This window comes from Nostoc sp., from assembly GCF_036917975.1.
Classification (GTDB): domain Bacteria; phylum Cyanobacteriota; class Cyanobacteriia; order Cyanobacteriales; family Nostocaceae; genus Nostoc.
Genome location: NZ_JBALEJ010000107.1, coordinates 1 through 57,671, shown reverse-complemented (window position 1 = coordinate 57,671; position 57,671 = coordinate 1). Strand labels below are relative to the sequence as shown.

Genomic DNA, 57,671 nt, shown 5'->3' with positions numbered 1-57,671 from the left:
TACCCATAAAGGGATAGAGTTTTAAGGCGAGAATATTTTAATTTTTTTCGCCCACCATTCCACTCGCTTTTAACCAATATTCATTACCCACTCGTACAGAATTCATACTGAATTCTGACTCCTGAGTTCTGAATTCTTCTTATAAAATATGGCTAGATCATCGTCAAGTTAAGATGTAATATCAGCTTGTTTTTTTTAGCCGTACATTTAATATTTACAAATTTGTCCCCATATAACCTCTACCTTTTGAACGTTTTAGTAGAAATTATACAATTCATACACTATTTAAACCATTTTAAAAAAATATTTCCTATTGTAATGAATTTCTATTTGATGCTTTTAATAAGACTTTCAGCACTATATTTAGACAACAATATTGCATTGTTTTACCGCAACTCTAAACCATAATTAACAATTCAAAATTCAAAATTCAAAATGACGCTCGCTGACTCGCTAACAAAATTCAAAATTAAAGAGATTCCAGACGGGGATTTAGCGAGAAACGCGGTCTTGGGGAAAGCCCAAGTGGAGCGATTTCTCAAGACAAACCCCGACTGAAATGGCTGCTACATGTAGATTGCAGGGTCTTAGGGAACTCCAAGAAATAAATTATCCAATATTGTGGGGTGGGCATCTTGCCCGCCATATAAGCTGGGCGGGCAAGATGCCCACCCCACAAGAGTTAATTGAATATTTTTTTATTTGTCAGTCCCTTAAACCCTTTAATTTACGATAAAGCGTATTCTAATTAGTCAGGAGTTTTTGGGCATAGGGAAGAAGTTACCAATGCCCACCAATGCCCCAAGCGATGGGGTGACTATCCCTCTACAGACACCAGGAGATGGAGTTTCCCGTCGCTTTCAATAAACAGATCCAGCAATCATCCCAGCAAGTAAAATAAAACCAATCCACACATTTTGCCGAAACATCTGACCATAAACAGGATTAGGTAAGTCTTGCTGTCTTAATCGTAGAGACTGCCAAATCCAAGCAATAGTAGCAACAGCGAGGCTAATCCAGAAGGCTAAGTGCAGATGTATAACTACGCCTAACCAAGCCAACAATAAGATTGTGCCAGCAAAGAAAATTCCAATAGCGAGAGGGGCATAATTCCCAAAAAATAGGGCGCTAGAATTAACACCAATGCGGCGATCGTCTTCCTTGTCGCTCATAGCGTAAACAGTATCAAATCCTAATGTCCACAGAACAGTTGCGCCCCAAAGTAACCAAGTTGGTTGAGAGATGGTTTGTGTGACTGCACTCCAGCTAATCAATACCCCAAAGCCCCAAGCGATGGAAAGTACCAGTTGTGGTACAGGAAATACCCGCTTTGCGCCTGGATAAAGCAGAATTATAGGCACTGCTGCCACACATAACCAGAAACTCAGGGGGTTAAGATAAAAGGCCAGGACTGCTGCACATGCTAGCGATACGATCGCAACTACAATCCCAACTTTCACAGATAAAGCACGAGAAGCGAGGGGGCGATCGCGTGTTCTCTCCACTTCTGGATCAATATCCCGATCCCACAAATCATTGACAACACACCCAGCCGCACTTGTGGCCAAAGTACCCAATATAATTACACCAACCAGAGGTAAGGGCGGTTTCCCCGAAGCTGCCAAAAACACAGCCCAAAGGGCAGGAATCATTAAAATTAACCGTCCTTCTGGTTTATGCCAGCGCAAAAGCCGGATAATTGTAAGCCAAGTTGGTGACTGGGGGCGTTCTGGCGTAGTTAACATAGTAGTTGGGAGTGGGGAGTGGGGAGTGGGGAGTGGGGTATGGGAAGTGCGGAGTGGGCATTGTGTATTTATGATTGCCTACTAAGAAAACTTTTCTCTAGTCCCTACTCCCTACTCCCCACTCCCTAGTTCACACATCTTTACATCTATAGAATAACTTTATTTGTTATTTGTAAATACATAACCGAAAGTGGCAACTTTAAATACCTTTAAATAGTCACTAGGTTAGAAGCAGTAGGGTGAATATACTTAGCTCAATTTTCCTTGAGCAAATTGAGTTTCGATTACTAAGTATTTTTTATTTACTCAGTAATCAGCTTCAAAAAGTGCGTTGTAATAAATATCAGTGCCAGCTACCCCGACATACCATCGTTTGCCATCATTTCTTAATAAAGAGAGAAACCTAGATGCTGAATTTAGTTTCGGCTAGCTGGGAGAGTGTTCCAACTCAACCACCTAAGCAACATCGGATTATTGCTGCCATTGACTTGGGAACAAATTCTCTACACATGGTAGTAGTCAAGATTGACCCCACACTACCAGCTTTCAGCATTATTGCCAGAGAAAAAGAAACTGTCAGACTTGGCGATCGCGATCTCACTACTGGGGAACTCAAACCGGAGATAATTAAAAAGGCGATCGCCGCTTGTGGACGTTTCCAAGAAGTTGCCAAAACTATCAACGCTGAAACTATCATTGCGGTGGCAACTAGTGCTGTGCGAGAAGCCCCCAATGGAAAAGATTTTTTGCACCAAATAGAAACGGAGTTAGGTTTAAGCGTTGACTTGATATCTGGTCAAGAAGAAGCGCGACGAATCTATCTTGGCGTACTATCGGGCATGGAATTTCACAACCAGCCCCATACCATTATTGACATTGGCGGTGGTTCCACAGAATTGATTTTGGGTGATAGTCAACAACCGCGTATTCTCACCAGTACAAAAGTTGGTGCAGTGCGACTCACTAGCGAGTTAATTACCACTGACCCCATCAGTAACACCGAGTTTCAGTACCTCCAAGCTTATGCACGCGGAATGTTGGAACGTTCTGTAGAAGAATTGTTAGCAAACCTAGAATTTGGGGAATCTCCGCGTTTGGTGGGTACTGCGGGTACAATTGAAACCCTGGCAATAATTCATGCACGAGAAAAGTCGGGTGTTATTCCTTCTACTCTCAATGGCTACCAGTTTAGTCTTAAAGACTTGCAAGAGTTAGTAAATCGCTTGCGGAAACTGAGTAATTCTGAAAGGGCTGACATACCTGGGATGCCAGATAAGCGGGCTGAAGTTATACTCGCGGGTGCAGTTATATTGCAGGAAGCAATGACCCTTTTGGGTACTGAATCGGTAACAGTTTGTGAGCGTTCTCTGAGAGAGGGCGTCATCGTAGACTGGATGCTAACCCACGGTTTAATTGAAGACAAACTGCGCTACCAAAGTTCAGTTCGGGAACGAAATGTTCTCAAACTCGCTAATAAATACCACATCAATTTAGAATACAGCGATCGCGTGGCAAAGTTTGCCGAGAGTTTATTTGATCAAACTCAAGGTATTCTACACCACTGGGGATCTGACGAGCGACAATTGCTGTGGTCAGCAGCAATATTACACAATTCCGGTCACTATATCAGCCATTCCTCTCACCATAAGCACTCTTACTATCTAATTCGCAATGGAGAATTACTCGGTTATACAGAAACCGAGATTGAAATCATCGCCAATTTAGCGCGTTATCATCGCAAATCGCCGCCCAAGAAAAAACATGAAAGTTACCAGAGTTTGCTGACTAAACACCAGCGACAAATGGTCAGTCAATTGAGTGCAATTTTAAGATTGGCAGTGGCGTTAGATAGACGACAAATTGGTGCGATCGCTCAAGTGCAATGTGAGTATTATCAACAACTTCGGCAGGTCAACTTGCTAATTTTCCCATCTAAACCTGATGATGATTGTGCTTTAGAACTCTGGAGTTTAGATTATAAAAAAGGAGTGTTTGAGGAAGAATTTGGAGTGAAATTAGTAGCGACTTTAGAAAAGTCTGGCGTTGCGAACTTGTCTTAGAAAGTAGGGTGCGTTATAGCTGTTCTCATTTACGTAAGGTACATCCGTAGGGGCACGGCCTGCCGTGCCCCTACACCTTGCGAAACGTTGTACCCCATCTGAACGGGAAATGCTATAGGCAGAATATAAAAGCTTGAGGTAAAAATCAGATTAAATTTATCTAGTAACAGTTCAAGGTGGTATAGTGAGCAAACAATACCACCTTGAAGAAAACTTTTTATTAGAATATCTATTTAATTTTGACATCCTGCTTAAGGATGAATTTATAATTTACTTAAGACGCATTTAAAAACAAAAAATAGTAATTATAATAGAGTTAACAATCTATTTTATATAGGTTATGTTGCTATTGGATATCTAAGCCGGGAAAACTTAGATATCCTTATATAAAATTTCAATAAAGCAGGCTCAATTGTTCGGTTTTATGCAATGGAGAATGCTCATACAGTTTTGCTTTACTAATGATAGAAATACGTTGGTATCGCGGTTCTCATTCACGTGAGGTACACCCGTAGGGGCAATACTCTGCGGGGAGCCGCTCCGCGTCTACATGAATTGCCCCTACAGCTGGCGATATAATTTAGTCTGTGGAAGGGATAGGGATGCAGAGGTAAGCGCAGAGAATTCGCTATAACACCTGAGTATTATTTCCTTCTCTCCAAGATGCTATGCGATCGCAAGCCCTACATAATTCGGTAAGATTGGGTAAAGCAACTTTTGCGCTTGTTAAACAAAGGCATCAGCAAACCCATGCAACTGAAACTCAGTGCATCTCGACTTCCCTTCGCCCCACTCCTGTTAATCGCCCCCTTTTTTCTATGGGGAACGGCAATGGTAGCCATGAAAGGAGTGATACCCCATACCACACCGCTATTCATGGCGGGAGTGCGTTTGATACCAGCAGGGGTGTTAATTCTGATTGCAGCAGCATTCATGGGTAAACCCCAGCCGAAAGGTTGGGCTGCATGGCTGTGGATTGCCTTATTTGCCCTAGTCGATGGGACGCTATTTCAAGGCTTTTTGGCAGAGGGATTAGTCAAAACCAGTGCAGGGTTAGGGTCTGTAATGATTGATTCACAACCCTTAGCTGTTGCATTGATGTCGTTGTGGTTATTCCAAGAACACATTGGTTTTTGGGGATGGCTGGGGCTAGGCTTGGGAGTCACAGGTATTAGTTTAATTGGTTTACCTGATGAGTGGATTTTACATTTTCTCGACTCAGGCGCAAATATTACAATAGGCAACTGGCAAGATTTGTTTGCTAGTGGTGAGTGGTTAATGTTGTTAGCAGCGCTATCAATGGCAGTGGGAACAGTTTTAATTCGGTTTGTGTGCCGATATGCTGACCCAGTAAGCGCTACGGGATGGCACATGATTTTGGGTGGATTGCCACTATGGGCAGTTTCATCAGTTGTGGAATCCCAGCAGTGGGAGAATCTAGGAGGATCTGATTTAGCAGCTTTGAGTTATGCTACCGTATTTGGCAGTGCGATCGCCTACGGTTTATTTTTCTACTTTGCCTCTAGTGGCAGTCTCACTAGTCTTAGTTCCCTCACCTTCCTCACGCCCGTCTTTGCGCTACTATTTGGCAATCTTTTTCTATCAGAAGTCCTTAGTCCGTTGCAGTGGATAGGAGTATTTCTCACTTTAATCAGCATCTATCTAATTAACCAACGTGATGCTTTAGCAGGACAAAACGACACCATTACCGTCGGCGAAATAGCTAATATACAGCAACCAGTTTTAGAAAAATCTGCTCAAAAATTGAACCCCATAAGTCTAGTAGTCAGAGAATCTGAACCAGAAACTTTACCCTAACTCGTTAAAATAATTCGTAATGACGCTCCTACGGACGCTCGATTACTCGCTAACGTAATTCGTAATTAAGTAGGAAGATGAAGGAGATGAGGGAGAACACCCAATCCCCAATCCCCAATCCCCAATCCCCAATCCCCAATCCCCAATCCCCAATCCCCAATCCCCAATCCCCAATCCCCAATCCCCAATCCCCAAAAATAACAGTTAACATTTGGTCATCAAGAAGCTATTGTGGTATCGAAGACTTCAAAAGCACGTTTAGGCTAAAACTTGCAATATGAGGCTATGCCGTTCCTCAATTCTGATATTTACCTGTTTTTCTTGTGTGGGTTTTTACCCAAGTCGCTCAAGTATAGCCACACCTAACCTAGCACCTAAAATTTTAGAACTTGCACAAGCGAGTTCGATAGTTACTGCTAGTCCGGCTGTTTTGAGATATGGTAGTCGAAAATCAGATGTGCAGAGACTACAAACCCAATTAAAGCAGTTGGGATACTACAGTGGTGCAGTAGATGGACAGTACACTACCAGTACGGAAATCTCTGTAGCTAAATTCCAGAAAGCAAAGGGTTTAAAAGTAGATGGTCTTACGGGTCTGGAGACTAGTAGAAAACTGCAAGCTGCTTTGGCTACCAAAAATCAGATTATCACCTCTCCAATATTTGCCTCTCCTATTGCAACTTCTAAACCAATTGCAAAACCCAAGCCAAGGGAGAGAGGTTTTGTCTGGTGGTTAATATTTGCCATCGGAGTTATGGGATGTATAGGCGCACTTTTTTACCTGCTGAGATGGTTTCGTCAGGTCAAACATGGCAATTTAACCAAAGTTCAAAAGTCCGAAATATCTAATACTAAAAGTTTAAGTGAAGCTAATAAACAACCGATGACACCATCCTCACCAGAGACTATAACTAACCCACAAATAATTACGCCACTACCTCCCCCACAATTGCTGCTACCAGAAAAAACTTCCCGTCTTGCTAAACTCAACATCGTTGACGAATTAATTCAAGACTTACGCAGTTCTGACCCCACGAAACGGCGCAAGGCTATTTGGGATTTGGGTCAGCAGGGAGATTCGCGGGCAATTCAACATCTAGTTGACCTGATGATTGATGCTGATTCTCAAGAAAGCAGTTTAATTTTGGCAGCTTTGGCAGAAATTGGTACTCGCATACTCAAACCGATGAACCGTGCTTTAGCAATTTCAATCCAAGACGAAAGCCCACAGGTGCGGCAAAATGCGATCCGTGACCTGACACGCGTTTATGACATGATGGGTCAAATGACTCAGATGTTGCGCCATGCACTGGAAGACCCAGACCCAGATGTGCAAGCAACAGCACGATATGCTTTAACTCAGATGAATCGAATGCGTGGCTTGCCAGAACAACAAAGTCTACCGGAAAATTCAGACAAAGATTCACCAGAATAGAATAGAAGTCATTCGATTTTAGATTTTAGATTTTAGATTTTTCCTTCAATCCAAAATTTAAGATTTGCTGAAAAAGCACCTTTGTTGCCACGTAAAATTTAAAATTGACAGTGGAGTAAGTTTAAATCTGCTGTCAGCCTAAAAATATTTTAACTGGATTTGGATATTGGTATTCGGGCCTGCGACTAAAAATGCTGCTTCGCTAAATTTGGGCGCTCTGGTGCGAATTTCTGGGTTGTTGGAAAATCCAAAGCCTTCCTTTGGTATACCTAGAATATTGCGATTAAGAATGCGGTCATTATTTTGATCGTGGAAGACAGCAACAGCGTAAATACCTGCTTTCAAGTTGTCAAAGGTAATTGTGAAGGGATTGTCAGTAATTTTGGTACACTGCTTTTGTAAGACGCGATCGCGATCGCTAGGAAATCCTTCACTGCTTGCAAATATACTTGCACAAACTTGTCCTTCTTTATTCCTCAAGCCATCTATTTCTACAGTAAGTTTGCCGTTAAAATTTGCCTTGGCACTAAATGACCATGCCAGATTTCCCAGAACTGCTAATAGTAGCAGACTAACTTTCAATTCTTTAACCATAAAATTTTCACAGAATAAAATAAGTTTTGCTGAAATTAAGTTTTCACCTGTATGAAGAGCGCGCAGACTCATCCTGACATTATTCAGTCAATACTTGCAAGCATCTAGCCATATTTCATCTCTTGGCACATCTGTAAATATAAATATTCTTTGGAAATATTATTCAGAAATTATTATATGTACTTTCTAAAACAGTCACGTCGCAACTCTTGGAGACGCTGCGCGTAGCAAGATCCCGAAAGGGGTACGCTCCGAATTCAAAATGACGCTCGTGACGCTCGTTCGCCCTTGGCGTCTCCCCTTGGGAGAAGACTCACTAACGCTTTTAGCGTCTCCCCTTCTCCCAAAGGGAGAGGCTAACGCTCTTAGCGTCTCCCCTTGGGAGAATCTTTTTGTTCCCAAAGAAAACAAAATTTTCTCAATCCCCAGCCCCAATCCCCTGTTGCATTTGTAGCTAGTCTGGGAATAATAAAGACTACTCATGCTGACACACACACCGCTAAACAAAAGCTGTTTAGCTTGATTTTAGAGATAAATTCGGGTATGAACCATCCTAGATTCTTAGATAACCCTGCGCCAAAACAAAACACGCAGCAGCAAAACTTCTGTCTAGCGTTTCTGCATCAGATAATCAATGGCATATCTGACCCAATTTTTGTCAAAGACCGTCAACATCGCTGGGTATTACTTAACGATACCTACTGTGATTTTGTCGGTTATAGCCGAGAAGAATTAATTGGTAAGTCAGACTATGATTTTTTGCCGCAAACGGAAGCTGATGTGTTTCGGGAAAGAGATGAACTGGTTTTCACCACAAATATTACTAATGAGAACCAGGATATTTTTACTGATGCTCAGGGTATAATCCATCTCATCTCTACAAAAAAGTCTTGCTTTGAGGATGAGACTGGTAATAAATTTCTGGTGGGTAGTATTCGAGACATCATTTTACAGAATGAAGTCGGTGAAATTCTCGGTGTGAGTGGCAGAGCTAGTAATGTTACTGAACAAATACAAAATAGTGAGGCACTTCGGGAAACCCTCGAAGAACTCCAGATAGTTGAAGAAGAACTGCGCCAACAAAACGAAAAATTAGCGATCGCTCACGAAACGGCGGAATTAGAGCGGCAGCGTTACCAGGATTTGTTTGATTTGGCCCCAGATGCTTACTTGGTGACTGATGTCGTCGGCATCATCAAGGAGGCTAACTATGTAAGTGGAGCCTTACTGTCTGTGAGACAAAACTATCTCATCGGTAAACCATTCATCCTCTTTGTCGCTGAAGCAGACCACCAAACTGTCATGGCCAAATTGGCAAATTTGCAGCAGGTGCAGGATTGGGAAGTCCATCTAAAGTTACGAGTAGGTACAGTTTTCCCTGCTAGTATCAAAATGGTTGCTATGTATGATTCACAGGGTCAGCAGGTCGGCTGGCGTTGGTTGCTTCGAGACATCAGCGAACAGCAAGCTATGTTGCGCTTACGCCAACAAGCAGAGAAAAACCTACACCGCACTAATGCTTTACTCCAAGCTCAACAAGAAGCTTCCATCAACGGAATTCTAATTATTGATGAAAATCGAACAGTTATATCATCCAATCAGAAATTCTCCCAGTTATGGCAAATTCCTGCCGCACTACTCCAAACACGCGATGCTCGTCAAATTATGACATGGGTGCTAGACCAACTAGTAAATCCAGACGAATTTATCGCTAAAACAGAATATCTTTACCAGCATCCAGAAAAAAGCAGCCGTGATGAAATTTTCCTGAAGTCTGGAAAGATTTTTGAACGCTATTCTGTACCCGTGCATAAACAGCTAGGGGCTTGTGATGACATATCACCTTTAGGAGACTATTACGGTAGAATTTGGTATTACCGCGACATTACCGAATACAAGCAAGCAGAGGCAGAACTCAGGGCTTCACAGCAAAAACTAGCATTGCTGATTGAGCAAACACCTTTAGCCATTATTGAATGGAATACCAAATTTGAGGTTCAGACATGGAATCGGGCGGCAGAAAAAATCTTTGGATACACCACAGAGGAAATGCTGGGGAATTGTTTTGAGGTCATAATACCTGAAAATGCCAAAAAGCACGTAAATGAGATTATCACCGCCCTGCTAACGCAACGCGGAGGAAGCTTTAGTATTAATGAAAACATCACTAAAGATGGCAAAGTAATAGTTGGTGAGTGGTATAACAATCCGTTAGTGGCTCCTGATGGGCAGGTGATTGGCGTTGCTTCAATGGTGTTAGACATCACAGAACGCAAACGCGCCGAAGAGGAACAACAAAAATTTGTCGCCTTGATTGAAAACAGCAGTGACTTTATTGGCATTTCTTCAATGGAAGGGCAAGTTACTTATGTAAACCCAGCCGGACTCAAAATGTTGGGACTTAGTAACTTGGAAGCAGCCAAAACAAAGTCAATAGTTGATTTTCATTCACCAGAAGCTGTTGACGAGTTTCAGCAACAAATTATTCCTTTGATGTTCCAACATGGTTTCTGGCAAGGCGAGTTTCGCCATAGACATTTTCAAACAGGTATAGAAATTCCCACTGATTGCAGCCTGTTTATAGTTAAACATCCTGAAACAGGAGAGCCTTTTTGTCAGGTAGCTGTTGCTAGAGATATTACAGAACGTAAACAAGCCAAAGAAGCTCTCTTAAAGTCAGAAGCACAACTCCGACAACAAGCCGAAGAACTTAAAGTTGCACTCCGGGAACTTCAACATACCCAGACTCACTTAATTCAAAGTGAAAAGATGTCCAGCTTGGGGCAACTAGTCGCAGGAGTGGCACATGAAATCAACAACCCGGTCAATTTTATCTATGGCAACCTCACGCCTGCCCAGGAATACACCCAAGATTTATTTTTACTTTTAGAACTCTACCAAAGTCATTATCCTAAACCTGTACCAGAAATTGAGGATTTTGTAGAACTAATCGAACTGGAATTTTTGAAATTAGATTTGCCACAAATAATCAACTCAATGAAAGGTGGGGCCAACCGGATTCGAGAGATTGTGCTTTCCCTGCGAACTTTTTCGCGCTTGGATGAAGCCGAAATGAAAGCTGTTGATATTCATGAAGGAATCGACAGCACTCTGATGATTTTGCAAAGCCGCCTCCAGGGTAATGACCAATGCCCAACAATTAAAATCATCAAAGAGTATGGCGAACTACCCCTGGTTGAATGTTACGCTGGGCAGCTAAATCAAGTATTCATGAATATTTTGACAAATGCGATCGATGCTTTAGAAGAGGGAGTGGGGAATAGGTATGAGGGAGACAAGGGGGATGAGGAAGACAAGGGGAATAAACAATGCCCAATGCCCAATGCCCAATGCCCAATTCCAACAATTTACATTTGCAGCCAACTACAAGAGCCAAATCTGGTAATAATTAAGATTGCCGACAATGGATTAGGAATAACAGAAGATGTTCAGAAGCAACTATTTAATCCTTTCTTTACCACCAAGCCCATCGGCAAAGGTACAGGGATGGGACTTGCCATCAGCTATCAGATTGTCACACAAAGACATGGCGGTTTCTTAGAATGTATTTCGCAGCCAGGACAAGGCGCTGAGTTTGTGATTAAGATTCCCTTGAGCCAGGATACTTAAGAACTGGAGTTTGGACTAATTTGGATTCAACCAGCAATTAAGAGAATAGCAAGACAAGGTTACCCAACTTCCTGGAGAAACTGAGTCAAGTTGAATCATGAGAAAATCAGCCGAAACTAAGCAGCAGTTGAGTCAGCTTTGTTAAGTGATTCTTCGGCTTTAGCTTTTTTAGATGCGCGTTTTTTGACAGTGGGATAAGTTGGAGGAGAGGGTGGTCGATGCCCTGGGGTGCGACCAGATGATTTCCCACGGGTTTTGGGAGGAACAGACCGAGTGCCAATAGCAGCCAAAATGAGGGGAAATGCTTGTGCCACACGCCCTGGAGATAGTTTATCTTGAGTTGATTGCCTTGGCGCTAGCCTCTCCCTTTGGGAGAAGGCAATGGGGAATCAATACAGGCAACTCTTGCGAACCAGAGTTGCCAAGTTAGCAGGGGCATCAGGTCACTCCATCTTTTGGATCTTCCACTGTCAAAGTCTCATCTGTCTCTGGCCATGTTTAGGGGTCGTTGAGCTTAAACTTGTTACCATGCTTACGTGGCGCACCTCTACCCTGATAAGCACCAGGTTTACCCCATAGGTGTAAAATAGAAGCTAAGTTATTTTATATTTACCACCCTTAGAAGGATTCAGCCAATCGCAAGCATAACCTTTGGTTTCGGCTAAAAATTGGTTCCAGGGTATCGGTTTGACAGCATCCTTGCTTTCGTAGACGATTTTGAATAAACCATCGTCTCTGACTTCTCCAATCCGCACGAACTTAGATAGGTGGTGATTGACGTTTATAGTGACTTTGCCTTCAGGCGCATCGAAACTTTGACCGTAAGCCACAGCTTTCACCTTTTCGAGATGATCAGCCGTTTTCGCTTTCTCAACCGCTTGCTTCCAGAGATATACCATAATGTAAGCGGCTTCCATCGGGTCGTTCACAACGCGATCCGATCCATATTTCGCCTTGAACGCTTGCACAAACTTTTCGCTTGCAGGGGTTTTCACGGTTTGAAAATAATTCCAAGCTGCGTAGTGACCCAAAAGATAGTCAATTCCAATCGCTTTGACTTCTTCTTCCGCAATGCTGACAGACATAGAAGGATATTTATCGGGATGTAAACCAGAGGCTTGTAATTCCCTAAAAAATGCAATGTTAGTATCTCCATTTAAGGTATTGTAGATAACACCTCCATTTGGTAAAGCTTGCTTAATTTTAGCGATCGCAGGCTGGACATCGTTACTGCCCAGAGGAATGTAATCTTCGCCAACGCTTTTACCCCCATTAGCTTTCAGTTGCGCCTTAATGATACTGTTAGCAGTACGTGGAAAAACGTAGTCAGAACCAATGAGAAAGAATTCTTTGCCTTTATGCTTGAGCAACCAATCAACCGAAGGTTCAATCTGCTGGTTAGGAGCGGCTCCCATGTAGAAGATGTTGCTAGAACACTCTTGCCCTTCATACTGCAATGGATACCATAGCAAGTTATTGTTTGACTCGAATATCGGAAGTACAGCTTTGCGGCTTGCCGAAGTCCAGCAACCAAATACCGTCGCTACTTTGTCTTGTTCAATCAGCTTCTTCGCTTTCTTCGCAAAGGTAGCAGGGTCAGAGTTCCCGTCTTCTACAATTGCTTCGACTTGTTTACCTAGCACACCACCAGCTTGATTAATCTCTTCAATTGCTAATCGTTCGGCATCAACAACACTCTTCTCACTAATTGCCAAACTGCCGCTAAGTGAGTGTAAAATCCCAACTTTGATCGTCTCTCCAAAACTAGTAAATGCTAACAGAGAAGTTTTCCGACTACTGCTTGTAGAAGGTTTGCTGCTACAAGCTTTCAGAAATAGACCAGAAGCCACAATGGAGCCAAAAATAATCAACTTCCGCCGACCGAACAATTTTGTCATAAATTGGTGTTATCTAGCTTGTAGAAGAATTCAGCCGGGATATCTCCAAGATGGGAGACTACGTATTTAACTTGATCTACTCATGTTATAAATTTACCAAATCCTGCCACTTGTTTGATAATATTTGACTGGTTTTACTATTTGGCAATATTCGTCATCTGATTAATTATGGAGGCTATTGAATGAGAATTCCTAAAACTTTTAATATGTTGATCATAATGCTTCTCTCCTTAGCGGTTGTGGTTCTGGCAGCGTTAACTATTCCTGTAGTTCTGAATCTGCCACGGGCAATGGCGCAGGATGAAGATGCCAAAACTGCACAAGGATGTACAGATGCAACCTTAAGAGGCGCTTATGCCTACGAGATTATAGGTCAAGATGGCACTACGGCTCCCTTCCTTCCTTTTGCTGCGGTGAGAATAGTCCAATTTGATGGCAAGGGTAATTTGCAAGGGAGTGGCTTCCGTGTTTTAGCAGGTAATACTGCACAGACTAAGGTTACAGGTACTTACAAAGTTGAGCATGATTGCACAGTCAATTTTGACATTGGGGTCTTTAAACTTGATGGCACCAAAGTCGATCAAGATACTCTATTTGGTGTGATTGTTGAGCAGGGAGAGAAAGTTCGCGCACTGATCACAAAAACTGATATTCCTGGGACTAACTCTGCTCTATTTGAACGAGTAAAGATCCGTAAGTAGATTGATGAGCCGCTTTCAATATTGCCAGGACTGAGGCAAATAATAGCTGAAACCCTGATTTTTAGCTGTAGGGGCAATTCATAAATTGCCTCTATAGCGTGTAGTTTTGTATAAGTCCTAATTACGATCGCCAGTTAATTATTTCTTATACTCCAAGTGATCTCAAAGGTTCCAATTCACAGTGAAGAAAAACAAAACAATACCAGCCATGCACCCGACATATAAGAAAGGATAAATTTTACGGAAGGTTACATTGATTCGTTTATATAGCATTTCTTGTTTTGTTTCATTTAAATAGACGATCGTACTAGACGTGATTAAACTTAAGAGCAGGGCGAAAACGGTAATACCAAAAACTGCATCGGTCAAAGTAATGTAATTTACAGCCGGAATTTCTTTGGCTAGACTTAGTTTGAGAGCGATTGTCGTCAGGATTAGCGTTAACGTCCCACCCAATCGCGGAGAGGCATAAGAGGCAGTTTTGGCTGGGTCAATCCAGGTTACAGCAGCAGAAGCAACAAAAATGATAAATAGCGGCAGAAAAAAGTTGAAAATGATGTATTGCGGTTTATGCTGAACGTCAATCGATACAACTATTTCTGGAAAACCGAGTTTGGAATCAAGACGATTAAGACCTTGCGTGCGAGCATCAATATTTTTAATTAACCAGCGTCCAATAATCTGCTTTGATGGGTCTGGGGAAGGAAATTTAAACTCTTGGAGATCGAATGTGACATTACTGCGATCGTCAAGGGCAGAATCAATAGCTAGGGTGAGTGTTTCGTTACAGAAGGGAAAAGTGTGGACATCTGCATCAAATTTCACAATATCATTAAACTGTTCGTATACTCTCACCCAACCGTTTGGAGCAACATAGACTGAGCGATTTTGTATTTCTCGTGGCTGAATTTCATGACCAATTGTGAAACTTGGTGACCAGATTTTTCCCAAAATAGACTTGACATCATCACCATTAAATTTTAATGAAGCATTTGTTTCTTTACTATTGGGGGTGAAACCCAATCGACCATCTTGCCATTCTAGAAGGACTTCCGCTGCTATATTGTATGTTTTGTCAGGCAGGCTAATTTGAGATATGGTGTTTAACGCCACATAAACGAAAACAATCGTTGGTTTATAAGGACTGGGTTGGCGCGTCGAATTTGATAGTTCAGCTTGCAAAAAATTATCTGCTGGTTTTGTTTGAGCAAACTGTTCAGTGATTTGGCTGACAATCTCCACTTCTGACTTTGAATTTGATAAAGCAATACGATTCCCCCCTTCCATATTCAATGCATAGGCTTGGTGGGTATAAGCAATGATACACCATACTATTGTTAGGACGCAGACTAATATAAATTGGCAAAATACAAGTCTTTTCATTTCTAATAAATAACTACATACTGACTACTATTTGGGAACCATTCAGGGTGTGTGATAAGCAGAAAATTGAGATACTAAACAAGTCTTGAATTGCACTTTGTACCATGCGTTGCTATGACAATAGTTGACTTCATATTATATAATAGTCAATCAAAGATTATATAATGGTTAACCGCAGATTATGCAATTTTTGCGCCCTATACGGTTAATTTGTCCGGACAGTCGAAATTCTCTGGCAGTATAAAGGGGAGCGCCTACCAGTTTAACTTTTTACTTTTGCTTTGTTCGGTCAGCTAAATACTTCCACTGCTTCAGGAACTTTCATTTGGTCGAGAATTCCCCAAATTTCCTGTAACATCGGCTCTAATCCGGTGCGAGTAACTGCTGAAATCACAAAAACCGGGGCGTAGGAGAGATGATTTAGTTGGGTGGCTAACGCCTCCAAATCGACAGTTTCCCGATCGACTGCATCAATTTTATTCAGTGCCAAAATTTGCGGACGTTCTGCTAAACCCTGTCCATAAGCTTTTAATTCTTCCTTGATTGTGTTGTAATCTCTAACCACATCATCACTAGTGGCATCAATCAAGTGAAGTAGCACCTGTGTCCGTTCGATATGGCGCAAGAAATCATGCCCCAGCCCAGCCCCGTGAGCCGCTCCTGCAATTAGTCCGGGAATGTCGGCGAAAACAGTACCATCGCCAGTAGGTTTCCGCACTACACCCAAATTCGGGATTAGGGTTGTGAAGGGGTAGTCTGCAATTTTTGGTCGTGCTGCTGATAAAGATGAAATTAGAGTAGATTTACCAGCGTTTGGTAAGCCAATAATCCCCACTTCTGCCAAAAGTTTTAATTCTAGGCGCAGCTGCTTTATTTCCCCTGGTAATCCGGGGAGGGCATATTCTGGGGCGCGGTTACGGTTACTCAAGAAATACTGATTTCCTAGTCCGCCTTTACCACCTTGGGCAATCAGTAAAGTCTGCTGAGGTTCAATTAAATCCCCCAGCAATTCACCAGTTTCAGCATCATAAATGGTTGTACCGCAGGGAACTTCGATCATTAAATCCTTTCCTGCGGCTCCAGTGCAGTTTTTTGGCCCGCCACGAGTACCTTTTTCTGCCTGAAAATGATGATTATATCTGAAGTCCAGCAAGGTTTGTAGGTTTTCATCGGCAACGAAAAATACCGAACCGCCTCGCCCCCCATTACCACCAGAGGGGCCACCAGTGGGCACGTACTTCTCTCGCCGGAAGGCGACAATACCATCGCCACCTTTGCCAGCTTCAACTTCAATTTTTGCTTGGTCGATAAATTGCATACTTAAATAAGAGTGAGGAGTTAGGAATTGGGAGTTAAAAATTATAACTCCTCACTCTCCACTTTAACTAAATATATGCTGAAATATCTTCACCACATTTGTCTGCTAGATAAGAGAGGGCACGAAAACGTAAGCCTACCATCTGCTCATACAAGGGGTTAATTTTACACATCGGTGGGATATGCACAATCTTGCGTCCAAATAAGATGACATCCCGCTCAAAGGGACATTGGGAGGGAATCATTTTACACAAAAAGCGCGCTACTCTTGGGTCTTGGATATCTAACCTATCAAGCCAGTCACGCAGGGGGTGTAGTGCATTTATTTGACGCTTTGTAAGTCCAGTTGTGGGGGTGATTTGCTCTGGGTGTTCTAGGGTGTGGCGAAGGGCTTCCAGGAAATTCTCTGGCTGTTCTAAGGCTTGGCAGAACTGTTGCAGAACTTGATCTTCGCTGGGAGAATAAGTACCATCTGCGATCGCTACCATCACTGCTGTCCTTAAAAAATTTTCCGATGCTGGCGTGCCTTTACCCAACACTGCGGCTAATTCTTCTGGCGTAATTACCTCTAGTGAGTCCCATTTAATCCCAAGAGCTAATTCATCTTTAGTGATGCTGGCAATTAATTCCTGTTCTTGATCGTCAAAATTACCATCTGCCCAAGCAATGGTTAGCAGTCCACGCAACCAAGCGGCAATCTGTTCGCTGCTGTAGGGGGATTGAACGGTACTTGTCATAAACTCACGTCTCAAGCTTTCCTCAGTCACTACTACGCTACCCTAACCAGTGACTATGAAGGTAGTGGGAGGAGCAGAGAAAATTCACAATTCAAAAATAAATAAGATTCAAAACTGGAATTTGCGTTACACAATGATGGAAGTTTGTCAGGATACAAATCTGCTTGTTACTTCCTCCTCTATTGCAATCCTATCTGATTTTCACGAATGATTTAGGATTGCTATATTAGGTTAATTCTCAGCAATTAAGGTATACATAATGTTTTTCTTTGGCATTGAGCATGAAGTCGCTTTCTTAAATAAAGAAGGAAAATTTGCTGATTTTTCCCATATAAAATTTGCTGAGTTAAATCAAATTATTGAAAGGCTACCTATATACCCCAGCGACTATCCTCAATTACGTGTTGGTGATGCAGGAATTAAGATGAAGAGATGGTATATTGAGGGATTTGAAAGATTTGCAGATTCCGATGAGGTGATAGACTGTCATGTTAAAGGTATTGAAATTAGAACAACTATCCATTCTCATATTCAAGGTGCTATTACTGAATTATCAGAAAGTTTTCGCTTACTACGTGAAGTTGCTGCTGACTTTGGGTTATCACCAGTTTTGGTTAGTTTCAATCCCTACAATCCAGCCTTTGAGCCTCAACCACCGTTAAATAATTATGAAATCAAACAGCTAGAAGCCTATCCTGACGAACAAACTGCTAATATTCACATGGTATCTTATGGGCCAGATTTAAATATTTCAGTGGCAGATTTGTCTATAGAAAGTGTGATTGATATTGGTAGAAAGTTAACTTATTACAGCCCATATATTGTCCCTTTTAGTTATAGTTCTCCTTTTTATCAGGGAGGTTTATGGGATGGTTTATCAGTGCGAACATTTATCAGAACTGGAAAAAGACCAGCAACTTTAGTTTTTGTTCAGAAACAGGAACAACTGATTAAGAGCATACCTTCTTTGACAAAAATCGCCCGCATTCCAGCTGAAGTAGGACGTATTGAATTTAAGGCTTGTGATAGTTGTGATGATTTTTTAATCTATGCGGCTTTGCTGACATTATTGAAAGGCTTGGTTTTAGATGAAACTTTGCTGGGTAGAGCAACTGTACCTGATGCTGCATTACATCAACTTTCTGCAAAAGAAGGCTTTGACAACGAGGATATTTTCGCAAATGCGACAAAAGTCTTACAAGCAGTCGAAGTCGCTTTGGGAGATGATTCAGATATTCATTATTTAACACCACTAAAAGTGCTATTGGCAAAGCGAAAAACAAGATCCCATGAATTAATAGAAATGTTCCATCGCGTAAGTTCAATAGAAGAGGTAATAAGGCAGACTTATCAACTTTAAAGGAAAGTATTTTTTGTATAAAATAATACTTTAGAAAAAGTGTCTCAGGTGCATATTCCTTAAAGCAATAGGTTTGGGTTAAGGATTTTTAGTACTGATTTTAGACTTTTAGAGACGCAAAGCTTCGCCCTATCAAGCTAACGCGTCTCTAGGAGGGATTTTGGGTTTAACTGAACCGTATTAATCCAAAAAAGTTCGTTGATTGGATAAAGTTGAGCTAACTGAACATCAATAGCAGAGCCATTAAAGATTAAGTCGATATACCTAGAGATTGATTTTATTACAACTAAAGATGTAGTAAACTTCATTCTAGAGATTGATGCAGACATTAGCATTCTCAAAGTAGAAGTATAAACATGGAACCTGAAAAGAAAAGCTTAAATTTGAACTTCAGGTTCATTTTCAAGAACTTCTAGATTGAAGCGCAGCTGACAATATTTATTATTGCTCAAATTGCTAAATAAAGGTATGTGCTTCGCTCTTTCGGTGAAAGTTCTGCGTTGTTAAAGCTGTTAACGAGGATTTCAAATGAAGACTATTGCTTCTGTTTTATCTATTTTCCGTCCAGTACGTTTTCTAGTCGTGGCTTTTACTTGTGCCCTAATATTATTCTCTAATGCTTTTCCTGCTTTTGCAATCGATAGCTACCAAAGTAAGCCTACCGAAGGTACTACACAATTACTTGATATTCAGCGCAAAACTGACGAAGCTGCTAAAGAACCACCAGCGGGACTGGAAAAGGTTCAAAAGGAGTCTAACAAAGGACTTAATGAGGTTCAGGGAGATGCTGATATTGACCAGCAAAAGAATCCTGGAAATTCGCAGACCGCAAACTCAGTAGAAGAAAATGTAAAGAATTTGTTGGATAAAGTTACAGGTAAGAAATAGAGTTAATACCTTGGTAATTTGTCGGTAGTAATGGGTGATTGCGTAAAAGCGATCGCCCATTATTATTTGTTAGACACTTAGGGAAAATATTATAGATACTTTGGGGAGTTTTGCTTACAACTGTCTTATTCGACTACTATATTAATAAGCTGTTACGTATATAACTTGCATTATCACGGCGCTCATGTTGCCCACCCCACAATCATATTGAAAAAATATTAGTGCAAATTAAAGGCGCAACAGCTTATCACGATTATTTGAAAAAAAAATAAATACATCTATCTTAATTGTTAAAATTGCCATTATCTGAATAGTACTAATACAACACGGCGTAAATAAGCTACCCATTCAAAATCTATGAAATGCTTACGCTGTATTGTTTTTGAATTTTAAATTTTAAATTTTGCCTTGCGGTACTACCTATTAAGACATAGGTACAACTATGTAATGTGATATTTAATTTAAACTCATAATGCTTCCTTTGGTTGATGTGGATTAGGTAGAAAATTTGGGAAGTTAATAAATAAGTTTGCTTAGGGATGAAAAATAATGCGCTCGATAAACATTGGTTTGACCGACGAACAGCGTCAAGGTGTAATTAATCTGTTAAATCAAGATTTGGCAGATGCCTATTTATTGCTGGTGAAAACCAAAAAGTACCACTGGGATGTCGTTGGCCCTCAGTTCCGCTCTTTGCACCAGCTTTGGGAAGAACACTACCAAAAGTTGACTCTAAATATTGATGCCTTGGCAGAGCGGATTCGTGCTTTGGGCGGTTATCCAGTTGGCACTTTAGAGGGATTTCTCAAGCTTGCTACCCTCAAGGAACATGCTGGTAATGTTCCCACAGCTACGGGCATGGTAGCTAATCTAGTGGATGACCACGAGCAGGTTATTCGTAACTTGAGAGATCATGTAGATCAGTCTGGTGACAAGTTTCACGATCAAGGAACTGCTGACTTCTTAACTGGACTGCTGGAACAGCATGAGGAGATTGCTTGGATGCTGCGTTCATTTATTGAAGGCGAAGCATTAGATCCAGATGGTAGAAAGCCAGCAGCAAAGGCTAAGACTCCTGTAGGTGTATAGCTTTTAACTGAGGAATGTCTGACTGTGAAATTAGTTGAGGGAGGATTGATTTTTCCCTCAACGAAAATCGGCGGGAATCTCATACCTTCAAGAGGGGTGTCTGGGATAGCCGCCCGCCGATTTAGTCATTAGACATCTGGTGAAAATGAATGTAGAGACGTAGCAGTGCTACGTCTCTACAAGGATTCTGGGTAACGCATATTTAATTTCTGGAGATGTCTATTAGCTTCAGACAAGAGACGCGATAAATCGCCGTCTCTACAAGAATTAGTCTTTCTTATTGATGGCAATTCATCGCATCTTTGTGATTTATAGTTTTCATTAAAAAACCTTAGCCGAAGCGTATTTAAGCTACATCTACGCATTCACAGCCTGGTTCCAGTACATCATCGTAGTATTCGTAGTTACTAATCCCCAGCGACACTTGGGGATACACCTCAATATTTCGCTCATATCCTTTGCCCAGCTGCTTGGGTACTTGACAATAGGATTCAAATGGCTCTGACGAGTTTTGCGGGCTGTTCATTTCAGCTTCAGCCCAAAGCTCTCTTCCTTGATCCGGTGTCAGGATAATGGTCATAGTTAATGATAATGATAAATTTTATGATTAACTATAGCTTGGTATGACGTTAGCAAAGCTTACGGTCGGTATCGTTCATGGCAGGCAGTTTTCAGTTACCACATAAGCCACGCGTAGGCGTAGCCAGCCGTAGACATGGCCAGTTCACATAATTATTGCTAATTTATCGCAATAATGGAAATTATTTGTTAGATTATTTCTATACCTCCAACATCAGCTTTTCTTGTGGGAGATTCATTCTCCCGCATATTTTTTTAACCAATAATTAATTTAAATTATGAGTGAATGTCCTTGCTGTAATGGAATACTACTAAGACACATTCGTAGTGGTAAAATTTATTGGTTTTGTGTCGATTGTCGGCAGGAAATGCCACATATAAGTTCGGTGGTTCATCATAAATCCCTATCTGCCACAGTGCATTAGACGTAGACGTAGGTTGGGTGGAGCGGAGCGCAACCCAACATATATCGCAATACTGCGTAGGTTTTGGAATTTCTTGGTTGAGGCAAGCAGGGGGAGCAGGGGGAGAAATGGGTGCTGGCGTTGAGTTTTGCCTCCCCTGCTTATCCGAGCAGTATTGACATATATCGGGAGCATCCAAAATGTGTAAAAATATATTTTTTCATTGCGTACTCCTTCGGGGAACCCGTAGGCTACGTAATGAAATGGAGCCTTCGCGTAGCGTCTCTAAGAGTTGCAATCGTAAGGTCTAGGTGTTGCGATTGCTTCTCTTCTCTACGAGAGGCTGCGCCCTAAGCGTAGCTATGCCGCAGGCTTTACGAGACGCTCCGCGAACATTCCGCTTTGCTTCATACCCAACTCTTGGAGAGGCTATGCCAACGGGAACGCCAGGGGCGAACGCAATTGTTCAGAGAGTATTCGCCTTTGAGGGAAAATTTTTAGATTTACTGAAATTATGTAAAAATTGGAGTTCAGATGCAGTGAGGTCGCGCCATTGACCCAATTGTAGGTCATCTAATTTTAGGTGAGCTATGCTGACCCTGACCAGTCGCAAAGTCGGAAACCCTACAGCCGCAGTCATCCGCCGTACTTGGCGGTTTTTTCCCTCTGTCAAAGTCATTTCTAGCCAAGCTGTCGGTATATTTTTGCGAAATCTAATTGGTGGTATGCGTTCAGTTAACTGTGGTTCTTCGGGTAAAAGCCTAACTTCTGCTGGTTGAGTGCGGTAATCTTGAATTTCCACACCTGTTTGCAACCTTTGGATAGCAGAAGCATCTGGAATTCGCTCTACTTGTACCCAGTAAGTACGTTTATGACCAAAACGCGGATGGGCGAGGCGATGTTGCAATTGTCCATCGTTTGTTAACAGTAGCAATCCTTCACTATCCCAGTCTAAACGTCCTACAGGATAGACATCAGGCAGATCAATATAGTCTTTGAGGGTGCTGTGGGTGGGAGCATCTTTTGTAAATTGGCTAAGAACGCCATAAGGTTTGTAAAAAATAATATATCGGTAGTGATTAGTCATTAGTGATTAGTCATTTGTCATTTGTCATTAGTCATTTGTCATTGGGCATTGGGGACTAGGTAATAATCAATAGTTTTTCTTCCCCTCCTCCCCTGCCTCCCCTGCCTCCCCTACTCCCTTTCTCCACTTTCCATAACATGAGTTTTGCTGGGCAAAATTATCCAAGGATTTGGGCATCCTAATAAAAACGATATAGTGAAGGGTTGATTATGCCAAGTTCTAAAATGTGCCGGCGGTCTTTTTTGTTTTTAGGAGGTGCTGTCTTGGCACAAGGATTAACATTGGCACTCCCCGCAACCGCTCAAACTGTACAGGTGAAGAGGGGTAAGGTAAATGGTTTCTCTTTTTATCAAACTATTATTGACCTTACTGATCCCAAAACTTTCATTACTATTGGTTTGGCGAATAATGCAACTTTGGCTAATACTAATCAAAAAACTAGTGGTGATGAAGAATTTAACAACCTAGTGGCTCGTCATCACGCTGCTGTTGTTGCTAATGGTACTTTTTTTGCCAAGAATTCTCAGAAAACAGTGATGGGTAATATGGTAGCGGCAGGGAGATTCCTCAAATACAGTCAGTGGGAAAATTTTGGCACTACTTTGGGGTTACGAGTTGGCAATAAACCGGAAATGGTGACAGCACGGGTTGATGGTAAACCGCAATGGAATCAACATTGGTTGTCTATCACCTGCGGGCCTCGGTTGTTGAGACAGGGACAAATTTGGCTGAAGCCGGATGTTGAGGGATTTAAAGATCCTCATGTTTTAGGTACTGGCGAACGAACTGCGATCGGGTTTCCTGCTGATGGTACAAAGCTATTTTTGATAAATTTTGATAGTGGTTTAACTTTACAGCAAGAAGCGCAAGTGATGAAAGCGATCGGCTGTCACGAAGCGATGAACTTAGATGGTGGTGCATCAAAAGCTTTTGCTGCTAATGGTAAAATTTTAGTCCCTGCTGGACGCCCACTAACTAATGTGATTGTTGTTTATGATAGCAAGAATCCTGCTCCTGCTGATTTACAACAGTCATGGCTAAGGTTTCAAAAAGGCGATCGCCCCATAATACCAAGTGCTTAAAAAATAGATAATATTACCTTGTGGGAGGCGCTTTTAGTGAGAAGCGATCGCCTCTACGATCTTTTAGCCCACATTCCGCACCCTAACTGTCATAAAAGGGTTTTTACCGAGTCCCTTGTCGTTAAGCTGTGATAATGTTGGATGCTTCGGCAATAGGCTCAACTTGTATTGGTGGTGCTTTCTCCTCAAAGGTAGCTAAATCAAACCAAAAGGTAGTACCAACGCCAACTTCACTCACTAGATGAACTTTACTATGATGTCTGTCAATGATATTTCTGACAATCGATAAACCTAAACCAGTACCTTCTAGGGTGTGAACTCGGTTTTCGACGCGAAAGAAGCGTTCAAAAATTGAGTGTTGATCTTCTGTGGCGATGCCAATTCCAGTATCGGAAATTTCAATCCGCACTGGAGCAGATTCAGTGTGACTTGGCTTGAAATCTAGTTGGTAGGCACGGATTACTACTTTACCACTGGCTTTCGTGAATTTAAGGGCATTGCCAATCAGATTGCCAAACACTTGTACTAACAGATCGTAATTACCTAAAACTAGCGGCAAATTAGGGGCAACTTCCTGAAGCAGTTCAACACCTTTATCTTTTGCATTGAGTTGGTAAGTACGTAGGGTTTGCTCGATCGCTTGGGCTAAATCTACGCCGTCGAAGCTGTAGCTGCGTCCAGATTCGAGTTTTGACAAATCCAAAACATCGTTAACTAGCCGGGTTAAGCGATCGGTTTCATGGTTCACGGTTTGCAAAAACTCTTGCCGTTCTTGTAAAGCTAAGTCTTCGCCGTAGTCATGCAGGGTTTCAATATAAGTTTTGATGTTAAATAGAGGCGTTCGCAGTTCGTGAGAAACGTTGCTAATAAATTGACTTTTTGCATCGTTTAGTTCGACCTCACGGGTTATATCTTGAATAGTAATGGCAATGCCTTTGATGCTTTCTCTTTGCAGATTGAGTACTGTAGTCAAGAGAATGCGGATTGTTCGGGGGATGGGTTGGTTAATAAAAATTCGGAATTCGGCGCTTTCGCATTCGCCTGCTGCCATTTCGTACAAGGGACGGGTGATTTCCATTTGTACAGATGAGGGTAAGTGATGTAAGACATTGTTACCTACGACATCAGCGGCTTCCCAGCCAAAAATCCGTTGTGCTGTGGGGTTGACTAAAATCACCTGCATGTTGTTATCAATCAACACAGCACCATCTGCGATTGTTGAAACTAGGGTTTCTAGCTTGGCTTTTTCTGCGGTTAGTTCTTCAATATTCTGTTCTTCATAACGCTCTAACCGCTCTCCCATTTCATTAAAGCTTAAAATTAATTCCCCCAGTTCACCCCCTAAAGGTAAATCAATGCGCTGCTTAAAATTCCCGGTGGCAATTTGCTTTACCCCTACCAGCAGTTCTTTAATGGGCTTGGTGATGGTTAAGGCGTTAATCACTCCTGCCAAAATCACCATTACCCAAATCGTGATAAAAACGGCAATGGTGACATCGCGGGTAAAATTGGTGGAGATCACAGCAGTTTGATTGGGATTGATACCGATCGCTAATACACCTAAGTATTTCTGATTGACAATCAGAGGAATAAATACATCGGTGACTATCCCATCTGGGGTCGTGTGTTGCCGCACCATTGGTTTTTCGTCATCACCAGGGTAATCTTCTGGCAGTTGTATCCGCCGTTTAATGGTGAGGGAATTTTCTACCTCGGCTTCCCAAAAAGGAATGCCAAAAAAGATTTCCCCAGTTTCATCAGCGTAAAGCATATAACGCACACTAGAGGTGCTGCTATAGAAACGTTGGGAAAATTGGGCAACCTCAGTGAGATTATTGTCGGCGACCAAGGGGGCAACGTTGGCAGCAAGAAGCAGTCCTAAGTCACGACCGAAGCGGGTGTCATTCATCCGCGCATCCTGCTGAATTGTATTCACAGCCCAGAAAGTCAAACCACTCATCACCAAGGAAACTACCATTGTAGCCACAGCCAGCAGTTTTGTCTGGAGTGTGAACTCATACCACCAACTAGCGATCGCATCTCGAATTGTTTTTAACAGACTTAGCATCTTAAATAAAGTTGTTAGTAATCTTTGTTATAAAGCCCAACAACTAAAAAATTAACAGTTAATTTGACAAATATGTTAGGGATTGGGCATTGGGTATTGGGCATGGGGAATAACTATAAACTCCAAACTCCTAACTCCTAACTCCTAACTCCTAACTCCTAACTCCTAACTCTATAACCGATATCTCTCCGGTAATATATCCCTTCAAACTGAATATATTTGATACCTGCGTAGGCTTGGGCGATCGCTTGCTCAAAATTTTCTCCGATTCCAGTCACATTTAATACTCGACCCCCATCTGTGACTATTTCTTGTTGCTGGTTTAATTTTGTACCTGCATGAAATACAGTTGCTCCTGTTGCCTCTGCCTCGCCAATGCCAGCAATGACCTGTCCCTTCTCATATTCTCCAGGATAACCACCGGAAGCGGCAACTACAGTGGCAGATGCTCCCCCTTTCCAAGCAATGGGTGGCAATTCACCCAATCGCTGTTGTACGCAGGCTAGAATCAACTCTTCTAGGGGTGTTTCTAGCAGTGGCAAAATTACCTGGGTTTCTGGATCGCCGAAGCGACAGTTAAATTCCAAAACTTTCAAGTCGCCATCGGGTGCAATCATTAATCCAGCATACAGCACGCCTCGGTAATCAATGCCTTTAGCTCGTAAGGTGGCGATCGCTCTTTCTAATACCTCTGTTTGAATGCGTGCCATCAACTCTGTTGTCGCGATGGGTGCTGGGCTGTATGCTCCCATCCCGCCAGTATTTTCTCCTGTATCGCCGTCACCAATCCGCTTATGGTCTTGTGCTGGCAGCAAGGGTCTAATTGTCAACCCATCTGTTAACGCTAAAACTGACACCTCTTGCCCAATCAAACATTCTTCAATGACGACAAATTCACCAGCACTACCAAATTGTCCCTGAAAAATCGTATCAATTGCACTTTCTGCCTCTGCAACGGTTTCAGCCACCGTTACACCCTTACCAGCCGCCAAACCATCAGCTTTTACAACAATTGGCGCTCCCTGAGATTTAACGTAAGATTTTGCTGCCACCGCCTCCGTAAATACCGCAGCCCGTGCCGTCGGAATCCCTGCTTCTTGCATCAGGGCTTTTGCCCAAGCTTTACTCGCTTCAATTTGCGCTCCTGCTCTCACTGGGCCAAATACCATCAATCCTTTGTCTTGGAGGTAATCTGTGATTCCCTTAGAAAGGGGGACTTCTGGCCCAACTATTACCAGAGTTATGCCATGTTCGAGAGCATATTGGCTTATGCCCTCGAAATCATCTACTGTTAGGGGCAAGTTCTGGCAACGTTCCATACTTGCTGTGCCCCCATTCCCTGGTACACAGATAACTTGCTCAATTTGCTTAGATTGCAACAGTTTCCATGCCAGAGCATGTTCGCGCCCCCCATTACCGACAACTAAAACTTTCACAGATTTCCTCGTGCGTTCCTTGCGAAACGAGAATGCCTTGGCGGCTCTCGCGGATCAATTTTTTCATCAATTCTCCCACTTGTGCAACCCCCTCATGAATAAAAAGGCTGAGGAGCAAGATGGAAGAAGAAATATTGATTTAATTTTGAATTTTGAAAAGTACTGTAGTCTTTTGGAGATATTCACAACCCAGACCAAAAAGGCGATTGTTTTAGCGCTTACAATCGAAACGATCGCTATTCATGTTAATTGTTCATAAGTTGATGATGTCTGTAACCCAATGATGAAAAGGTTTGTAAAGTGGTGTGTTGAGTTTCCTTCTTGGTGGAATATTCGCCAAAGCAGAAAGTCTCTTTTGTTTGTCGTTATGCTTACCTTGGGTGTGGTAAGTACGCTGATGCTATCATTCCCCTTGAAGGCTCAAATCAATCTACCACAAACGCCCGCATCTGAATTAAGGGGAGTGTGGTTAACAAATATTGATAGTGATGTGTTATTTGAGCGCGATCGCCTCAAGGGATCTTTGCAGCGCCTTGATGAACTCAATTTTAACACCATATATCCGGCGGTTTGGAATTGGGGATATACATTGTATCCTAGCAAAGTTGCACAAAAAGTTATCGGGCGATCGCTCGATCCCACACCCGGATTGCAAGGGCGAGATATCCTCAAAGAAATTGTCGATATAGTACATCAAAAAGGGTTAACAGTGATTCCCTGGTTTGAATTTGGCTTCATGGCACCAGCAGATTCTCTACTAGCTAAAAATCGTCCCCAATGGCTCACCAGTCGCCGCGATGGAACTCGGATTGTCAAAGATGGGAATGATAATCGCGTTTGGCTAAATCCCTTTCGCCCAGAAGTACAACAGTTTATTCAAGATTTAATCGTTGAAATTGTTAGAAACTACAATATTGATGGTATTCAACTTGATGACCATTTTGGCTTACCATCAGAATTAGGGTACGATGCTTATACAGTGGCACTTTACAAAAAAGAACACCGTGGTAAAGCTCCCTCGAAAAACTCTCAAGATCCAGAATGGGTAAGTTGGAGAGCTAACAAGATCACCGAGTTTATGAAACGGGTTTTCAAAACCATCAAAGCTACTAAAAAAAATTGCCTCGTTTCTGTTGCTCCTAATCCTCAACGTTTTTCCTACAACTTCTTTTTAGCAGACTGGCAAAAATGGGAACGGCTGGGAATCATTGAAGACTTAGTTTTGCAGATATATCGAGATGACTTGAATATTTTTGTTAGTGAATTAGATTATGCAGAAGTGAAAGCAGCTAAGAGCCATATTCCCGTGAGTGTGGGCATTATGGCTGGGTTGAAAAAGAAATTTGTACCAATGCAACAGATTCAGACACAAGTGCAAAAAGTACGCGATCGCAATTTTGCTGGAGTATCCTTCTTTTTCTATGAATCTCTCTGGAACATGAGCAAAGAAAAACCACAAGAGCGTCAAACAGCTTTCCAGAAAATCTTCCCCACGCCTGTAGCTTATCCGAATTTACTCGCAGGTTGGAAACCTTAAAAAGTAAAAAATAAAAAGATAATCCCCATAAATAAATTTAGGGGAAATAATCACGGACGTATTATTTCTCTCTACGAGACGCAATCATGCGAAGGCGCTGCGCCTCTTGAAATAAATGTTTTTATGAAAAGAAGTGAGGTTTAAAACCGTACAACTCTTAGAGACGCTACCGCGTAGCAAGATCCCCGTAGGGGTACGTCCCGCTACGCGCTAACGCCTGCAAGTGGCGCGTTCGCGGTAGCGTTCGCACGAGAAAGAATCATTGTTTCCCAAGGGTTGTTGAAACCCCACCCGCAAGTGGCGTGGCTGTCTTTAATTTTGAATTTTGTTAGCGCAGCGTAAAGCCTTCTCTACGAGACGCTACGCGAACGGCATGGCAACGCTATGAGCGAGTCCGCGTACCCCTGCGGGGAAGCAAGCTACGCGAAGCGTCTCGTAGAGAGCGTCATTTTGAATTTTGAATTGATTCATTTTTCTTTCTTTTGCCTTGTGTTTTACAATTGGTGTAGTATGATGCTCAAGGGGTCGTTCATGACTGCTCAAACGATAACTCTGCCTGAAACATTTCTGGCTCAACTTCAAACTCTTCCGCCTGAACAAATTCAACAGGTAATAGATTTTGTTGAATTTTTGAATCGAAAATATGTTTCATCTCAACCTAGTCAATCAGTGGTGAAGCAGGCACGGGTATTGGGATTACATCAAGGTATGGGTTGGATCAGTGAGGATTTTAACGACCTGCTTCCCGATGAATTTTGGACGGGAGAGCCGTGAGATTATTACTGGACACTCATGCATTAGTTTGGATAATTCTTGAGCCAGAAAAGTTATCTCAACGGGCAACAAATTTATTTTTTGATAGAGATTATGAAATATTCCTGAGTATCGTGAGTATATGGGAAATACAAATCAAGGTTCAGCTTGGGAAGTTGCATTTTGATTTACCACTTTCGGAGTTGATTGAGAGTCAGCAACAAGTCAATGATTTGCAACTTCTATCGATTACTACTGAACACATTTACGCTTTAGAAAAGCTACCAAACCATCATCGAGATCCATTTGATCGGTTGTTAATTGCTCAGGCAATGACTGAACAAATGCCATTGTTAAGCGTTGATGCTGTATTTGATCGGTATCCGATAGAGCGATGGTGGTAAATCCCATCGCTCCTTTACACCCCACACCCTATACCCCATCGCATCCCCTAAAACTGCCACGAAATCGTGCCCTGCACGGTCAACGGCTCACCTTCATAAACCCGCAGATTGCTAGTAGCCGCTTCAATGTAATTCACGTTAAACAGATTTTTGAAATTAAGCCCTGCCCGGAATCGTCCTTGCTTATAAAAAATGGCAGCATCGGTACGTAAATAACTTGGCAACTGAAAAGTATTGTCTAAATCTCCCTGCCGTTCTCCGACATAAAATAATCCCAAACCAAATCCTAACCCTTGCAAACCACCAGATTGAATTTCATAGCTTGTCCACAAGCTGAAGGCATTTTTTGGTGCATTATTCAGTTCATTACCAACTTTATACGTGTTATCTTCTTCAATCTGAGCATCGGTATAGGCATAGCTACCAATGATGTTCCATCCGGGGAGAATTTTCCCAGTCATGCTCAATTCGATCCCCTGGCTTCTCTGCTTACCCGTGGCAATGGAAAAGTCTGGATTAACTGGATCTTGGGTCAAGACATTGGTGAGAGTCAGGTCAAAGAAAGCCAGCGTTGTCGAAATGTTCTGGTTCAAATCGGCTTTGACACCAACCTCATATTGCGTACCGACTGACGGTTGAAAAAAACTACCATCAAAGGCTGTTCCAATCTGTGGGTTAAATGACCGAGCATAACTGGCGTAGAGCGAAATAGGTGGAATTGGCTGGTAGACGATGCCAAGACGTGGGCTGAATGCATTCCCTGATTGGCTACTTTTAGTGCCAGCTAGAAGATCCGCATCATCTTCTTCAAAAGCATCAAAACGTACACCCAACAACAACTTTAAATTCTCTGCCAGCTTGACCTGATCCTGAAGATAAATTCCTAGAGCATCAATCAAACTGGAGTTAGCGTAATTGTCAAGTACAGGCCCAGCAGGTTGACCATATACAGGATTGAATAAATTGAGTGGTGCTATACCTAGATCCTCTCCATTTAGGAATTTGCTGTCAAATCGACTCAAATCAAACCCAAATAGTAACTGATGTTCGATTGAGCCTGTGGAAAATTTACCTACCAGGTCTGTTGCCATATTGTAGGCTTCTTCCCTTATCTGCGTACTGAGCTGCTGACGGTTTAAAGTTTGAGCGTCAGTAGAAAGAGAAGTAGGATAAGTTACATTTTGGTCTAACTGTCTAAACGATGCCCGAAAAGCATTCTTTAACGACCAGTTATCGCCGAAACGCTGTTCTAGGGTATATCCAACTTTTTCGAGATTTAGATGCAAACTATCTGTAGGTTCACCGATGTTTAAACTGGGAGATAGTTTGCCATTGGGGTTAAAAAGGACTGTACCAGCTGCTGGTATACCGAGATAGGATGGATATTGTCCATCCAAAAATTCCCCTTCAAAGGTAAGTTTCGTGTTTTTGCTAATTTCCCAACTCACAACGGGTGCAGCGACAAAAATATTGGTGCCACCGAAATTGATAAAGCTACCTGAATCTCGGTAAGAAGTATTTAGACGATACAAAACCGTCTTAGAGTCGTTTAATGGACCAGACAAGTCTATTGCACCGCGATAATAATCATAACTTCCCACTGTGGCATCAATGTTGTAGAAAGGTTGACTCAAGGGTTGTTTGGTAATCAGGTTGATCGTTCCACCGGGCAAACCACTACCAAACAGCGCTGAGGCTGGACCTTTGAGGACTTCAATTCTCTCAATATTGGTGAGATCGAGCGAGCTGGAACCCTCAGGATCTGTCAGGCCATTAGTGAGATAATTAGTTGAAAAGCGATCGCCAATGCCTCTGATGTTAAAACTGTTGGCAACCCCCTCAGCCGCACTGTATGGAGTCACACCAGCGACGTTTTTCAGCGCATCTACGGCGCGGGTTGCTTGTTGATCCCGTAGGACTTCTTGAGGCACCACCTGAATCGACTGGGGAATGTCGCGCAGGGGGGTATCGGTTTTGGTGGCAGTTGAGGCATTAGGCACGCGATACCCATCTTGCTCACCTGTCACCAGCAACTCAATTGGTTCATTACCCGATGCTGATGGTTTAGTTGGCTGTGTCTGGTTTGGCGACGGCTGTGTCTGGGGTGGTTGTGTTTGAGGTTGCGTCTGTTGTCCTCTTGGTACAGTACTTGCCACAGAGAAGATTAGACCCTCATCTGGACTGTCAAACAATTCCACATGTGGTACTCCTGTCTCACCTATTACTGTCACCCGGATAGTATTGGCATCAAAGTTCGTGACTGTTATTTCAGTAACACCTGCAATTGGCTTATCCGAGCGGAATCTGAATGCATCGCCCGATGGTAGGCGCAGTTGAGCATTGGGAATATCAGTGATAAAGTTATTGCCAGTACTGCGGTTTAGCAGTTGCAACTGTTCACCTTTCGAGGTCTGTAAAATAATCTCCACACCTTTATTCGTGGGATTAGCTTTGACTCCCGTAACCTGCACAATTTCATCCTGCTGTTTCGTCGGGACGTTCGTGGGGTTGCTTGGTGTTGGTGACTGCACTAGCAGTTGAGCGCTGGTATTCGGAACTTCTATCTCGCTCACTTGTCGAATATTACGCGAGGTTTGCTCTCCGAATCCCGCTTTGTCAAGAGGATTTTGATTCTGATTCACCCCTTTTTTCAGGGATTCGCCATCGCTGGAAGTAGCTACCTGTGGAGCCAGATTTGTCGCTAAATTTTCCTGATTTTGTGCTTCTCCCGGCTCAATGGCAAAAGCACTACTGCATCCCCATAAACATATTGCTAGCCAGAGATGAACACTACCAAATAAATGCCAACACTTCATAACAACTCCCTACACACCATTTCACAAAACTTTGCTGACATACCTTCCCCAGATCCCCGACTTCTTGTAGAAGTCGGGGATCTAAATGTGGCATGACTATTGCAAATCTTTTTTATTTGAATAAAATTGAGTATAGAGAAAAGTTGGCAATAAATCTAGTCACAAAAGACTTTTTTAGCCATCAAACATTGACTTGGCGCGATCGCAAACCTGCACCTAAAAGCAGATGCAAAGTGCCCTACGTTACAATAACCGATATTGTTGGTAACCTCAGCAACGGTGGTATTACCATTGCCGCAATAGTTGTTCCGCCCACTCCATAGGCTTATCGGTGATGTAGCGGAATACTGTTGTGCCAAATAGTTCTATGAAACGGAGTGGGGAGTAACGAGTGAGGACTAACATTAACCTTGATTAAGCAGTTAGTCCTCAACAAGTGCAGCAATTGCAGCTACTAGTTTTGAGGGGTCGGCTGGTTTAGTGATATGAAGTTGAAATCCAGCTGTTAAAACCTGTTTTTGTGTAGTTTCTGCGGCGTAAGCAGTGAGGGCGATCGCGGGAATCTGTCCACCTTGATCAGCAGGCATTGCTCGTAATTTTTTGATCAAAGCGTAGCCATCAACTTCTGGCATACCCAGATCGCTCAACAACAGGTCTGGTTTTGACTGTGCTATTATAGCTAGTGCAACGCTAGCGGATGCTGCGCTCGTCACGATCGCTCCGTGCTGTTCCAATAGGAAAACAAGAAACTCGCGCGTATCAGCATCATCATCCACAACTAATAACTTTACCCCTTCTAGTGGAGCATGGAGCATAGAGAATAGATAGGAATCTTCAGATATATTCTTATCTTCCCTTTTTAATTCCCGACCCTGTTGAACCACTGGTAAGCAAACTGTAAATGTCGCGCCTTGCCCTTCGCCTGGGCTTTGGGCCCAAACTCTACCACCATGCAACTCGACAAGTTGGCGCACAATCGCTAAACCAAGTCCTAATCCGCCAGAACTTCGGCTTGTGCTACTATCTGCCTGACGAAAATACTCGAATACGTGTGGCAGAAAATCAGGATTAATACCTTTACCCGTATCACAGATTCTCAGTTGTATCTGAGAATCAATCTGTTCTAAGTAGACTTCGACTTTTCCACCGGATGGAGTGAATTTAATGGCGTTAGAGAGTAAATTCCAAACAACTTGTTGAAGACGACTACCATCACCCTTAACTTGTCCAATTTCTATATCGAGATAAAGATTAATTTGAATAGACTTTGCTTCTGCTGCCAAATGCACTGTCTCTAAAGCAGCTTCAATAATAAAAGCAAGATCAACAGTTTCTAAATTAAGTGCTAGCTGGCCTCGAAGAATGCGGGAGATATCCAATAGGTCTTCAATCAACTGAGCCTGTAGTAAAGCATTGCGTTCGATTGTCTCAAGGGCACGCACAGTAGTAGCTTCGTTTAATGAGCGGTTTTTCAGCAGCTTTGCCCAACCCAAAATTGGATTAAGAGGGGAACGAAGTTCATGAGAAACAATTGCCAGAAATTCATCTTTGATGCGGTTTGCTGCCTCAGCAGCTTGTTGTGCTTTCTGGCGTTCTTCTGCTACTGCTAGTGCTTGATCTCGTAAGTTTTTATATTCCTGAACTCGAAAAGTTAAATCTGTGAAATCTTCAATTGAGAAAAGGGCATAAAACCTATTTCCATCTGTTGCAGGCACAGCAGTTACAGTTGTCTGCTGAATGCGATATTTATTTTCAGATAACGGTATAGGAATAACATATTTATGCAATTGAGAAGAAAAGATTGCAGGAGGACCACCTTGAAAAATTTGATCTAAGCGACTAGTATAACGAGGCTGATTCAAATGAGGGAAATATTCATGAATAGAAGTTCCTATAATTTTATTCCTAGAAATTTTTGTCCATTCCTCTAAGCAGCAGTTCCAGAATAAAACAATGTAATCTGACTGTAGAACAAAAGCTCCTAAAGGGATTTTATCTAAAAGGCTAAATCTTTCTTTAGCTTGTTCTATAATATTCATTGTTTGTTCAAAAATTTTTAGTGTTTTATCATATTTTATAAGAAGAATTCAGAACTCAGGAGCGTAGCCGGAGACGCTCCGCCTCCGGTCAGAATTCAGTATGAATTCTGTACGAGTGGGTAATAGCGCAGCGTTAGCGAGTCCGCGAGCGTCTGAATATTGGTTAAAAGCGAGTGGAATAGTGGGCGAAAAAAATTAAAATATTCTCGCCTTAAAACTCTATCCCTTTATGGGTAGAGTATTCACCAATTCTGAATTCTGAATTCTGAATTCTGACTCCTGTTTTATCTATCATATTACTGCAATTTCATCATTAATTGCATTGATCAATGCATCAAATGTACCTACGTGAAAGATTAAAATAATATCCCCAATAATTTCTAACTCTTCAATGATGAATCGAGCTTGTGCTAGCAATATTTTGGAGTCACTTTCATAACTAGATAATAATAAGTTTTCAATTGTATCTTCTAAGTAAATAGGTAATGTATAGTTCACATGCTGCTTTAGCACATTACTAAGGGAACCCATTACCCCGTTGATCACAATGTTACCAATTTCGCTCAGAGTGCCAATTTTCACCGCATCTAGATCGGGCGAACCTGGTTCTTCACCTGTAAGCACTGCAACTAGTGATGATGCACTGTCAGTAGGAAAAATCAAGCCCGCAGCACCAGAAAAAGAACCTGTAAAGCCTAGCCTTACAGATGCCAAGCTGTCATCATGGAATCGTGTTGCTAATTCCTGATAAGTCTCAGTAGCAGTTAATACTTTTACATACGGAATTTTGAGTCCAATGTGAGAGTCTACCATCTCATTCAGCAGACTTGCGGCTCGACCAACTCCAATATTAATCAATTCTTGTAGTGCATCTAGTTCTTCTGCTGTTACATTCATCAAAACTTATTCCTTAGTATTAACAACTTGCTGCACTGCCTTTCGCAGCTCATTTTCTTTTGCTGGTTTATTAATAAAGTTGATAGCCCCAAGACTATAACTTTGATTGCGCGCCCCTTCTTGGATATCGGCTGAGATGATAATTGTGGGAATTTTTAATTTTTCATCTTGTAGAGCTTGCAGAAATTCAAACCCATTCATGTCTGGCATGAGTAGATCCGCTAATACGCAATTGGGTTTGCGTTGGTGAACTAATTCTAATCCCTCACGCCCATTAGTTGCTTCTATAATTTCGTAACCATCAACTTGTAAAAACTTACGGATCATTCTGCGAGAAAAGGCTGCATCATCAATAATCAAAACTAATGTCATTATCTCTGCCCTTTTGGATTTTCCCTCAATAAGTATAAATTTATCTCAGTTAACTGATATCATTGTTTACATTTGTAACATTGTCTACCTTTACGAAAACCATTTTTGAAAGTTTGAGTTGAATAGCAACCAGGATATTGCATATTTATTGCTTTACTATTAAGATAACACTATTCAGCATTAAAGAATCTAAACATGATGTTAAAGCGGTATATTGCTGAGATTTAAAATAAATTAGAATGAATACAAAAGATATAGATTTTTAATTTAGAAGGCAATGGAGTTAACTGAAATTAACGATGATATAGAAGCATTCCTCATTGAGAGCTATGAAAATCTAAATCAAATTGAACAAGATATTATTTCTCTAGAGAAAACATTAGAACAAGGAGAAGCCCTAGCTCGCATTTATCGCTCACTCCACACAATTAAAGGAAACTGCGGGTTTTTACCTTTTCCCAAATTGGAATCAGTTGCTCATGCTGGGGAAAATTTGCTCTCATCTTTACGCGATCGCCAGCTAGCAATTACCCCCACGATCATCAATACATTATTGCAAATATTTGACAGCATTCGGCAAATTCTGTCCCAAATTGAAGCAACCAGGCATGAGGGCGATCGCGATTATTCAGCACTCATTACGACTTTAACTCAATTACAGTCAACTGAGCAGGCGACGATCGCATCTGCTGTTAATCCGCAAGACTTACAGGTAAATACCGATACTACGTATCTAAGTAATGAATTCCCAGAAGTCTCAACCCTGACAGCATCAGAATCTTCTCAGATCCGAGTCAATATTAACCTCCTAGATCAGGTGATGAACCTCGTGGGTGAACTCGTTTTAACCCGTAATCAGGTGATCGGATTTAGTACCAAGTTTAAGGATAGTAGCTTTGCGGCTACTTGCCAACACCTGAGTCTTCTGACATCCCAGTTGCAGGAAGAGATTATGAAAACTCGACTGCAATCAATTAGTACCATTTGGCAAAAGTTTCCTCGCGTCACCCGCGATTTGGCGATCGCTTCCGGTAAAGAAGTTAAGGTTGACATGGAGGGGATAGATACTGAACTAGATAAAAGCATTATTGAAGCAATTAAAGACCCCTTGACTCACTTAGTACGCAACTGTATAGATCATGGCATTGAGTTCCCATCTGAACGGACTGCTTGTGGAAAGTCATCTGTCGGACGGTTATTTTTAAGAGCTTTTCATGAAAGCGGCAAAGTCAATATTGAAATTGGCGATGATGGCCGTGGGATCGATGTAGAAAAACTCAAAAAGCGATCGCAGCAACTTGGTTTAGTGAGCGCCGTAGAAGCCGCGTCCATGAGTGAGTCGGAAGTCATAAACTTAATTTTCTTACCCGGCTTCTCTTCTTCAGAACAGGTGACAAACCTTTCTGGGCGTGGAGTTGGGATGGATATTGTCAAGAATAATATTGATAAAATTAACGGGACGATTGAAATTCATAGCCAGCCAGGACAAGGAACGACATTCAAAATCAAGATTCCCCTAACCTTGGCGATTATTCCCGCATTAATTGTCAGCAGTGGTGGCGATCGCTATGCCATTCCCCAAGCCAGTATACAAGAGCTAATACGCCTAGAAGCACAGGCAGTTAGTCAGATTGAGATGTTTTACGATGTTCCTGTATATCGCTTGCGGGACACTCTTGTGCCATTAGTTTATTTTAATCAAGTATTACAAATCCCTAATAGTGATACTAACTTGGAAATGTTCAGTCTGGTAATTGTGCAAGTTGATAACTATCAATTTGGATTGGTTGTGGACACAATTGAAGACATCCAAGACATTATGTTTAAACCTCTAGGAAAACAGTTAAAGGCGCTATCTTTATTTGCCGGAGCCACTATTCTAGGGGATGGCACAGTGACATTAATTATTGATGTTATTGGTTTGGCAAACAGTTCTGGTGTAACCCCAAAACAAAAGCAGCAGTTATTGATTGAAAACGCCAGAAAAGACCAAGACCAAGTTAGCGATCGCCAAACAATATTATTGTTTGAGGGACCAGAAGGCGCTCGTATGGGCATTCCCCTGGACATTGCTTTTCGGCTCGAAGAGATTCTTTGTTCTGCGGTAGAGAAAGTAGGGAATCACTATGTCGTGCAGTCTTACGGTAAAATTTTGCCGCTAATTGACCTGCACAAAGTATTTTCCCATAATTATGAGAATGACCTCCGCGATCGGACTAAGGCAACTGTTGCAGAAACTCTCCAGATAGTGATTGTCTCCCCCTCCGCAGAACTCAGCGTGGCGCTAGTAGTTGAGCGCATTCTTGACATTATAGAAGAACCACTGACAATTACAGGTGTCTCTAGTAGACCAGGTGTGCTTTTGTACGCTGTATTTCAGGGTAAAATTACAGAAATCCTTGACATTGAGGCTGTAATTCGCATTGCTAACCCTCATTTGCTGCAATTGATTGCTAATGGCTGAACAACAAATTTGTACATTTTTTCTCAAAGGAGTTTATTTTGGTATTAACGTCCTACACGTTCAAGAAGTGATTCGCCCACAAACAATAACTCGTATACCTTTAGCCCCACCAGATATCTGTGGCTTAATTAATTTACGTGGACAAATTATTACTGTAATTGATTTGCAACGCCGATTAGAGATGAGTGAGCCGCAGACACAATTAAATATAAAACCTGTAGATGAAGCCCAGGGATTTAATATTATTGTAAGTTTTGAGGATGAAGTAGTCAGTTTGCTCGTCGATAATGTTGGTGATGTCTTAGAGTTTCCACAGAACACGTTTCAACTCCCACCTACAACCTTAAAAGGTAAAATGCGTTGGATGCTAGCAGGGGCTTACCCTCTCCCAGATGGATTTCTGCTAGTTTTAGATGCCAAAAAAATTCTAAATGTTAATTTGATAAATCACGTTAGTGAGTAATTGAGGAGCGCTTTGTAATGACTACGAATCGGGCTGCAAAAACAGCCAACTCTAAATCTTCTTCAGAGGATAGTGTAACTTCGCCGGCTGATAACGGTGTCACAAAAGAGCAACTGCAAGCGTTACTATTAGCACTGAAATCTGTAAAAAATGGTGATTTTAGCGTCCGTTTAACTGCCGAGAATAATGAACTAGGTGAAATTGTCTTGGTTTTTAATGAATTGGTAAGTTTAAACCAAAACTTTGCCCAAGAAGTTTCTCACTTGGCAGCCGAAATTGGTACTGAAGGGAAGCTAGGCTCTCAAGCCGTTGTCAAAGGAGCAGAGGGGAGTTGGCAAGGATTGCTTGATAACTTCAACCAAATGTCTACAAATTTAAAAGAGCAGATCAAAAGTATTAATGAAGTAACCCTTGTAGTTGCCCAAGGAAATTTAGCCAAACAAATTGAGGAAAGCAATGCAGGAGATTTGAAGCAACTTACAGATAATGCCAATCAAATGATTAGCAGCTTGAGGTCTTCAATCAGACAGATGGCAGAGGTGGCAACGGCAGTTGCCTCTTCATCAGAAGAATTGACCGCAGTTAGTACAGAAATGACTCAAAACGCCGAACAAACTTCTGAACAGGCAACCTCGGCATCTAGCTCCGCCGAACAGGTGAGCCAGAATAGCAGTACAATTTTGACTGCGGTAGAGCAGATGAATGCCAGCATTCAAGAAATTGCTAAGACCGTCATGGAAGGGGCAAAAGTCACGACTCAAGCAGTTAAAACTGCTGACCGCACCAATGAAACAATTAATAAACTGGGTCAAAGCAGCATTGAAATTGGCAAAGTAATTAAAGTTATTACTGCGATCGCTGGGCAAACAAACTTGCTAGCGCTCAATGCTACAATTGAGGCAGCAAGAGCCGGAGATGCCGGCAGAGGATTTGCTGTAGTGGCAAACGAGGTGAAAGAATTAGCCAAACAAACAGCAAATGCCACGGAAGATATTAGCCAGCGTATTGAAGCGATTCAGACAGATACAAAAGCTGCCGTTCAAGCCATCACTCAGATTACTGATATTATCAATCAAATCAACGACTTTCAAAGCACGATCGCTAGTGCTATTGAAGAGCAAACAGCAACTACAAATGAAATTAGCCGCAATATTGCTGAGGCAGCCAAAGGCACATCTGATATTGCCAAAAATATCGCAATTGTGGCATTGAATACTCAAAGTACAACGATTGGCACGAGTAATACGTTACAAGCAGCCACAGAATTATCGCGCATGGCAGTAGATTTGCAGAAAGTCGTTAGCCAGTTTATATATTAGTTTTTTCACTGTCCCCAATCCCCAATCCCCAATCCCCAACCCCCAATGCCCAAAATCCGAATACTAGTTGTTGATGACGCGGTAGTAGTTCGGAGTCGAATCAGTAAGATTTTGTCTATCGATCCAGAACTAGAAGTGGTAGGAGTCGCTGCTAACGGTCGCATCGCCCTTGCCAAAATTCCCCAGGTCAATCCCGATATTGTGATCCTGGATATTGAAATGCCAGAAATGGATGGTTTACAAACTCTGTCCGCGATTCGACAAATCTATCCCCACCTACCAGTGATTATGTTCAGTACCTCTACACGGACTGGAGCGATCGCTACACTCGAAGCTCTCTCTTTAGGGGCTTCAGATTATGCCACAAAACCCAGTAATTTAGGAAATGTAGAGGCGATAAATCAACATATTCAAGAGGATTTAATTCCTAAAATCAAAGTATTTGGTGCAAAAAAGACTCCATTGACAACACCAAGCACGGTTGCTCATCCAGTTGTTTTTCCCCTTTACACCAATCCCAAGCGGGTAGATGTTGTAGCAATTGGGGTTTCTACTGGAGGGCCTAATGCCCTGACTGTATTGCTTAGAGAACTTCCAGCCGATTTATCAGTTCCCATTTTGATTGTGCAACACATGCCCCCCATGTTTACGAAACTATTAGCTGAACGATTATCTTCTAAATGTCAAATCCCAGTCAATGAAGCGGTTCCTGGAGTGGTATTAGAACCTGGACAAGCTTGGATTGCACCGGGAGATTTTCATTTAGTTGTGCAACGCGACAAAGGTGTGGTTCGACTTGCGACTCATCAAGCACCGAGCGAAAATTCCTGTCGTCCTTCAGTAGATGTTCTGTTTCGCTCGGTAGCAGAGGTTTATGGTGCTGGAGCGATCGCAGTTATCCTCACAGGAATGGGGCAAGATGGGTTACATGGCTGTAAGTGTATCCGCGAGGCGGGTGGACAAGTGCTAGCCCAAGACAAAGCTAGTAGCGTAGTGTGGGGGATGCCTAGTTTTGTCGTTAATGCTGGACTTGCCGATCAAGTTGTCACCCTTGACCAAATGGCAACTGAAATTATGCGGCGAATTCGTGACCATAAAATTTCTATTTCAGGTCTGTAATGCAACAGACTAAGAGCGTAAGCACCGATGATTTTGAGTATCTTCGTCAATTAGTTCGCGATCATTCAGCAGTTGTGTTGTCTGCTAATAAAAGCTATCTAGCGGAGTTACATTTACAGCCAATTGCAGAATCAGCAGGATTCACTTTCATTTCTGAACTGGTGGGATATTTAAAGACTCAACCCTTTAACAATCTTCACATCCAGACAATCGAGGCGTTAGTCACTAATGAAACCTCATTCTTTCGAGATCATCACCCTTTTGAAGCACTGAGACAATACATACTACCAGAGTTAATCAAAAAACGAGCCATTGAGCGATCGCTAAACATTTGGTGTGCTGCTTGCTCTAATGGACAAGAACCCTACAGCATCGCTATGCTAATTCGTGAACATTTTCCCTTACTTACCAATTGGTCTATCAGGTTAATTGCCAGCGATTTTTCTACCAAAGTTTTAGCGCGTGCCGAAAAAGGGCATTATAACCAACTTGAAATTAGCCGTGGACTATCTGAAAATCTCCGTGACAAGTACTTTCAGAGGCTAGATAGTGACTGGCAAATCAAGTCCGAAATTCGCCAGATGACAGAGTTTCGTCAGATCAACCTGATGGAATCTTGGTCATCCCTTCCCGAAATCGACGTGATCTTTTTACGCAATGTTTTAATCTACTATGATATAGCGACCAAGAAAGCCTTGTTGAGAAAGGTAAAACAGCAATTAAGAACAGATGGCTACCTGTTTCTCGGTACGGCTGAGACGACTATCAACCTGGATAGCTCATTCAAGCAGGTTTCATTTAACAAAGGTATCTGCTATCAATTACACAATGCTTAACCGGATTTATCGCTTGTGTAGCAAAATTTTCCCAGAAAACAGCGATCGCTCTCCCTCGATACGCTTGTTGTGTTACCACCAACCACATAGTAGATAACATCTGCTCTATATCTGGGTTTAGACGAGAGTAACTTACTTCCTCACTAGACCAATCGCATCTGTCCAAGTCAAAAACTCGAAGTTAGGAATGGGAAGTCATGGGGTGCTTAGTGACCGAAAACGACTCATGATACAAGCCCCTAAATTTATTTATGGGGATCATTAATTTTGAATTTTGTTAGCGCAGCGTTAGCGAGTCTGCGAGCGTCATTTTGAATTTTGAATTCGGAGCGAAGCGACGTGACTTTAGTCATGTTTAAGTGGTGACATTTGCTAGATATCTTTTCTTGATTATGCAGAATATATTAGCAATATACAAGTTAAGGAAAACAAGGATTAAAGGATATATGAATCGCTTAAAATCTATTCTTCTTGGTGGTTTATTAGCATCTGTTTCAATTGCTGCTCTTTCAACTCATGCTAATGCTTCTGTTGTGAATTTTCGCAATGATCATTTAAATACTAATACTATTGCTCTTAATAACGCTAAACTAATTCGTGAGCGTCAATTGCATGAACAGCAACTTCGTGAACAAAAGGCTCGTGAATTACGTGAACGCCAAGCTCGTGAACAAAAAGCCCGTGAATTGCGTGAACGCCAAGCTCGTGAACAAAAAGCTCGTGAATTACGTGAACGCCAAGCTCGTCTTCATCACTAAAATTTGAATTTTTACAAGAAAGGCAGAGGGCAGGAGGCAGAAGGCTTTTATGAAAGGAGTATTAATAAAAACTTTAGTTCTGGGTTATTGCCCAGTTTAAAAAAAGAATTGTATCGAGACGCGTAGCGCGAGATACAAAGCGTCATTGCTTCAATCCCACGTTTTTAAACGTGGGTTCCCTTCTGCCTTCTGCCTTCGTACTTCTGCCTTCTGAATCGCTCTGCGATCGCCCCGGATTCCCATCACGCTATCTCCTGTAAGATAGGGTGAAATGGGAGCAATGCTCTAACAGTGAGCAGGGGAGGCAGGGGGAGACAAATAAATAAGTGTATTCCGGGCTATTACAGTAGCGAAAATTATTAAAATTCTCTCTTTACTCCCCCTGTTCAAAAATAGCCCATTTCACGATGATTTCACTTTTTTGCGTTGCTACCCTATTATGTTCCCGGACGAGAGCGAATACTATCAGGTATATGATGGCGATCGCCTAATATTTCTAACAAGGGGCCATTAACGTCAAATTTAACCATACTTACCGACGCGACCAAAATATTCACCCGATAGCGATAGCGTCCTAAATCAATTCCCAGTAAACTGCAAAGCATAATCCGAATTGTGGCTTTATGGGAAACTACTAAAACATTACCTTGGGGATGTTTTTCTTGAATTTCAGCAATTACAGGCATAGAACGGTTAGCAATATCTACCGCAGTTTCTCCACCTAGTGGTGCATTCCAAGCGGGTTCTGTCAACCATTTTACATAGTTTTCCGCGTAATTCTCTTGAGCAAACGATTTACTCTTAGTTTCCCATTTGCCGTAACTACCTTCTCTTAGCCCGTCACGCAACTGCATATCCATACCGATAGCATCACAAAATGGCTTGGCAGTTGCAATTGTGCGCTTCATCGGGCTAACATAAACAGCCTCCCACAACAAGCTTTGATAAACATCGGCAAAACCGGATGCCATCTGCATCCCCTCTGTTGTCAACTGGGCATCAGTTTCACCGCAGAAATTACCACTTTGACTAAAAGTAGTTTCTCCATGTCGCAGTAAATATAAATTGAGTGTCATAGCTTGTATCGCAATTGGGATCAAGGATTTTGTGCAAAATTGAAGAAGGCAGTCCTGATGAAACAAGTTTCACAGCCTTGAATGAAAGAATAACTGGGGACTGGGGACTGGGAACTAGTATTTTTATTCAGCACTCAGCGCTTTCAAGTCAGGAGGCAGAAGGCAGAGGGCATTGGTGTCAACTTAACGTGAAAGCAAGTCTAGAACTAGCTTTTAGATTGCCTCGTTCCCAGTCTCCGACATTGCTAGGTTTAATCTAAAATCCAAAATCCAAAATCCAAAATCCAAAATCCAAAATTCTACAGTTGCCGCACTAATGGCTGACCATCTTTAACTTCGCCAACTAAAACTAAATCGACACAGTTAACGAAGATACCATTTTCCAGAACGCCGGGAATGTTATTCAATGTCTTTTCTAGTCCGGCTGGATCTTCAATAGAGTCAAATTTGACATCTAAGACAAAGTTCCCTTGATCTGTAATCACTGGGCCAGCTTTTTTGACACCCATACGGAGTTCTGGTTTACCACCGAGTTTTTTGATGGCGTTGGTGACAGGAGTAATTGCCATTGGAATCACTTCCACAGGCACAGCAAAACTAGAACCTAAGCGGTCTACTAACTTACCACTATCTACCACGACGATGAATTGTTCAGCTAGATAGTCTACAACTTTTTCGCGGGTATGTGCTGCACCACCGCCTTTAATCAAATTTTTCTGCGGATCGACTTCATCTGCCCCATCAATGGCAATATCGATGTGATCAACAGCATCTAAGGTGGCGAGAGGAATGCCGTACTGCTTCGCCAGCACTTCTGATTGAAACGAGGTAGGTATACCAATAATATCTTTGAGTTCGCCAGATTTGAGGCGATCGCCCAAAAACTGAATCGTATATGCTGTAGTTGACCCCGTACCCAACCCCACAATGGAACCCGATTTTACTAGGGCGGCGGCGGCTTTGCCAACTTCTTGCTTCATCAACGTTACGGGATCTGTTGTTGTCATTCCCAAAATTCCTGAAAAACTGACTATAGTCCATAGTAGTGGGACAATAACGCCAAAAGATGAAAGGTAAAAAACAAGTTTTTGCTGATTTCTACTCTCTTGATTATGAAAATCAGTTAACACCCTACGTAGCTACGCAACATTTTCCCGTCTAAATTTTGCGTTAACCTCAGTAACATAAACCTCGTCCATTTTGAAACCCGGAGTAGTGCGGGCATCTTGCCCGCTACTACCCCCAGGGAGCAAGATGCTCCCACTACTTTTAAAACTATGGTTTTCAACCTAGACGGGGTTTAGTTTTTTAAATTCACGTTAGCAGTTAAAAGTGGTCATCATAATGCGTCAGCTTTCAATTACTCTGTCTTTAGTGGCACTACTACAAAACTTGCCTGCAATTGCTCAAGTACCAGAATCTACTTCTGGAATCTCATCTGATTCTATTCAACAGGTAACTGCTGCCAAATGGATGACAAACTTTCCCGATGGCAAATTTTATCCAGAAAGGTTACTGAGTAGAGCAGAATTAGCGGCAATTATGGTGAAAACATTTCGGCTAGATAAAAGACAAGGTGTTAACAAAGAAAATTTAGTGATTCCAGATGTTCCTCGTTCTTATTGGGCATTTAATGATATACAGACAGTCTTAAAAACTGACATCATGAAAGGCTATCGGGGCAATGAATTCTTCCCTAACCAAAAGGTAACAAGGGCAGAAGCTCTGGCTATTTTCGCTCAGGCTTATGGTGTATTTCAGTTTCCCGATGAGGCTGTGAATGAAATTCTGGCTTCACATCCAGATGAAAAATCTATCCCAGTTTGGGCTAGAAAAGCGATCGCTACTGTAGCTACTGAGGGATTTCTGAGTACAGATGCTCAAGGCAATATTTCCCCATTAAAACCTGTAACTCGTGGGGATATGGCTTATGTATTGAGTAAATATTTGCAACGACAACAGCGACAACCCGAAACACCAGAGGTTCCGGTGATTCCAAATAGCCCACAATCACCCTAGTACCGCAAGGCGGAATTCAAAATTCAAAATTCAAAATTCAAAATTCATACAGCGTAAGCGTTTCATTGATTTTGAATGGGTGGTTTATTTACGCCGTGTTGTACTAGCTAGACTTTTTCTAGCCGACGTACTTAAAATCAGTTTTGACCAGAACTTCTATACTTGTTTAGAATCTGGTGAAGATATAAGGAATTAGACTGCGTTGGTTGCTGTTGCATATAATTCCCATAATTAGATTGTGCTGGTTGCGTCGGTTGTTGCAATCCATTATTACCGTATCCTAAAGGGTTTGTGGGTGTGACAACACTTTGACTCGGACTCTGGCTAGAGTAAGGTGCAGTATTACTTGGTGCGATTGAGGTGACTGGGGGTGTCACTGGTACTACATTAGGCACTACTTGACCGTTATTTAAATTACTGTAGGGATTTTGCGGTAAGTTCGTACCCGTAGTTAACCCATTATTAGGCACTAATTGACCGTTATTTAAATTACTGTAGGGATTTTGTGGTAAGTTTGTACCCGTTGACGTGTAGTTTGTCCCAGGAGTTAAGCCAGTACTTGGTAGAGAATTCTGATTCGGTAAGCTGTTGATGGGTGGCATTAGCGTTGTTGCTGGGTCAGAGACTCGACCCAAAGCATTTGTGTGAGTTGGAGTGATCCCATTGAAGCTAGATAATTTCTGGTTTGTGGATTGGCTTAATGCTGCTTGCAAAGGGCTGATAGAGAGAGAATTTTGATTCTTGTTGGTTTGATTAGTCAAGCCAATATCCAGGCTAGAGGATGTTTGTTCCCCCCCTGTTGGTTCAGACGCCCCATTTAAGGTTTTAAGACCGAGAAACTGATTACCACTATCAACTGTCCCAGTACGCAATAAATTTTCTGTTTGTACAACAAAGGGATTTTTCACGGCTGGGGAGGTGTCGCCATTAACGCCTAAAGCAGGATTTACTTTGGTATCATCAGGAGAATTTTGTTTTTTAATTACATCCTCTAAGAAGTCTTTGCTGTTTTTGTCTTTAGCCTTTTCATTAGCCTTTTCATTAGACGTATTTGCTTGTGATGAGAGAGCTGCTTGTTCAAAGTCGTTAAACAAAACTGGCAGGTTATCAATATCTGCTGCGATCGCTTTATTTTCCTCTGACAGGGAGGAATCAACAGGTTCTTGGGAAGTGACTTCGTTTTTTTGCTTATAAACGAAAATATCTGGATTCGACCAGTATTCCCAGGTTACTAGCCCAACTACAGATAAAACAATTGCAGTTACCCAAAAACCAGGTCGCCCTAGATTCCATAACCTGGCTCTGAGATAGCGTAAGTAGGCGGGAGGATAACGACGATTTGACATGGCATTGGTAATTGAAATTTACTATAAATTGGTAAAATTTGACAGAAGAAGTGTTGCTGTTTGATTCTTTATACTTATTTCAGCAGGAAATATTATCTCAGATGAAGTTCGACTGTAATTTCATGCTAACTTCTCAAGAAATTATTAGTCAAAAATTTATTATTTACTTTTTTGAACTAAACGGTTTAGTTCAAAATCCCTGCCTGATGCCAACAATAATTATTTATGCCGATCCCTACTTAGTTATTTGCGATCGCTTCTGAACGTACCTGAGCATCAATCCAGGTTAGGGACTTCCAAATAAAAAAATATTCAATTAACTCTTGTGGGGTGGGCGTCTCGCCCGCCCAGTCGAGATGGCGGGCAAGATGTCCACCCCACAATATTGGATAATTTATTTCTTGGAGTTCCCTTAGAGCGATCGCAGGTGACAGTGTTGTATATGGCAAAAATACGGTGATTCATATTTGCGTCTCTTAATCTCTGTATTTTATGTCACAGCCTTATCCTCACTAAAGTTATCTTATTTCAAGTGGTGTTAATTCTTTGAGTACGGTAAACCGTATTTACTCGTTAGTTCCCAAAGATTAATTTAATTGTTAAGTTTAGTTACATAAATAAATAAATGCTGCAAACATTGTTAAACAGGAGAAATTATGAGAAGCGGTAGTATTTTTGACAATCAAGGCAAACTGAACAACTTTGCGTCACTAATAGCGCACCCTTTCGGGGAAGTAAGCTACACACATCATCACAGTCAATCTTAGAGATTGCCTAGATTGGACGAATATAGCAGCATTTTTGACCAGTCTTTAATTAATTTTCTCAAAGCGTTAAAGAAGATGAGTAAGTAGGGGGAGAAGAACCAATGCCTATTCTCTATTTCTCATTTCTCATTCTCCATTTAGTTTTCATTTTAAGGATTGGTAACATCTATGGGAATTAAAGAACAGCCTAATTCACCTCGGTTTCGGAACATTGCGAATATATTGCTAGGAGTATCAGGGCTATTTCTGCTCTTAAATTTATTTTTGCCTGGTTTATTTACTTCTGGCCCTACTGGTGTTCCCTACAGCCTATTTATTCATCAAGTACAGGAAGGAGAAGTCAGTCGCGTTTCTGTTGGTCAAAACGAGATTATTTACCAACTAAAAACAGAAAATGCCGAGCCTGCTCAGGTATTTGCCACTACACCAATCTTTGATTTAGAGTTGCCCAAACTTCTAGAACAAAAGGGAGTTGAGTTCGCTGCTACACCTCCATCGAAAAATACCTGGTTTACAACCCTCTTGAGTTGGGTGATTCCACCACTGATTTTTATTGGTATTTGGCAGTTCTTTCTCGCCCGTAGTGGTGGCGGTGGCCCCCAAGGCGCTCTTTCCATTGGTAAAAGCAAAGCTAAGGTTTATGTTGAAGGCGAATCAGCGAAAATCACCTTTGCAGATGTGGCTGGGGTCGAAGAAGCGAAAACTGAGTTAGTAGAAATTGTGGATTTCCTCAAGACTCCAGCGCGGTTTACGCAAATTGGCGCTAGAATTCCCAAGGGTGTGTTGTTGGTTGGCCCTCCTGGTACTGGTAAGACACTTTTAGCAAAAGCTGTAGCAGGAGAAGCAGGAGTTCCATTTTTCAGCATCTCTGGTTCCGAGTTTGTGGAACTGTTTGTTGGTGTGGGTTCTTCCAGAGTCCGGGATTTGTTTGAGCAGGCTAAAAAACAGGCTCCTTGTATTATATTCATTGATGAATTGGATGCGATCGGTAAGTCTCGTAGCAGTAATGGCTTTTACGGTGGCAATGATGAGCGAGAACAAACCCTCAACCAATTACTAACTGAGATGGATGGGTTTGCAGCTGGCGATGCAACGGTAATCGTTCTAGCAGCGACCAACCGTCCCGAAATACTAGACCCAGCATTGCTGCGTCCAGGCCGCTTTGACCGCCAAGTGTTGGTAGACCGTCCTGATTTATCAGATCGAGAAGCAATTCTCAAGATTCACGCTCAAAAGGTAAAATTAGGAGATGATGTAAATTTAAAAGCGATCGCTACTCGTACCCCTGGTTTTGCTGGCGCAGATTTGGCAAATTTGGTGAACGAAGCCGCATTATTGGCAGCGCGTAATCTGCGTGAAAGGGTTGCTCAAGAAGACTTTGCCGAAGCAATTGAGCGGGTAGTCGCCGGTTTAGAGAAGAAGAGTCGGGTAATGAACGAGACTGAGAAAAAGATTGTTGCATACCATGAAGTTGGTCACGCAATGGTCGGGGCACTCACAACCGGAAACGGTCAGGTAGAAAAGATTTCAATTATTCCTCGTGGGATGGCAGCTTTAGGCTACACTCTACAATTACCAACTGAAGACCGCTTTTTGATGAATGAAGCAGAATTGCGGGGTCAGATTGCGACTCTGTTAGGTGGACGTTCGGCTGAAGAAATTGTGTTTAACAGTATTACCACAGGTGCTTCTAACGATTTGCAACGAGCAACTGATTTGGCAGAACGAATGGTAACAGCTTATGGTATGAGTAAAGTTTTAGGGCCATTAGCTTATCAACAAGGACAACAAGCAGCATTCCTGGGTAATGGTGGTGCTAATCCCCGACGGGCAGTAAGTGAAGAAACGTCGAAAGCCATTGATAGCGAAGTCAAGGAAATCGTGGAAACAGCCCACGAGCAAGCCCTAGAGATTCTTAGACAGAATCGAGACTTGCTAGAAGCGATAGCGACTCAACTCTTAGAAACAGAGGTTATTGAAGGCGAAAAACTGCATAATCTGTTGAGTCAAGTAAAACCTGTAACTAATTCGTAATTAAGAAATTAAACGCAGAAGAACGCAGAGAAAAACTTTGCGTACCTCTGCGTTCCTTTGCGTTTTTAATACTCTGGAACAGAAGGATCGACTTCTCGACTCCAAGCGGTAATTCCGCCTTTGACATTCGTCCCAGCAATCCCGGCTTCCTTAAGTATGGCTAGGGCTTTTGCCGATCGCCCGCCCATTTTACAATGAGCAATTAAGCGATGCCCATTCAATATTTCCTTCACCTTCGCAATGCCATTCCCATTTTCAATGTCTGGTAAAGGCACTAACACTGAACCCGGAATCTTGGCAATGTCATACTCATTGGGGTTGCGGACATCCAGCAGTACAAAATCTTTCGCACCGCTATCCAGCAATTCCTTCAAATCCTTGACGGTTATTTCTTGACTTTCCAACTGCTGTTTTGCCTCCTCTGCTTTAGCTTGTGGAATTCCGCAGAATTCTTCGTAGTCTATCAGCTTTTCAATCACTGGGCGAATTGGGTTAGGACGCAGTTTCAACTCCCGAAATTTCATATCTAAGGCGTTGTATAGCAGCAATCGTCCACTGAGAGTGTTACCTTGTCCCAGAATGATTTTAACAGTTTCCGTTGCCTGAATTAAACCAATAATTCCGGGCAAAATTCCCAATACGCCACCTTCTGCACAAGAGGGAACCATTCCTGGTGGTGGTGGTTCTGGGAAAAGGTCCCGATAATTTGGCCCACCTTCGTAGTTAAATACAGTAGCTTGCCCTTCAAACCGTAAAATTGAACCGTAGACGTTGGGCTTATTCAGCAATACGCAGGCATCGTTAACTAGATATCTGGTAGGGAAGTTATCAGTACCATCCACTATGATATCGTAAGGTTGAATAAGCTCCAGGGCGTTTTCGGAAGTCAGACGAGTTTCGTATAAATCAACCTGACAATAGGGGTTAATCTCGTGAATCTGGTTTTTTGCCGATTCAATCTTAGGTTTACCCACCCAGGATGTACCGTGAATGACTTGGCGTTGCAGATTAGAAGTATCGACAACATCAAAATCGACAATCCCGATGCGTCCAACACCCGCCGCCGCCAAATATAAAAGTAGTGGTGAACCGAGTCCACCTGTACCGATACACAGTACACTGGCAGCTTTTAGGCGTTTCTGTCCTTCTAGTCCTACTTCCGGTAAAATTATGTGGCGGGAGTAGCGTTCGTAATCGTCTTTGGTTAACTGGATTTCGTCTAGATTGGGATTTAGCATAGCAGTTATGATGTGGGAGAGCGAATATTAATCCTATCGAAAAACTGTATCTTATATAGAGATAGGAAGGATGGAAGACGAATTTTTATCAATGGTAGCGGCGAAAACTGCTACAAGTGACTGTCTTTAAACTAAGCCAGTTATTTTATATTTTTAATTTCCTCTGCTTGAAACTGATGATGATTGTCCAGGCTCCAGCTTTTAAGTTCTCCAGCTTTACCGTTTTGGACGGATACTATTATATACGAGTATCCCTGCCAAGCGTATAGGCGATCGCATTCTGAAGGGATAGCAGGATGATCTGGATGAGAATGAAAAATGCCGATAATGTTCAGTGAGCGATCCCGTGCTTCCCTTTGTGTTTTTAGCATAACTTCAGGTGCGATCGCATATTGCCGTCTTTTACTTTCTGTTGTCCGTTCCCCTGGAAACTCAGATGCCGCTTCTGTATTCCAAGCATTTTCTGTTGGTATGACTTCTACCACAGTTTTGCCCTCATTAGCCAGATAGCCCAAAATTATACCACAGCACTCATCTGGGTAAGTGCTTTCGGCATGGGTGCAGATGATTTGCAAGTGTTCTTGGCTCAGTCGGATCATGTCTGCGTTGGTAACTTTGCAATCTTGAGCGATTCTTGCTCAGATCGATACATTGCGATCGCTCTTAATCATAGTTTAGATGTAACCTTACTCAGCGATCGCAGCCTTCAAAAAATAAAATATGTATTTTTTATCACTTCTTCAGACATTTGCCTAATCTCTTCTGCTTTCTTATTGCCTAGAAACGAATGGCACTAAGAAAAGCCCAAAGGCTTGTGTCACCTCGTTCCCAGCCTCCAGGCTGGGAATGTATTCAAAGAGGCTCTGCCTCTTGTCAAGCTACTGGAGGCGGAGCCTCCCAGAATGGTTTCCCAGCCTTCAGGCTGGGAACCAGTCAGAGCAAGGGCTGTATCTTTTCTTAGTGCCATTCGCCTAGAAACCATAGCAATCCTATCTGATTTGCAAAAATCACAAGGGTGAGATCCCTGATTTCTCTAATAAGTTGGGGATCTCATTGTTTACGAATGATTTAGGATTGCTATAGAAAAATATAAAGAATAGACAAAGCTCTGTATTTATGTATACATTTATTGGCAAATAATATGAAGAGTATGCAAAGATAGTTATTTAAGTATGGACATCTAAGTAAGATATTGACTATGTAGTTATTTTGAGGTTATTGAGATGTTCTCTATTTTCCAGCTAGACCCCACAGAGAATAGCCCACAAGAGAGGATATAAAAATCTCTTTCCCGATTAAGAATAAATCGTTGACTATTTTCTCTTCTAGTAGGACTTAGGCGCTGGCAAAAAAATCAAACGCGAAGGGTGAGTTTTTGAGCATTCAAGCTAAGTTTTTCGATGATTTTTCAGTAATGTCTACTTAACAAGTGATGCTTAAAAAAGCCTGAGATCAACGATTATCATGAATGCACACGCTCATAAATTTGTACAGTGCTTAAGACTTAGATAGTTTGAAGATAGTTAGGTATACTGCGAAGGGGTAACAACGAGACTTTTTTAAAAATGGCTATAAGCTTGGCACAAACAAGCTTTTGGCGATTATTCAAAAGTCAAGTTCTCAGCCGTTTTTAGTATAAGTAATAGATACAAGCCTTTTGATAAGGTGAATTTTTGAGAAATTTGCTGATCGGGTTGACATAGAAAGTATGCCGAACACGTCAAATTTTGGTGAGTTATTTTTGCCCAAAAGCAGCAGCACAAGCAGCTTGTTGAGAACTGAAGTTACTGAAAAAATCGATTCAGGTAGGTAAAAGTTATGGCAAATATCATTGGAACCAACGGTAATGACACCCTACAGGGTAGCACTGACGCGGATACGATTAACGGTAAATTAGGCAATGATGTCATATCTAGTAACGGCGGCAATGACACTTTGACTGGTGGAGGCGGTAAGGATAAATTTATTTACGACAATTACTATAATTATACTGATGTAATCACCGATTTTGGTGGCGTAGGTAAAGGGACAAACCCAACAGCAGAAGTCATCGCCGAAGTGGATACCCTAGCATTTGTAGGCGATGGCTTAAGTGCCCAAAATCTGGTGCTGACCCAAAATGGTAACAATCTAGAAATCACCTTTGAAGAGTTAGATGATTTTGAAACGGGGTTTGTTAGTCCTAAAGTCATCCTGCAAAACTTTGCCCTAGAAAACCTGGATAATCTCAGCAAATCTACAGGAGCCACTGTAAACTTGGGCAATATCCTGTTTGATGGGCAAACTAGCATTACTGACAGCTTTGATGTCTTCAATGCCAACTCCACCCAAAGTACTATCTTCAACAAGAATACAGTTACTTTCCTTAACGACCTGAACAACAATGTTAACGGCTTTGACAACTCAGATGATGTCATCAATGGTCAGGGAGGTGATGACATCATTGACGGCAAGAGTGGTAACGACCTTTTGAGAGGTGGTGTGGGCAATGACTCCCTGGTTGGTGGTGTGGGCAATGACTCCCTGGTTAGTGGTGTGGGCAATGATACTCTTGTTGGTGGCGTGGGCAATGATATTCTTGTTGGTGGTACGGGGAATGACTTCCCCACAGGTAATAACTCTCTCGTTGGTGGTGCGGGCAATGACTCTCTCGTTGGTGGTGCAGGTAATGATTACTTGAATGTTGAATTTTCAACAGGCGAGAACACTCTCAATGGTGGCGTTGGTGACGATGTTTTGGATGCTGGGGCAACATCCGGCAATAACTTACTCTCTGGGGGAGATGGCAATGATTTTGTTAACGCCTCTAACGTTGATAGCAGTGTCAACGAATACATCTATTACCCCTCCTCAGGGAATAACACCCTAGAAGGAGGCGCTGGTGATGATACCTTGACTGCTGAGTCTCCATCAGGCAATAACCTGCTCTCTGGGGACGATGGTAATGATTATCTTTCCACCTCAGGCGTAAATTATTATAGAGCCTACTCTGATAGTTTTACTTCATCAGGTAATAACACCCTCAACGGTGGCGCCGGTGACGATACCTTGCGTGCTGAATATTCAACAGGCAATAATTTACTCTCTGGAGGCACTGGCAATGATTACCTCTCTATCTCTGGTTATGCGATTGGCTACGCCATTGGACAGAATCTTTTCCCCTCCTCAGGTAATAATACCCTCAACGGTGGCGCTGGTGACGATACCTTGCGTGCTGAGTATTCAATAGGCAATAACTTCTTCTCTGGGGGCGATGGCAATGATTCCTTCTATCTAAGCAGCGCATCTCCAGATGTTGTACCCTCTGATTTAGTGACTCAAACGGTAGATGGAGGTGAGGGTGACGATTTGTTGTCCGTAGATTACACCTCCGCTACAGGGGGTATCACAACGATATTCAATACTGTTACTAACATTGGAGAAGTTACAGCAGGCACTTATAGGGTTAGCTATAAAAATATCGAAGGATTAAATATCTCAGGTACAGCTTACGACGACAAAATTGTGGGGAGTAATGGCAACGATACGCTTTCTACGGGCTATGGTGGCAATGATACGATCGATGGAGGTAAGGGTGACGATGTGTTGTCTGTCGATTACTACAATTCTCCAGGAGGGATCACAACAACATTCAATACTACTACTAACATTGGAGAAATAACAGCGGGAACTTCTTATAAGGTTAGCTATAAGAATATCGAACAATTAAATATTTCAGGTACAGCTTACGATGACAACATTGTTGGTAACAGTGGTAACGATACACTCTCTGCGGGCACTGGTGGCAAGGATACGATAGATGGAGGTAAGGGTGACGACGTGTTGTCTGTCGATTACACCAATTCTCCAGCAGGGATCACAACAACATTCAATACTACTACTAACATTGGAGCAATTACGGCGGGTACGAATCGGGTTAGCTACAAAAATATCGAGCGATTAAATATTTTAGGTACAAGTTACGATGACAACATTGTTGGTAACAGTGGTAACGATACGCTCTTTGGGAGCTATGGTAATGATACAATTATTGGCGGTGCCGGTAATGATATCCTGACAGGTGGAGATGGTACCAACATTCTAACTGGTGGTGCGGGCAATGATGAATTTGTTTATAACTTTTTAGACAGCAGCTTTGACACTGCCACTGATATTATCACCGATTTCGGTGGCATTGGTAAAGGCTCAAATCCCTCAGCAAGCGTGATTGCTTCCTTAGACACCTTGCAATTTATCGGTAGTGGCTTGACTGCTCAAAATCTGCAATTAACTCAAAATGGTAACAACTTAGAAATCACCTTTGAAAATGTCGCTAATAACAAAGTCATTCTCCAAAACTTCAAATTAGAAAATCTGGATAATCTGCCAGCAACTTCTTCACGACCAGCTATTGGCAATATTTTGTTTGATGGACAAACCAGCATCACTGACAGTTTTGATGTGTTTGACGCTAATTCCACTCAAACTAGCCTATTCAACCGGAACACTGTTACCTTCCTCAATGACCTCGACAACAATATAACGGGTTTTGACAACTCCAATGATGTTATCAATGGTCAAGGGGGTGACGACATCATTGATGGCAAAAGTGGTAATGACCTTTTGAGAGGTGGTGCGGGAAATGATACTCTCATTGGTGGTGAGGGAAATGATACCCTTGATGGCGGTGTGGGAAATAACTCCCTTCTTGGTGGCACTGGTGACGATCGCTTGACTGCTGACATTTCAACAGGCAAAAATACCCTCAATGGAGGAGTTGGTAACGATAGCTTGAGTGCTGGTGGTTCAACAGGTGATAACCTGCTTTTTGGAGGTGATGGCAATGATTCTCTTGACATCTCTGGCTATTATAAGTTTTCTGGCTCTACCTTCCCCAGCGACTCCTACGACTCTCGTTCATCTGGTAATAACACCCTAGAAGGTGGTGCAGGTGACGATACATTGAATGCTAGCGGTTCAAAAGGCGATAACCTACTCTCTGGGGGCGATGGCAATGATTATCTTGAATTTTATGGCAACTACAACTATAGCTACGGCGACTTGTCCGACTCTCGATCATCTGGCAATAACACCCTAGAAGGAGGTGCAGGTGACGATACATTGAATGCTAGCGGTTCAAAAGGCGATAACCTGCTCTCTGGGGGCAATGGCAATGATTATCTTGACATTTCTGGCGACTACTCCTACTATGCCTCCTACGACTACTCCGACTCTCGTTCGTCTGGTAATAACACCCTACAAGGAGGTGCAGGTAACGATACCTTGAATGCTAGCGGTTCAACAGGTGCTAATCTCCTAGATGGAGGCGATGGCAATGATATACTCATTGGTGGCAACGGAAATGATAGCCTCTATGGAGGAACTGGTACTGATACTTTTGTTTTCAATAATTACAATGGAGGTGTAGATAGTCTTTATGACTTCAACGCCACTAATGAACTGATTCAGGTATCGGCTGCTGGTTTTGGTGGTGGTTTATCACCAGGTTCAGTCTTAGCTAGTCAGTTTGTCATCGGAACATCTGCAACAACAAGCAATCAACGATTTATCTATAACAACACTACAGGTGGACTGTTCTTTGACCAAGATGGCAGTGCATCTGGGTTTACTCAGGTAAAATTTGCACAACTATCGGCTGGATTGCCACTAACCGAAAACAATTTTGTGATTGTTTAATCGGAAATTGGCGTTTTTCAATCACTAAGCGGTACGGATTGCAAGGTGCTATTGAAAGCACCTTGCATTTGATTAGGGACTGACAAATAAAAAAATATTCAATTAACTCTTGTGGGGTGGGCGTCTCGCCCGCCCTATGAACTGGGCGCTCATGTTGCCCACCCCACAATATTGGATAATTTATTTCTTGGAGTTCCCTTAGGGTGCGGCTCTTATCAAAAGAGTAGATATTGAGTCTAGTTCTTTTGTTTTCGGCATAGTGCGGATGGGTTACAATTTTTTTTGGTAAGTCAGATCATGTCTGCGTTCGGATTTTTGGTAATATATAGCCATTCGGCGTTGCATAATAGAGGGATGAATTGAGGTTTTCTACTGTGTATTGTCCATACTGTGATTCTACTGAGATTAGAAAAAACGGTAAACGAAG

General features: G+C 42.1%; 46 protein-coding genes. 24 read left to right on the top strand and 22 right to left on the bottom strand.

The features are described 5' to 3' along the window. Window positions 1-860: 860 nt before the first annotated feature. A complete protein-coding gene (locus tag V7K76_RS32740; RefSeq protein WP_334775154.1) occupies window positions 861-1,745 on the bottom strand; it encodes a 4-hydroxybenzoate solanesyltransferase in 885 nt (294 codons plus the stop codon). Between the two features lie 407 nt (window positions 1,746-2,152). On the opposite strand from V7K76_RS32740, the gene V7K76_RS32735 reads away from it, so the two are divergent. The 3 genes from V7K76_RS32735 to V7K76_RS32725 all read left to right on the top strand — a co-directional run bounded on the left by V7K76_RS32735 (window position 2,153) and on the right by V7K76_RS32725 (window position 7,058). Further along, a complete protein-coding gene (locus V7K76_RS32735) occupies window positions 2,153-3,805 on the top strand; it encodes a Ppx/GppA phosphatase family protein (protein ID WP_334775153.1) in 1,653 nt (550 codons plus the stop codon). A gap of 750 nt (window positions 3,806-4,555) precedes the next feature. Next, window positions 4,556-5,623 carry a DMT family transporter gene (locus V7K76_RS32730; RefSeq protein WP_334775152.1) on the top strand — a complete coding sequence of 356 codons (1,068 nt, stop codon included), beginning with the start codon at window positions 4,556-4,558 and terminating at the stop codon, window positions 5,621-5,623. A 277-nt stretch (window positions 5,624-5,900) separates the two neighbouring features. After that, entirely contained in the window at window positions 5,901-7,058 is a 1,158-nt protein-coding gene (locus V7K76_RS32725) for a peptidoglycan-binding protein (RefSeq protein WP_334775150.1), read from the top strand. 138 nt (window positions 7,059-7,196) lie between these two features. On the opposite strand, the gene V7K76_RS32720 is transcribed toward V7K76_RS32725, so the two are convergent. Further along, entirely contained in the window at window positions 7,197-7,652 is a 456-nt protein-coding gene (locus V7K76_RS32720; RefSeq protein WP_334775149.1) for a DUF2141 domain-containing protein, read from the bottom strand. A gap of 543 nt (window positions 7,653-8,195) precedes the next feature. Here V7K76_RS32720 and V7K76_RS32715 point away from each other — a divergent pair. Beyond that, window positions 8,196-11,282, top strand: a complete 3,087-nt coding sequence (locus tag V7K76_RS32715) for a PAS domain S-box protein (RefSeq protein ID WP_334775148.1) — start codon at window positions 8,196-8,198, stop codon at window positions 11,280-11,282. A gap of 116 nt (window positions 11,283-11,398) precedes the next feature. Here V7K76_RS32715 and V7K76_RS32710 read toward each other — a convergent pair whose 3' ends face one another. Next, window positions 11,399-11,596: a hypothetical protein gene (locus V7K76_RS32710; RefSeq protein ID WP_334775147.1), complete on the bottom strand. Its 198-nt coding sequence runs from the start codon at window positions 11,594-11,596 to the stop codon at window positions 11,399-11,401. Between the two features lie 279 nt (window positions 11,597-11,875). Continuing rightward, complete coding sequence (gene urtA / locus V7K76_RS32705; RefSeq protein WP_334775145.1) at window positions 11,876-13,180, bottom strand: urea ABC transporter substrate-binding protein; 1,305 nt, start codon at window positions 13,178-13,180, stop codon at window positions 11,876-11,878. 182 nt (window positions 13,181-13,362) lie between these two features. On the opposite strand from urtA, the gene V7K76_RS32700 reads away from it, so the two are divergent. Next, a complete protein-coding gene (locus tag V7K76_RS32700; RefSeq protein WP_334775144.1) occupies window positions 13,363-13,881 on the top strand; it encodes a hypothetical protein in 519 nt (172 codons plus the stop codon). Window positions 13,882-14,043: 162 nt separating this feature from the next. Here V7K76_RS32700 and V7K76_RS32695 read toward each other — a convergent pair whose 3' ends face one another. The 3 genes from V7K76_RS32695 to V7K76_RS32685 form a co-directional block, all read right to left on the bottom strand. Next, window positions 14,044-15,123 carry a hypothetical protein gene (locus V7K76_RS32695; RefSeq protein WP_335030390.1) on the bottom strand — a complete coding sequence of 360 codons (1,080 nt, stop codon included), beginning with the start codon at window positions 15,121-15,123 and terminating at the stop codon, window positions 14,044-14,046. A 430-nt stretch (window positions 15,124-15,553) separates the two neighbouring features. After that, a complete protein-coding gene (gene obgE, locus V7K76_RS32690; protein WP_334775142.1) occupies window positions 15,554-16,582 on the bottom strand; it encodes a GTPase ObgE in 1,029 nt (342 codons plus the stop codon). A gap of 67 nt (window positions 16,583-16,649) precedes the next feature. Beyond that, window positions 16,650-17,318, bottom strand: coding sequence for a Mo-dependent nitrogenase C-terminal domain-containing protein (locus V7K76_RS32685; protein ID WP_334775141.1), 669 nt, complete (start codon window positions 17,316-17,318; stop codon window positions 16,650-16,652). A 259-nt stretch (window positions 17,319-17,577) separates the two neighbouring features. Between V7K76_RS32685 and V7K76_RS32680 the strand changes: the two genes are divergently transcribed. The 3 genes from V7K76_RS32680 (at window position 17,578) to V7K76_RS32670 (ending at window position 20,655) form a co-directional block, all read left to right on the top strand. Then, window positions 17,578-18,678 carry a glutamate--cysteine ligase gene (locus tag V7K76_RS32680; RefSeq protein WP_334775140.1) on the top strand — a complete coding sequence of 367 codons (1,101 nt, stop codon included), beginning with the start codon at window positions 17,578-17,580 and terminating at the stop codon, window positions 18,676-18,678. 528 nt (window positions 18,679-19,206) lie between these two features. Continuing rightward, window positions 19,207-19,566, top strand: coding sequence for a hypothetical protein (locus V7K76_RS32675; protein ID WP_334775139.1), 360 nt, complete (start codon window positions 19,207-19,209; stop codon window positions 19,564-19,566). A 549-nt stretch (window positions 19,567-20,115) separates the two neighbouring features. Continuing rightward, window positions 20,116-20,655 carry a Dps family protein gene (locus tag V7K76_RS32670; RefSeq protein WP_334775138.1) on the top strand — a complete coding sequence of 180 codons (540 nt, stop codon included), beginning with the start codon at window positions 20,116-20,118 and terminating at the stop codon, window positions 20,653-20,655. A 346-nt stretch (window positions 20,656-21,001) separates the two neighbouring features. Here V7K76_RS32670 and V7K76_RS32665 read toward each other — a convergent pair whose 3' ends face one another. Together V7K76_RS32665 and V7K76_RS32660 are read right to left on the bottom strand one after the other, a co-directional pair. Continuing rightward, entirely contained in the window at window positions 21,002-21,235 is a 234-nt protein-coding gene (locus tag V7K76_RS32665) for a hypothetical protein (protein WP_334775137.1), read from the bottom strand. An 869-nt stretch (window positions 21,236-22,104) separates the two neighbouring features. Continuing rightward, window positions 22,105-22,725, bottom strand: coding sequence for an rRNA large subunit pseudouridine synthase E (locus tag V7K76_RS32660; RefSeq protein WP_334775136.1), 621 nt, complete (start codon window positions 22,723-22,725; stop codon window positions 22,105-22,107). A 209-nt stretch (window positions 22,726-22,934) separates the two neighbouring features. Here V7K76_RS32660 and V7K76_RS32655 point away from each other — a divergent pair, with 209 nt between their 5' ends. Then, window positions 22,935-23,807 (top strand): phosphodiester glycosidase family protein, encoded by an 873-nt coding sequence (locus V7K76_RS32655; protein ID WP_334775135.1) that lies wholly within the window; start codon window positions 22,935-22,937, stop codon window positions 23,805-23,807. Window positions 23,808-23,928: 121 nt separating this feature from the next. Here the strand turns inward: V7K76_RS32655 and nblS are convergent, their stop codons facing one another. After that, on the bottom strand, window positions 23,929-25,875 hold the full coding sequence (gene nblS / locus V7K76_RS32650; RefSeq protein ID WP_334775134.1) for a two-component system sensor histidine kinase NblS: 1,947 nt from the start codon (window positions 25,873-25,875) through the stop codon (window positions 23,929-23,931). Between the two features lie 158 nt (window positions 25,876-26,033). Continuing rightward, entirely contained in the window at window positions 26,034-27,311 is a 1,278-nt protein-coding gene (gene purD, locus V7K76_RS32645; RefSeq protein ID WP_334775133.1) for a phosphoribosylamine--glycine ligase, read from the bottom strand. Between the two features lie 283 nt (window positions 27,312-27,594). On the opposite strand from purD, the gene V7K76_RS32640 reads away from it, so the two are divergent. From V7K76_RS32640 to V7K76_RS32630, 3 genes are all read left to right on the top strand, one after another. Then, window positions 27,595-28,848, top strand: coding sequence for a glycoside hydrolase family 10 protein (locus V7K76_RS32640; RefSeq protein ID WP_334775163.1), 1,254 nt, complete (start codon window positions 27,595-27,597; stop codon window positions 28,846-28,848). Window positions 28,849-29,379: 531 nt separating this feature from the next. After that, complete coding sequence (locus V7K76_RS32635; protein WP_334775396.1) at window positions 29,380-29,622, top strand: DUF2281 domain-containing protein; 243 nt, start codon at window positions 29,380-29,382, stop codon at window positions 29,620-29,622. Next, on the top strand, window positions 29,619-30,005 hold the full coding sequence (locus V7K76_RS32630; protein WP_334953047.1) for a type II toxin-antitoxin system VapC family toxin: 387 nt from the start codon (window positions 29,619-29,621) through the stop codon (window positions 30,003-30,005). Before V7K76_RS32635 ends, V7K76_RS32630 begins: the two co-directional genes overlap by 4 nt. A gap of 47 nt (window positions 30,006-30,052) precedes the next feature. Here V7K76_RS32630 and V7K76_RS32625 read toward each other — a convergent pair whose 3' ends face one another. Further along, window positions 30,053-32,821, bottom strand: coding sequence for a TonB-dependent siderophore receptor (locus V7K76_RS32625; protein ID WP_334775394.1), 2,769 nt, complete (start codon window positions 32,819-32,821; stop codon window positions 30,053-30,055). A 92-nt stretch (window positions 32,822-32,913) separates the two neighbouring features. Here V7K76_RS32625 and V7K76_RS32620 point away from each other — a divergent pair, with 92 nt between their 5' ends. Beyond that, entirely contained in the window at window positions 32,914-33,144 is a 231-nt protein-coding gene (locus V7K76_RS32620; RefSeq protein WP_334775393.1) for a hypothetical protein, read from the top strand. 99 nt (window positions 33,145-33,243) lie between these two features. Here the strand turns inward: V7K76_RS32620 and V7K76_RS32615 are convergent, their stop codons facing one another. From V7K76_RS32615 to V7K76_RS32605, 3 genes are all read right to left on the bottom strand, one after another. Further along, entirely contained in the window at window positions 33,244-34,860 is a 1,617-nt protein-coding gene (locus V7K76_RS32615) for a hybrid sensor histidine kinase/response regulator (protein ID WP_334775392.1), read from the bottom strand. A gap of 291 nt (window positions 34,861-35,151) precedes the next feature. Further along, on the bottom strand, window positions 35,152-35,757 hold the full coding sequence (locus V7K76_RS32610; RefSeq protein ID WP_334775391.1) for a chemotaxis protein CheX: 606 nt from the start codon (window positions 35,755-35,757) through the stop codon (window positions 35,152-35,154). A 6-nt stretch (window positions 35,758-35,763) separates the two neighbouring features. After that, complete coding sequence (locus tag V7K76_RS32605; RefSeq protein ID WP_334775390.1) at window positions 35,764-36,129, bottom strand: response regulator; 366 nt, start codon at window positions 36,127-36,129, stop codon at window positions 35,764-35,766. A 277-nt stretch (window positions 36,130-36,406) separates the two neighbouring features. Here V7K76_RS32605 and V7K76_RS32600 point away from each other — a divergent pair, with 277 nt between their 5' ends. From V7K76_RS32600 to V7K76_RS32575, 6 genes are all read left to right on the top strand, one after another. After that, complete coding sequence (locus V7K76_RS32600; protein ID WP_334775389.1) at window positions 36,407-38,593, top strand: chemotaxis protein CheW; 2,187 nt, start codon at window positions 36,407-36,409, stop codon at window positions 38,591-38,593. Further along, entirely contained in the window at window positions 38,586-39,056 is a 471-nt protein-coding gene (locus V7K76_RS32595; RefSeq protein ID WP_334775388.1) for a chemotaxis protein CheW, read from the top strand. The genes V7K76_RS32600 and V7K76_RS32595 overlap by 8 nt, the downstream gene beginning before the upstream one ends. Before the next feature lie 17 nt (window positions 39,057-39,073). Then, complete coding sequence (locus V7K76_RS32590; RefSeq protein ID WP_334775387.1) at window positions 39,074-40,375, top strand: methyl-accepting chemotaxis protein; 1,302 nt, start codon at window positions 39,074-39,076, stop codon at window positions 40,373-40,375. 45 nt (window positions 40,376-40,420) lie between these two features. Continuing rightward, window positions 40,421-41,494 carry a protein-glutamate methylesterase/protein-glutamine glutaminase gene (locus tag V7K76_RS32585; RefSeq protein WP_334775386.1) on the top strand — a complete coding sequence of 358 codons (1,074 nt, stop codon included), beginning with the start codon at window positions 40,421-40,423 and terminating at the stop codon, window positions 41,492-41,494. After that, window positions 41,494-42,330, top strand: coding sequence for a CheR family methyltransferase (locus tag V7K76_RS32580; RefSeq protein ID WP_334775385.1), 837 nt, complete (start codon window positions 41,494-41,496; stop codon window positions 42,328-42,330). Before V7K76_RS32585 ends, V7K76_RS32580 begins: the two co-directional genes overlap by 1 nt. A gap of 446 nt (window positions 42,331-42,776) precedes the next feature. Continuing rightward, a complete protein-coding gene (locus tag V7K76_RS32575; RefSeq protein WP_334775384.1) occupies window positions 42,777-43,088 on the top strand; it encodes a hypothetical protein in 312 nt (103 codons plus the stop codon). Window positions 43,089-43,525: 437 nt separating this feature from the next. Here V7K76_RS32575 and V7K76_RS32570 read toward each other — a convergent pair whose 3' ends face one another. Further along, the gene (locus V7K76_RS32570; RefSeq protein WP_334775383.1) at window positions 43,526-44,164 is read right to left on the bottom strand and encodes a histidine phosphatase family protein; all 639 of its coding nucleotides are present in this window, start codon (window positions 44,162-44,164) and stop codon (window positions 43,526-43,528) included. Between the two features lie 29 nt (window positions 44,165-44,193). Here V7K76_RS32570 and V7K76_RS32565 point away from each other — a divergent pair, with 29 nt between their 5' ends. Then, window positions 44,194-44,424, top strand: coding sequence for a hypothetical protein (locus V7K76_RS32565; protein WP_334775382.1), 231 nt, complete (start codon window positions 44,194-44,196; stop codon window positions 44,422-44,424). 39 nt (window positions 44,425-44,463) lie between these two features. On the opposite strand, the gene rpiA is transcribed toward V7K76_RS32565, so the two are convergent. Further along, a complete protein-coding gene (rpiA, locus tag V7K76_RS32560) occupies window positions 44,464-45,171 on the bottom strand; it encodes a ribose-5-phosphate isomerase RpiA (protein WP_334775381.1) in 708 nt (235 codons plus the stop codon). A 337-nt stretch (window positions 45,172-45,508) separates the two neighbouring features. On the opposite strand from rpiA, the gene V7K76_RS32555 reads away from it, so the two are divergent. Then, window positions 45,509-46,183 carry an S-layer homology domain-containing protein gene (locus tag V7K76_RS32555; protein ID WP_334775380.1) on the top strand — a complete coding sequence of 225 codons (675 nt, stop codon included), beginning with the start codon at window positions 45,509-45,511 and terminating at the stop codon, window positions 46,181-46,183. A 137-nt stretch (window positions 46,184-46,320) separates the two neighbouring features. On the opposite strand, the gene V7K76_RS32550 is transcribed toward V7K76_RS32555, so the two are convergent. After that, the gene (locus V7K76_RS32550) at window positions 46,321-47,529 is read right to left on the bottom strand and encodes a hypothetical protein (RefSeq protein ID WP_334775379.1); all 1,209 of its coding nucleotides are present in this window, start codon (window positions 47,527-47,529) and stop codon (window positions 46,321-46,323) included. Between the two features lie 38 nt (window positions 47,530-47,567). Here V7K76_RS32550 and V7K76_RS32545 point away from each other — a divergent pair, with 38 nt between their 5' ends. Continuing rightward, window positions 47,568-47,792, top strand: coding sequence for a hypothetical protein (locus tag V7K76_RS32545; protein WP_334775378.1), 225 nt, complete (start codon window positions 47,568-47,570; stop codon window positions 47,790-47,792). On the opposite strand, the gene V7K76_RS32540 is transcribed toward V7K76_RS32545, so the two are convergent. Further along, window positions 47,769-47,978 (bottom strand): hypothetical protein, encoded by a 210-nt coding sequence (locus V7K76_RS32540; protein ID WP_334775377.1) that lies wholly within the window; start codon window positions 47,976-47,978, stop codon window positions 47,769-47,771. The genes V7K76_RS32545 and V7K76_RS32540 overlap by 24 nt on opposite strands. A gap of 486 nt (window positions 47,979-48,464) precedes the next feature. On the opposite strand from V7K76_RS32540, the gene ftsH4 reads away from it, so the two are divergent. Next, the gene (gene ftsH4, locus V7K76_RS32535; RefSeq protein ID WP_334775376.1) at window positions 48,465-50,330 is read left to right on the top strand and encodes an ATP-dependent zinc metalloprotease FtsH4; all 1,866 of its coding nucleotides are present in this window, start codon (window positions 48,465-48,467) and stop codon (window positions 50,328-50,330) included. A 65-nt stretch (window positions 50,331-50,395) separates the two neighbouring features. Here the strand turns inward: ftsH4 and moeB are convergent, their stop codons facing one another. From moeB to V7K76_RS32520, 3 genes are all read right to left on the bottom strand, one after another. Further along, window positions 50,396-51,568 (bottom strand): molybdopterin-synthase adenylyltransferase MoeB, encoded by a 1,173-nt coding sequence (moeB, locus tag V7K76_RS32530; RefSeq protein WP_334775375.1) that lies wholly within the window; start codon window positions 51,566-51,568, stop codon window positions 50,396-50,398. Window positions 51,569-51,708: 140 nt separating this feature from the next. Continuing rightward, entirely contained in the window at window positions 51,709-52,167 is a 459-nt protein-coding gene (locus tag V7K76_RS32525) for a M67 family metallopeptidase (protein ID WP_334775374.1), read from the bottom strand. Between the two features lie 218 nt (window positions 52,168-52,385). Beyond that, complete coding sequence (locus V7K76_RS32520) at window positions 52,386-52,535, bottom strand: hypothetical protein (RefSeq protein ID WP_334953038.1); 150 nt, start codon at window positions 52,533-52,535, stop codon at window positions 52,386-52,388. 851 nt (window positions 52,536-53,386) lie between these two features. Here V7K76_RS32520 and V7K76_RS32515 point away from each other — a divergent pair. Beyond that, window positions 53,387-57,244, top strand: a complete 3,858-nt coding sequence (locus tag V7K76_RS32515) for a beta strand repeat-containing protein (protein ID WP_334775372.1) — start codon at window positions 53,387-53,389, stop codon at window positions 57,242-57,244. The last annotated feature ends 427 nt before the right edge of the window (window positions 57,245-57,671 follow it).

Coding starts and splice junctions, on each gene's coding strand:
- V7K76_RS32600 (WP_334775389.1), top strand. CDS start 36,407: ATGGAGTTAACTGAAATTAACGATGATATAGAAGCATTCCTCATTGAG.
- V7K76_RS32595 (WP_334775388.1), top strand. CDS start 38,586: ATGGCTGAACAACAAATTTGTACATTTTTTCTCAAAGGAGTTTATTTT.
- V7K76_RS32685 (WP_334775141.1), bottom strand. CDS start 17,318: ATGACAAGTACCGTTCAATCCCCCTACAGCAGCGAACAGATTGCCGCT.
- V7K76_RS32580 (WP_334775385.1), top strand. CDS start 41,494: ATGCAACAGACTAAGAGCGTAAGCACCGATGATTTTGAGTATCTTCGT.
- V7K76_RS32525 (WP_334775374.1), bottom strand. CDS start 52,167: ATGATCCGACTGAGCCAAGAACACTTGCAAATCATCTGCACCCATGCC.
- V7K76_RS32620 (WP_334775393.1), top strand. CDS start 32,914: ATGACTATTGCAAATCTTTTTTATTTGAATAAAATTGAGTATAGAGAA.
- urtA (WP_334775145.1), bottom strand. CDS start 13,180: ATGACAAAATTGTTCGGTCGGCGGAAGTTGATTATTTTTGGCTCCATT.
- V7K76_RS32725 (WP_334775150.1), top strand. CDS start 5,901: ATGAGGCTATGCCGTTCCTCAATTCTGATATTTACCTGTTTTTCTTGT.
- V7K76_RS32740 (WP_334775154.1), bottom strand. CDS start 1,745: ATGTTAACTACGCCAGAACGCCCCCAGTCACCAACTTGGCTTACAATT.
- rpiA (WP_334775381.1), bottom strand. CDS start 45,171: ATGACAACAACAGATCCCGTAACGTTGATGAAGCAAGAAGTTGGCAAA.
- V7K76_RS32700 (WP_334775144.1), top strand. CDS start 13,363: ATGAGAATTCCTAAAACTTTTAATATGTTGATCATAATGCTTCTCTCC.
- moeB (WP_334775375.1), bottom strand. CDS start 51,568: ATGCTAAATCCCAATCTAGACGAAATCCAGTTAACCAAAGACGATTAC.
- V7K76_RS32635 (WP_334775396.1), top strand. CDS start 29,380: ATGACTGCTCAAACGATAACTCTGCCTGAAACATTTCTGGCTCAACTT.
- V7K76_RS32555 (WP_334775380.1), top strand. CDS start 45,509: ATGCGTCAGCTTTCAATTACTCTGTCTTTAGTGGCACTACTACAAAAC.
- V7K76_RS32615 (WP_334775392.1), bottom strand. CDS start 34,860: ATGAATATTATAGAACAAGCTAAAGAAAGATTTAGCCTTTTAGATAAA.
- V7K76_RS32655 (WP_334775135.1), top strand. CDS start 22,935: ATGCCAAGTTCTAAAATGTGCCGGCGGTCTTTTTTGTTTTTAGGAGGT.
- V7K76_RS32665 (WP_334775137.1), bottom strand. CDS start 21,235: ATGACCATTATCCTGACACCGGATCAAGGAAGAGAGCTTTGGGCTGAA.
- ftsH4 (WP_334775376.1), top strand. CDS start 48,465: ATGGGAATTAAAGAACAGCCTAATTCACCTCGGTTTCGGAACATTGCG.
- V7K76_RS32625 (WP_334775394.1), bottom strand. CDS start 32,821: ATGAAGTGTTGGCATTTATTTGGTAGTGTTCATCTCTGGCTAGCAATA.
- V7K76_RS32720 (WP_334775149.1), bottom strand. CDS start 7,652: ATGGTTAAAGAATTGAAAGTTAGTCTGCTACTATTAGCAGTTCTGGGA.
- V7K76_RS32715 (WP_334775148.1), top strand. CDS start 8,196: ATGAACCATCCTAGATTCTTAGATAACCCTGCGCCAAAACAAAACACG.
- V7K76_RS32575 (WP_334775384.1), top strand. CDS start 42,777: ATGAATCGCTTAAAATCTATTCTTCTTGGTGGTTTATTAGCATCTGTT.
- V7K76_RS32570 (WP_334775383.1), bottom strand. CDS start 44,164: ATGACACTCAATTTATATTTACTGCGACATGGAGAAACTACTTTTAGT.
- V7K76_RS32675 (WP_334775139.1), top strand. CDS start 19,207: ATGAAGACTATTGCTTCTGTTTTATCTATTTTCCGTCCAGTACGTTTT.
- V7K76_RS32640 (WP_334775163.1), top strand. CDS start 27,595: ATGAAAAGGTTTGTAAAGTGGTGTGTTGAGTTTCCTTCTTGGTGGAAT.
- V7K76_RS32585 (WP_334775386.1), top strand. CDS start 40,421: ATGCCCAAAATCCGAATACTAGTTGTTGATGACGCGGTAGTAGTTCGG.
- V7K76_RS32590 (WP_334775387.1), top strand. CDS start 39,074: ATGACTACGAATCGGGCTGCAAAAACAGCCAACTCTAAATCTTCTTCA.
- V7K76_RS32610 (WP_334775391.1), bottom strand. CDS start 35,757: ATGAATGTAACAGCAGAAGAACTAGATGCACTACAAGAATTGATTAAT.
- nblS (WP_334775134.1), bottom strand. CDS start 25,875: ATGCTAAGTCTGTTAAAAACAATTCGAGATGCGATCGCTAGTTGGTGG.
- V7K76_RS32605 (WP_334775390.1), bottom strand. CDS start 36,129: ATGACATTAGTTTTGATTATTGATGATGCAGCCTTTTCTCGCAGAATG.
- obgE (WP_334775142.1), bottom strand. CDS start 16,582: ATGCAATTTATCGACCAAGCAAAAATTGAAGTTGAAGCTGGCAAAGGT.
- V7K76_RS32660 (WP_334775136.1), bottom strand. CDS start 22,725: ATGACTAATCACTACCGATATATTATTTTTTACAAACCTTATGGCGTT.
- V7K76_RS32520 (WP_334953038.1), bottom strand. CDS start 52,535: ATGGCACTAAGAAAAGATACAGCCCTTGCTCTGACTGGTTCCCAGCCT.
- V7K76_RS32550 (WP_334775379.1), bottom strand. CDS start 47,529: ATGTCAAATCGTCGTTATCCTCCCGCCTACTTACGCTATCTCAGAGCC.
- V7K76_RS32735 (WP_334775153.1), top strand. CDS start 2,153: ATGCTGAATTTAGTTTCGGCTAGCTGGGAGAGTGTTCCAACTCAACCA.
- V7K76_RS32515 (WP_334775372.1), top strand. CDS start 53,387: ATGGCAAATATCATTGGAACCAACGGTAATGACACCCTACAGGGTAGC.
- V7K76_RS32680 (WP_334775140.1), top strand. CDS start 17,578: ATGTTTTTCTTTGGCATTGAGCATGAAGTCGCTTTCTTAAATAAAGAA.
- V7K76_RS32670 (WP_334775138.1), top strand. CDS start 20,116: ATGCGCTCGATAAACATTGGTTTGACCGACGAACAGCGTCAAGGTGTA.
- V7K76_RS32730 (WP_334775152.1), top strand. CDS start 4,556: ATGCAACTGAAACTCAGTGCATCTCGACTTCCCTTCGCCCCACTCCTG.